Annotated in this window: 71 protein-coding genes, 1 other RNA gene and 1 pseudogene (1 of these 73 running past the window's edge); 19 read left to right on the plus strand and 54 right to left on the minus strand. The window is 43.9% G+C overall.

From position 1 onward, the window contains the following. Positions 1–1,103: 1,103 nt before the first annotated feature. Together ACQ5DJ_RS23485 and ACQ5DJ_RS23490 are read left to right on the plus strand one after the other, a co-directional pair. Positions 1,104–1,457: a hypothetical protein gene (locus ACQ5DJ_RS23485; protein ID WP_429844529.1), complete on the plus strand. Its 354-nt coding sequence runs from the start codon at positions 1,104–1,106 to the stop codon at positions 1,455–1,457. A gap of 76 nt (positions 1,458–1,533) precedes the next feature. Next, complete coding sequence (locus ACQ5DJ_RS23490; protein WP_429844530.1) at positions 1,534–1,830, plus strand: hypothetical protein; 297 nt, start codon at positions 1,534–1,536, stop codon at positions 1,828–1,830. Positions 1,831–2,234: 404 nt separating this feature from the next. On the opposite strand, the gene ACQ5DJ_RS23495 is transcribed toward ACQ5DJ_RS23490, so the two are convergent. Then, on the minus strand, positions 2,235–3,149 hold the full coding sequence (locus ACQ5DJ_RS23495) for a phosphoadenosine phosphosulfate reductase family protein (protein WP_429844531.1): 915 nt from the start codon (positions 3,147–3,149) through the stop codon (positions 2,235–2,237). Between the two features lie 339 nt (positions 3,150–3,488). On the opposite strand from ACQ5DJ_RS23495, the gene ACQ5DJ_RS23500 reads away from it, so the two are divergent. Next, entirely contained in the window at positions 3,489–3,707 is a 219-nt protein-coding gene (locus ACQ5DJ_RS23500) for a hypothetical protein (RefSeq protein ID WP_429844532.1), read from the plus strand. A gap of 113 nt (positions 3,708–3,820) precedes the next feature. Here ACQ5DJ_RS23500 and ACQ5DJ_RS23505 read toward each other — a convergent pair whose 3' ends face one another. The 11 genes from ACQ5DJ_RS23505 to ACQ5DJ_RS23555 all read right to left on the minus strand — a co-directional run bounded on the left by ACQ5DJ_RS23505 (position 3,821) and on the right by ACQ5DJ_RS23555 (position 9,099). After that, entirely contained in the window at positions 3,821–4,828 is a 1,008-nt protein-coding gene (locus ACQ5DJ_RS23505) for a DnaD domain protein (protein ID WP_429844533.1), read from the minus strand. An 18-nt stretch (positions 4,829–4,846) separates the two neighbouring features. Next, a complete protein-coding gene (locus ACQ5DJ_RS23510) occupies positions 4,847–5,209 on the minus strand; it encodes an HNH endonuclease (RefSeq protein ID WP_429844534.1) in 363 nt (120 codons plus the stop codon). A gap of 160 nt (positions 5,210–5,369) precedes the next feature. Beyond that, positions 5,370–6,317, minus strand: a complete 948-nt coding sequence (locus ACQ5DJ_RS23515; protein ID WP_429844535.1) for a recombinase RecT — start codon at positions 6,315–6,317, stop codon at positions 5,370–5,372. Beyond that, positions 6,317–7,186, minus strand: coding sequence for a YqaJ viral recombinase family protein (locus ACQ5DJ_RS23520; RefSeq protein WP_429844536.1), 870 nt, complete (start codon positions 7,184–7,186; stop codon positions 6,317–6,319). Before ACQ5DJ_RS23520 ends, ACQ5DJ_RS23515 begins: the two co-directional genes overlap by 1 nt. Before the next feature lie 60 nt (positions 7,187–7,246). Then, positions 7,247–7,465, minus strand: a complete 219-nt coding sequence (locus tag ACQ5DJ_RS23525) for a hypothetical protein (protein WP_429844537.1) — start codon at positions 7,463–7,465, stop codon at positions 7,247–7,249. Positions 7,466–7,565: 100 nt separating this feature from the next. Next, positions 7,566–7,635: hammerhead ribozyme type II (locus ACQ5DJ_RS23530), an RNA gene on the minus strand. Continuing rightward, a complete protein-coding gene (locus ACQ5DJ_RS23535) occupies positions 7,634–7,858 on the minus strand; it encodes a hypothetical protein (RefSeq protein ID WP_429844538.1) in 225 nt (74 codons plus the stop codon). The genes ACQ5DJ_RS23530 and ACQ5DJ_RS23535 overlap by 2 nt, the downstream gene beginning before the upstream one ends. Further along, complete coding sequence (locus tag ACQ5DJ_RS23540; RefSeq protein ID WP_041749504.1) at positions 7,839–8,078, minus strand: hypothetical protein; 240 nt, start codon at positions 8,076–8,078, stop codon at positions 7,839–7,841. Before ACQ5DJ_RS23540 ends, ACQ5DJ_RS23535 begins: the two co-directional genes overlap by 20 nt. Before the next feature lie 51 nt (positions 8,079–8,129). Next, entirely contained in the window at positions 8,130–8,282 is a 153-nt protein-coding gene (locus ACQ5DJ_RS23545; RefSeq protein WP_429844539.1) for a hypothetical protein, read from the minus strand. Continuing rightward, positions 8,279–8,470: a hypothetical protein gene (locus ACQ5DJ_RS23550; RefSeq protein ID WP_429844540.1), complete on the minus strand. Its 192-nt coding sequence runs from the start codon at positions 8,468–8,470 to the stop codon at positions 8,279–8,281. Before ACQ5DJ_RS23550 ends, ACQ5DJ_RS23545 begins: the two co-directional genes overlap by 4 nt. Then, positions 8,467–9,099: a helix-turn-helix domain-containing protein gene (locus ACQ5DJ_RS23555; RefSeq protein ID WP_429844541.1), complete on the minus strand. Its 633-nt coding sequence runs from the start codon at positions 9,097–9,099 to the stop codon at positions 8,467–8,469. Before ACQ5DJ_RS23555 ends, ACQ5DJ_RS23550 begins: the two co-directional genes overlap by 4 nt. Positions 9,100–9,315: 216 nt before the next feature. On the opposite strand from ACQ5DJ_RS23555, the gene ACQ5DJ_RS23560 reads away from it, so the two are divergent. Next, complete coding sequence (locus ACQ5DJ_RS23560; protein WP_429844542.1) at positions 9,316–9,591, plus strand: hypothetical protein; 276 nt, start codon at positions 9,316–9,318, stop codon at positions 9,589–9,591. A 325-nt stretch (positions 9,592–9,916) separates the two neighbouring features. Here ACQ5DJ_RS23560 and ACQ5DJ_RS23565 read toward each other — a convergent pair whose 3' ends face one another. Both ACQ5DJ_RS23565 and ACQ5DJ_RS23570 read right to left on the minus strand, forming a co-directional pair. After that, positions 9,917–10,075 (minus strand): hypothetical protein, encoded by a 159-nt coding sequence (locus ACQ5DJ_RS23565; protein WP_429844543.1) that lies wholly within the window; start codon positions 10,073–10,075, stop codon positions 9,917–9,919. Between the two features lie 13 nt (positions 10,076–10,088). After that, positions 10,089–10,343: a helix-turn-helix domain-containing protein gene (locus tag ACQ5DJ_RS23570; protein ID WP_429844544.1), complete on the minus strand. Its 255-nt coding sequence runs from the start codon at positions 10,341–10,343 to the stop codon at positions 10,089–10,091. Between the two features lie 178 nt (positions 10,344–10,521). Here ACQ5DJ_RS23570 and ACQ5DJ_RS23575 point away from each other — a divergent pair, with 178 nt between their 5' ends. The 10 genes from ACQ5DJ_RS23575 (at position 10,522) to ACQ5DJ_RS23620 (ending at position 18,211) form a co-directional block, all read left to right on the plus strand. Further along, positions 10,522–10,917, plus strand: a complete 396-nt coding sequence (locus tag ACQ5DJ_RS23575) for a helix-turn-helix domain-containing protein (RefSeq protein ID WP_429844545.1) — start codon at positions 10,522–10,524, stop codon at positions 10,915–10,917. Between the two features lie 65 nt (positions 10,918–10,982). Then, a complete protein-coding gene (locus ACQ5DJ_RS23580; RefSeq protein WP_429844546.1) occupies positions 10,983–11,222 on the plus strand; it encodes a DUF7660 family protein in 240 nt (79 codons plus the stop codon). Positions 11,223–11,336: 114 nt separating this feature from the next. Beyond that, positions 11,337–11,720, plus strand: coding sequence for a DUF6979 family protein (locus tag ACQ5DJ_RS23585; RefSeq protein ID WP_429844547.1), 384 nt, complete (start codon positions 11,337–11,339; stop codon positions 11,718–11,720). 45 nt (positions 11,721–11,765) lie between these two features. Next, positions 11,766–12,005: a DUF7660 family protein gene (locus tag ACQ5DJ_RS23590; RefSeq protein WP_429844548.1), complete on the plus strand. Its 240-nt coding sequence runs from the start codon at positions 11,766–11,768 to the stop codon at positions 12,003–12,005. A gap of 360 nt (positions 12,006–12,365) precedes the next feature. Then, positions 12,366–13,835: an AAA family ATPase gene (locus tag ACQ5DJ_RS23595; RefSeq protein WP_429844549.1), complete on the plus strand. Its 1,470-nt coding sequence runs from the start codon at positions 12,366–12,368 to the stop codon at positions 13,833–13,835. Then, positions 13,835–14,671, plus strand: a complete 837-nt coding sequence (locus ACQ5DJ_RS23600) for a DUF4435 domain-containing protein (RefSeq protein WP_429844550.1) — start codon at positions 13,835–13,837, stop codon at positions 14,669–14,671. Before ACQ5DJ_RS23595 ends, ACQ5DJ_RS23600 begins: the two co-directional genes overlap by 1 nt. Before the next feature lie 259 nt (positions 14,672–14,930). Further along, positions 14,931–15,410: an ImmA/IrrE family metallo-endopeptidase gene (locus ACQ5DJ_RS23605; protein ID WP_429844551.1), complete on the plus strand. Its 480-nt coding sequence runs from the start codon at positions 14,931–14,933 to the stop codon at positions 15,408–15,410. Positions 15,411–15,832: 422 nt separating this feature from the next. Continuing rightward, a complete protein-coding gene (locus ACQ5DJ_RS23610) occupies positions 15,833–17,002 on the plus strand; it encodes a hypothetical protein (protein WP_429844553.1) in 1,170 nt (389 codons plus the stop codon). Then, positions 16,956–17,615, plus strand: a complete 660-nt coding sequence (locus ACQ5DJ_RS23615; protein ID WP_429844554.1) for a hypothetical protein — start codon at positions 16,956–16,958, stop codon at positions 17,613–17,615. Before ACQ5DJ_RS23610 ends, ACQ5DJ_RS23615 begins: the two co-directional genes overlap by 47 nt. Then, positions 17,612–18,211 carry a hypothetical protein gene (locus tag ACQ5DJ_RS23620; protein ID WP_429844555.1) on the plus strand — a complete coding sequence of 200 codons (600 nt, stop codon included), beginning with the start codon at positions 17,612–17,614 and terminating at the stop codon, positions 18,209–18,211. Before ACQ5DJ_RS23615 ends, ACQ5DJ_RS23620 begins: the two co-directional genes overlap by 4 nt. A gap of 269 nt (positions 18,212–18,480) precedes the next feature. Here ACQ5DJ_RS23620 and ACQ5DJ_RS23625 read toward each other — a convergent pair whose 3' ends face one another. Beyond that, complete coding sequence (locus tag ACQ5DJ_RS23625) at positions 18,481–18,687, minus strand: hypothetical protein (RefSeq protein WP_429844556.1); 207 nt, start codon at positions 18,685–18,687, stop codon at positions 18,481–18,483. Positions 18,688–18,714: 27 nt separating this feature from the next. After that, on the minus strand, positions 18,715–19,581 hold the full coding sequence (locus tag ACQ5DJ_RS23630) for a DUF5071 domain-containing protein (protein WP_429844557.1): 867 nt from the start codon (positions 19,579–19,581) through the stop codon (positions 18,715–18,717). 119 nt (positions 19,582–19,700) lie between these two features. Between ACQ5DJ_RS23630 and ACQ5DJ_RS23635 the strand changes: the two genes are divergently transcribed. The 4 genes from ACQ5DJ_RS23635 to ACQ5DJ_RS23650 all read left to right on the plus strand — a co-directional run bounded on the left by ACQ5DJ_RS23635 (position 19,701) and on the right by ACQ5DJ_RS23650 (position 23,538). Then, positions 19,701–20,180, plus strand: a complete 480-nt coding sequence (locus ACQ5DJ_RS23635; protein ID WP_429844558.1) for an ImmA/IrrE family metallo-endopeptidase — start codon at positions 19,701–19,703, stop codon at positions 20,178–20,180. A gap of 185 nt (positions 20,181–20,365) precedes the next feature. After that, positions 20,366–21,265 (plus strand): hypothetical protein, encoded by a 900-nt coding sequence (locus ACQ5DJ_RS23640; protein WP_429844559.1) that lies wholly within the window; start codon positions 20,366–20,368, stop codon positions 21,263–21,265. Then, positions 21,258–21,809, plus strand: coding sequence for a hypothetical protein (locus ACQ5DJ_RS23645; protein WP_429844560.1), 552 nt, complete (start codon positions 21,258–21,260; stop codon positions 21,807–21,809). Before ACQ5DJ_RS23640 ends, ACQ5DJ_RS23645 begins: the two co-directional genes overlap by 8 nt. Before the next feature lie 88 nt (positions 21,810–21,897). After that, positions 21,898–23,538, plus strand: a complete 1,641-nt coding sequence (locus ACQ5DJ_RS23650; RefSeq protein ID WP_429844561.1) for a recombinase family protein — start codon at positions 21,898–21,900, stop codon at positions 23,536–23,538. On the opposite strand, the pseudogene ACQ5DJ_RS23655 reads toward ACQ5DJ_RS23650, so the two are convergent. Beyond that, positions 23,486–24,553, minus strand: a pseudogene (locus tag ACQ5DJ_RS23655) (YifB family Mg chelatase-like AAA ATPase); the annotation flags it as partial. The gene ACQ5DJ_RS23650 and the pseudogene ACQ5DJ_RS23655 sit on opposite strands and share 53 nt — an antisense overlap. Before the next feature lie 122 nt (positions 24,554–24,675). Continuing rightward, positions 24,676–25,152: a DUF2716 domain-containing protein gene (locus tag ACQ5DJ_RS23660; protein WP_429844562.1), complete on the minus strand. Its 477-nt coding sequence runs from the start codon at positions 25,150–25,152 to the stop codon at positions 24,676–24,678. A gap of 152 nt (positions 25,153–25,304) precedes the next feature. Between ACQ5DJ_RS23660 and ACQ5DJ_RS23665 the strand changes: the two genes are divergently transcribed. Then, entirely contained in the window at positions 25,305–25,613 is a 309-nt protein-coding gene (locus ACQ5DJ_RS23665) for a hypothetical protein (RefSeq protein ID WP_429844563.1), read from the plus strand. Positions 25,614–25,712: 99 nt separating this feature from the next. Here ACQ5DJ_RS23665 and ACQ5DJ_RS23670 read toward each other — a convergent pair whose 3' ends face one another. The 36 genes from ACQ5DJ_RS23670 to ACQ5DJ_RS23845 all read right to left on the minus strand — a co-directional run. Beyond that, positions 25,713–25,898, minus strand: a complete 186-nt coding sequence (locus ACQ5DJ_RS23670) for a hypothetical protein (protein WP_429844564.1) — start codon at positions 25,896–25,898, stop codon at positions 25,713–25,715. Next, on the minus strand, positions 25,895–26,041 hold the full coding sequence (locus ACQ5DJ_RS23675) for a hypothetical protein (protein ID WP_429844565.1): 147 nt from the start codon (positions 26,039–26,041) through the stop codon (positions 25,895–25,897). Before ACQ5DJ_RS23675 ends, ACQ5DJ_RS23670 begins: the two co-directional genes overlap by 4 nt. Positions 26,042–26,142: 101 nt before the next feature. Further along, positions 26,143–26,688 (minus strand): RNA 2'-phosphotransferase, encoded by a 546-nt coding sequence (locus ACQ5DJ_RS23680; RefSeq protein ID WP_429844566.1) that lies wholly within the window; start codon positions 26,686–26,688, stop codon positions 26,143–26,145. Between the two features lie 38 nt (positions 26,689–26,726). Beyond that, entirely contained in the window at positions 26,727–26,882 is a 156-nt protein-coding gene (locus tag ACQ5DJ_RS23685) for a hypothetical protein (RefSeq protein WP_429844567.1), read from the minus strand. Between the two features lie 16 nt (positions 26,883–26,898). Continuing rightward, entirely contained in the window at positions 26,899–27,090 is a 192-nt protein-coding gene (locus tag ACQ5DJ_RS23690) for a hypothetical protein (RefSeq protein ID WP_409174432.1), read from the minus strand. Positions 27,091–27,194: 104 nt separating this feature from the next. Then, positions 27,195–27,524, minus strand: a complete 330-nt coding sequence (locus ACQ5DJ_RS23695; protein WP_429844568.1) for a low molecular weight protein tyrosine phosphatase family protein — start codon at positions 27,522–27,524, stop codon at positions 27,195–27,197. After that, the gene (locus tag ACQ5DJ_RS23700) at positions 27,521–28,075 is read right to left on the minus strand and encodes an NADAR family protein (RefSeq protein ID WP_429844569.1); all 555 of its coding nucleotides are present in this window, start codon (positions 28,073–28,075) and stop codon (positions 27,521–27,523) included. The genes ACQ5DJ_RS23695 and ACQ5DJ_RS23700 overlap by 4 nt, the downstream gene beginning before the upstream one ends. Positions 28,076–28,118: 43 nt before the next feature. Beyond that, positions 28,119–28,895, minus strand: a complete 777-nt coding sequence (locus ACQ5DJ_RS23705; RefSeq protein WP_429844570.1) for a nucleotidyltransferase domain-containing protein — start codon at positions 28,893–28,895, stop codon at positions 28,119–28,121. 95 nt (positions 28,896–28,990) lie between these two features. Then, on the minus strand, positions 28,991–30,835 hold the full coding sequence (locus ACQ5DJ_RS23710) for an Ig-like domain-containing protein (RefSeq protein WP_429844571.1): 1,845 nt from the start codon (positions 30,833–30,835) through the stop codon (positions 28,991–28,993). Between the two features lie 337 nt (positions 30,836–31,172). Beyond that, a complete protein-coding gene (locus tag ACQ5DJ_RS23715; protein ID WP_429844572.1) occupies positions 31,173–31,550 on the minus strand; it encodes a YraN family protein in 378 nt (125 codons plus the stop codon). After that, positions 31,550–31,840: an EscU/YscU/HrcU family type III secretion system export apparatus switch protein gene (locus ACQ5DJ_RS23720; protein ID WP_392429775.1), complete on the minus strand. Its 291-nt coding sequence runs from the start codon at positions 31,838–31,840 to the stop codon at positions 31,550–31,552. Before ACQ5DJ_RS23720 ends, ACQ5DJ_RS23715 begins: the two co-directional genes overlap by 1 nt. Continuing rightward, positions 31,837–33,717, minus strand: coding sequence for a hypothetical protein (locus tag ACQ5DJ_RS23725; RefSeq protein WP_429844573.1), 1,881 nt, complete (start codon positions 33,715–33,717; stop codon positions 31,837–31,839). Before ACQ5DJ_RS23725 ends, ACQ5DJ_RS23720 begins: the two co-directional genes overlap by 4 nt. A gap of 40 nt (positions 33,718–33,757) precedes the next feature. Then, positions 33,758–34,534: a ribonuclease HII gene (locus tag ACQ5DJ_RS23730; protein WP_429844574.1), complete on the minus strand. Its 777-nt coding sequence runs from the start codon at positions 34,532–34,534 to the stop codon at positions 33,758–33,760. Between the two features lie 127 nt (positions 34,535–34,661). Then, positions 34,662–35,555 carry a ribosome biogenesis GTPase YlqF gene (gene ylqF, locus ACQ5DJ_RS23735; protein WP_429844575.1) on the minus strand — a complete coding sequence of 298 codons (894 nt, stop codon included), beginning with the start codon at positions 35,553–35,555 and terminating at the stop codon, positions 34,662–34,664. Between the two features lie 28 nt (positions 35,556–35,583). Continuing rightward, complete coding sequence (gene lepB, locus ACQ5DJ_RS23740; protein WP_429844576.1) at positions 35,584–36,147, minus strand: signal peptidase I; 564 nt, start codon at positions 36,145–36,147, stop codon at positions 35,584–35,586. Positions 36,148–36,282: 135 nt separating this feature from the next. Further along, positions 36,283–36,630, minus strand: coding sequence for a 50S ribosomal protein L19 (gene rplS, locus ACQ5DJ_RS23745; protein WP_007719703.1), 348 nt, complete (start codon positions 36,628–36,630; stop codon positions 36,283–36,285). Between the two features lie 166 nt (positions 36,631–36,796). Next, positions 36,797–37,528, minus strand: a complete 732-nt coding sequence (trmD, locus tag ACQ5DJ_RS23750; RefSeq protein WP_429844577.1) for a tRNA (guanosine(37)-N1)-methyltransferase TrmD — start codon at positions 37,526–37,528, stop codon at positions 36,797–36,799. Between the two features lie 12 nt (positions 37,529–37,540). Further along, positions 37,541–38,068, minus strand: a complete 528-nt coding sequence (rimM, locus tag ACQ5DJ_RS23755) for a ribosome maturation factor RimM (protein ID WP_017249366.1) — start codon at positions 38,066–38,068, stop codon at positions 37,541–37,543. A 6-nt stretch (positions 38,069–38,074) separates the two neighbouring features. Further along, positions 38,075–38,503, minus strand: coding sequence for a YlqD family protein (locus ACQ5DJ_RS23760; RefSeq protein ID WP_429844578.1), 429 nt, complete (start codon positions 38,501–38,503; stop codon positions 38,075–38,077). Between the two features lie 86 nt (positions 38,504–38,589). After that, entirely contained in the window at positions 38,590–38,817 is a 228-nt protein-coding gene (locus ACQ5DJ_RS23765; protein WP_007719711.1) for a KH domain-containing protein, read from the minus strand. A 23-nt stretch (positions 38,818–38,840) separates the two neighbouring features. Continuing rightward, positions 38,841–39,113, minus strand: a complete 273-nt coding sequence (gene rpsP, locus ACQ5DJ_RS23770) for a 30S ribosomal protein S16 (RefSeq protein WP_047067992.1) — start codon at positions 39,111–39,113, stop codon at positions 38,841–38,843. Between the two features lie 113 nt (positions 39,114–39,226). Then, positions 39,227–40,639, minus strand: coding sequence for a signal recognition particle protein (gene ffh, locus ACQ5DJ_RS23775; RefSeq protein ID WP_429844579.1), 1,413 nt, complete (start codon positions 40,637–40,639; stop codon positions 39,227–39,229). A 10-nt stretch (positions 40,640–40,649) separates the two neighbouring features. Continuing rightward, positions 40,650–40,988: a putative DNA-binding protein gene (locus tag ACQ5DJ_RS23780; protein WP_429844580.1), complete on the minus strand. Its 339-nt coding sequence runs from the start codon at positions 40,986–40,988 to the stop codon at positions 40,650–40,652. Positions 40,989–41,131: 143 nt separating this feature from the next. Then, positions 41,132–42,139: a signal recognition particle-docking protein FtsY gene (gene ftsY, locus ACQ5DJ_RS23785; RefSeq protein WP_429844581.1), complete on the minus strand. Its 1,008-nt coding sequence runs from the start codon at positions 42,137–42,139 to the stop codon at positions 41,132–41,134. A gap of 45 nt (positions 42,140–42,184) precedes the next feature. Then, entirely contained in the window at positions 42,185–45,757 is a 3,573-nt protein-coding gene (gene smc / locus ACQ5DJ_RS23790) for a chromosome segregation protein SMC (RefSeq protein WP_429844582.1), read from the minus strand. A 258-nt stretch (positions 45,758–46,015) separates the two neighbouring features. Next, entirely contained in the window at positions 46,016–46,702 is a 687-nt protein-coding gene (gene rnc / locus ACQ5DJ_RS23795; RefSeq protein ID WP_026043146.1) for a ribonuclease III, read from the minus strand. A gap of 54 nt (positions 46,703–46,756) precedes the next feature. Next, positions 46,757–47,998: a beta-ketoacyl-ACP synthase II gene (gene fabF, locus ACQ5DJ_RS23800; RefSeq protein ID WP_429844583.1), complete on the minus strand. Its 1,242-nt coding sequence runs from the start codon at positions 47,996–47,998 to the stop codon at positions 46,757–46,759. Positions 47,999–48,133: 135 nt separating this feature from the next. Further along, on the minus strand, positions 48,134–48,367 hold the full coding sequence (gene acpP, locus ACQ5DJ_RS23805) for an acyl carrier protein (RefSeq protein WP_005834336.1): 234 nt from the start codon (positions 48,365–48,367) through the stop codon (positions 48,134–48,136). 84 nt (positions 48,368–48,451) lie between these two features. After that, the gene (gene fabG / locus ACQ5DJ_RS23810; protein ID WP_429844584.1) at positions 48,452–49,192 is read right to left on the minus strand and encodes a 3-oxoacyl-[acyl-carrier-protein] reductase; all 741 of its coding nucleotides are present in this window, start codon (positions 49,190–49,192) and stop codon (positions 48,452–48,454) included. Beyond that, positions 49,186–50,136: an ACP S-malonyltransferase gene (gene fabD, locus ACQ5DJ_RS23815; protein ID WP_429844585.1), complete on the minus strand. Its 951-nt coding sequence runs from the start codon at positions 50,134–50,136 to the stop codon at positions 49,186–49,188. Before fabD ends, fabG begins: the two co-directional genes overlap by 7 nt. A gap of 2 nt (positions 50,137–50,138) precedes the next feature. Beyond that, positions 50,139–51,155, minus strand: coding sequence for a beta-ketoacyl-ACP synthase III (locus ACQ5DJ_RS23820; protein WP_429844586.1), 1,017 nt, complete (start codon positions 51,153–51,155; stop codon positions 50,139–50,141). A 5-nt stretch (positions 51,156–51,160) separates the two neighbouring features. Continuing rightward, on the minus strand, positions 51,161–52,168 hold the full coding sequence (gene plsX, locus ACQ5DJ_RS23825) for a phosphate acyltransferase PlsX (protein WP_429844587.1): 1,008 nt from the start codon (positions 52,166–52,168) through the stop codon (positions 51,161–51,163). A gap of 13 nt (positions 52,169–52,181) precedes the next feature. Further along, complete coding sequence (gene fapR / locus ACQ5DJ_RS23830; RefSeq protein ID WP_429844588.1) at positions 52,182–52,772, minus strand: transcription factor FapR; 591 nt, start codon at positions 52,770–52,772, stop codon at positions 52,182–52,184. Positions 52,773–52,899: 127 nt separating this feature from the next. Then, the gene (locus tag ACQ5DJ_RS23835) at positions 52,900–53,868 is read right to left on the minus strand and encodes an ABC transporter ATP-binding protein (RefSeq protein WP_429844589.1); all 969 of its coding nucleotides are present in this window, start codon (positions 53,866–53,868) and stop codon (positions 52,900–52,902) included. Between the two features lie 12 nt (positions 53,869–53,880). Further along, the gene (locus ACQ5DJ_RS23840; protein ID WP_429844590.1) at positions 53,881–54,669 is read right to left on the minus strand and encodes an ABC transporter permease; all 789 of its coding nucleotides are present in this window, start codon (positions 54,667–54,669) and stop codon (positions 53,881–53,883) included. Positions 54,670–54,673: 4 nt separating this feature from the next. Further along, positions 54,674–54,986 carry the 3' portion of an ABC transporter permease gene (locus ACQ5DJ_RS23845; protein ID WP_429844591.1) on the minus strand. The gene runs 467 nt beyond the window's last position, so 313 of the gene's 780 nt are visible here — the last part of the coding sequence; its start codon lies beyond the right edge, outside the window — the gene reads right to left on this strand; the stop codon is at positions 54,674–54,676.

The following is a 54,986-nucleotide window of genomic DNA, read 5'->3' on the forward strand; positions in this document are numbered from 1 at the left end:
TATCGATAAACAACTTACAGTACACAGCAATTCCCCCGATTTCATATCAATTTATTTCCAATTGTAAACTGCTGATTTATTCGATACCACTTATCTCCCTACACATTGTGTTTAATGCTAAAAGCACCGCTTCTCCAGACTTGTTATAATTAAGGTAAATTATTGAGAGGACGACCACTCTTGCAATTTCATCACTTATCAACTGAAGTTAGGCAACGTTTTACAACAGATGAACCTCACCTTCAAAATGTAAAGTTCAGTGATTTCATAATTGATGGAAATTCTTTACATAAGCGACTTGAGAAATATGATTTAGTGCCCAGTCTAGGTGATGGTACTAAAGAGTACCGAGAGGAAATGATCAGTTATTTCTTACTTCAAAAGCCTCATCCACTGCTGTGGTACCGAGCACCAATCTTGGTTTGTCCGGAATGTGCTGATTTGGGATGTGGATTCATCTCGGCCAAACTTGATAGAAGAGACAACCTAGTAATTTGGAGTGATTTCTACAAGGATAACTATCAATTCAAAATTAATATTGGGCCATTCTTCTTTAGATGGGACCAATACTGTGAAGTCATTAAGTCTACACTGACGAATTAATGAAATGAGCAATTTGTTAAACTACAGTCTAAATGATTCTGAAAATTGGTGTTTTTATAGTTTCCTACAAATGTTAAGATGTATTTATTGGTAAAAATTACCTTTCGGAGGTGAATGATAATGCTGAAAAAAGCCCTTAAAATGATCGGCAAAGATAACTTTTGGAAACCTTGCGGAACAAAACCTGGGTGCATAAGAACCCCGCAAGGCTATTGTATCTGCCCGTAGTAGATGTAGCTAACCTCATGAAAGTTCCAAGAAGGCTGTCCAAAAGCCATGCATGTGGCAGAGGGATGGTCTTTTTCCTGTGATTTAACATAATTGAGCTTGTGTTAAGCTTGGATATTGATCTCTAGGCTAAGCAAAGCGATTCCTCCCGTTTAACAAATCGTGTGTTGTGTTTCACAAGAATACCTTAGATTTTCTGGGTCTTTAATGGTTGAAACCGACAACTTATTTCTGCGTACATTTAACTAGAAACAAATGAATGGAGAGATTCAGTGGATATTTCGAGCCTTCTTAAAATCCTTTTTCCAATAAGCGTCGTGTGTATCATCATGTTTTTGTTCTGGAAACAAGAAAGCTTGAAGAAAAACGGTACACAAACCACCACCCTTTGTTCTTTAAAGAGAAAAGAAATACAAATTGCCCGTAACGGTATCTCTCCTTCTATGAATACCTACCTGATGGTTTTTGAAGATAATATTGGCAACAAAATCGAAGTTGAGAGCCGTAACAAAAGAACTTTTAATACGTTATTTGAGGGTGACTATGGAGAACTCACTTACATTGACATCAAGCCGAACTATATAAATAATCAATTTGTTGATTTTTATAAGAAAAATAACTCTTAGCAAAATTACCGATGTGTTAAGGTAGCCTTCCTCTATCTGGAAATACTTTGTTACAATCAAGCTTGAGGTGATCCATTTGAAGAAGGTTGTTAAAGCAAAAATTAAATGGCTAACTGCGGAACAAGGTGGACGTTCGACTCCACTGGGATTCAGTTTTCGTTACTGCCCAATTGTCGAGTTTGAAACTCAAGATAAAACTGGTGATACCTGGAGCGCTGATATCATCTGGCATTCCGAGATTGGTACTGATCTAACTACCATTGCAGATTTCTCTTTCTTTTCTGAGGAAGCACCTTTTGAATTATTAACCCCAGGAAGTAAATTCAATTTATTTGAGGGTAGTAGGCATGTTGCTATCGGTTACCTACTTTAGGCGCTTAACAACTTAACTATTGTGTTAATATATTTGAATACTTCCAAAAAGTAGGTGTTCTGATGAACGATCTAAAATCATTGTTAACACAAGATCAAATTTCAGAAATCGAACTGTCTAGAGAGATGTGTATCGGAATGAGTGTAGATAGTAAACCAATTATTTGCTTTGAGATTCTCTCCAACATTCTTCACAACAAATTGTCCATACGAGATCTGTCCAAAGACGAAATCCTTACTGTGCTCACTCAGTTGAAAGGATACAAAGACTATTGGAAAGATGTTACGTGGTTCCAAAGCAGTAATATTGATCAGATATTCGTTGTCTTTAGGGAACTAGTTAAAAATAGTCTTCGTGAAGACAACCTAACTTGATCACAGTACACAATTTGATAAGTCTGCTCGCTACTCACACAAACCGTACTGACTCGAACAGACCGGGACATCTTCGAACTCTATTGCTTTGATCAAGTCGTATTGTTTGCCACCATAAGATGTCTTCGACCACTCCGTCCAGGTATCAATCCGAAACCACTCTCCATTGACTGGAGCAAAGAATGTAGCACTACCTCGTTTACTAGCGCTTGCAACAATATCCTCCCATTGCCTGATCCGTTCAATGACTGCTGGAAACCGCCTGGATATTTCAAACAGTTCGTCTTTAGCGCAGTTGATGCAAGGCATGCAGCCTACTCGTCCCATTCCTAACTTGTACAGTGGGTTTGGTTCGATTCCATGCTTTTTGTGAATTTCAAAGACTTGCTTAACATCCCATTCCAAGATCGGTCTATATAACTGCCATCCTTCTGGTGTTTCTTCCCGCATTGAATACTTAGCTCGTACACTACTTTCAGCAGCTCGCACCCCCACACAACTGACTACATGATTACCTTGTTCCATCAGCGGAAAATATACTTGCTGCTGAACCGGAAACACCTTCAGGAACTGGGTACAGAACTGAGCCATTCGGGAAGGAAATCTTCCTTTTACGATACAAAGATCGAGGAATGGGTTTCCCGTTGGTTCAAGTACAGACAATGCACTTTGGACAATATTTTCAGGAACGCCTTTTTCACGCCATTTCGTTTCTACATATTTGCGTTTTCGTTTGATCTGAGATGTGAAATCGGCTTTCACGCGGTGTATTGTACCGAGTTCTCTTTCGAGATAGTCCACGTATTGGTAAGTCAAATCGTGTTCATTGCCCGTGTCTGCGAATACTGGATAAACTTCCAACCCAAGTTCCTTCGATACATACAACCACATTGCCGTGCTATCTTTGCCGCCTGATAACGAGAGGACGTTGACCGTTTTAACCATTTGCTCCCCCTCCTTCCGCTGTGTTTATCTCCCTGAGAAATTTGTAAATAAACAAATTTCGTGATACATTTTTTGTAAAATACTGTATATAGGTGAGTATTATGAAAAAAATTACTTTGCATAAAATAGTTTCAATTGTAATCTGCTTGAATGGTCTTTATTTAATGATAACTAGCCTGGATTACGGTTTACTCGGTATCCTTTTTTTAGCTATTGGAATATGGAATGTTTTTACGTACTTTGGCAAAAGTAGTGTGTGATTTAACATAATGGAGCTTTTGTGCCCATCTTTTTTGTCCTTACTCCTCGTGGCATAATAATAACGAAGGAGTTGTTCACGTGGAAAAGTCGTTTTATTACTCGGTGTCTTGGTCCGAAGTTAGTTACTTGAAAGAAACATTGCAGTCTATAGAAATACCGTTTGCTATTGAACAGTCATCAGATAAACTGCAACTTGCTGCTGGAGAAGTTGCCTTTGTTTTTCCAGACATGCATGTAAGGGTTTATCGCCATATTCATGAGCTATTTGGCAGCCATGGGCGAGCTTATCCTAGATAATTCATTCGGTAAAACGCCCAGTCTGCCGTAACATTCAGTAGATAACCATGACTCCCAATCCTAACCTCGAAAGCTAATCACGTTTTGAAGTGCCTGCATTTTAAATCCCTCTTCTAGCTACCTGTTGTCCTTGAACGTCTCATGCGATCAAGCATTCCCATTAGTTCCGGGTCATCACGTAATAAACGCGGTGATTCCCGGGACTGGAACGCCCCTGCCCTTTCTTGCTCCATTTGCCACTGAACAGATGCCGGGAGACTGTCTACTCTTAATTTGCTATCTCTGATAGGTACAACCTTATGCGATTGCTGTTGTTGGAACTCCTGGTTAACCTTCTCTGCTTGTTCAGCAGTCCGCACCCCCTGAACGAACATCTTCTCAAGGGTCCCTTTTGCGTAATCCCAAGCCTTGCCTTTTTCTGCTGCATATCTCATTACCCAAGCCAACAAGTCCAACTGTACCCCGTCATCGAGATAGCTATGTAGTAACTGCATGATAGTTGGATTAGGGTCGAAGTTGAAATAATGCTTGTATTGATCAATTACGCTGTTGAAAACTTGCAGGTCCCTACCACCGACCACCACCACGCTTTTATGCTGTTCCTTGGAATCAGTAGTAGTGGTATCAGGGATCAGAGAATCAGGAATCAGTTTAAGGGAATCAGGAATCAGAGAATCAGCACGGCTTTTAGTAGGCTCGTCACTACCTAGGCACGGAATTTCCGAGGAAAGCCCTAGGCTGTTCTGAGGCTGGGCCTTACCTAGGTCAGTCACAGTCCCATGCTTGTACTTACCTTGTTCAGGCTTTGGTATTTTGCTTGTTGCTTCTCTATGATGAGGATTTTGATGGTCCTTAAACTTTGGAATACTGATGAAACGCTCTCCATCCACTTCGTACCTGAGGATAAAGCCAGCATCGTGTAGGTCCTTTAAGCACTGGTCTACCTCGACATTTTCATAAGGGAAAAGCTCACCCTTTATTCGCTTGGGCCGATCCTCTAAAAACCCCTCACGATCTGCTAAGCACCACAAACCAATAAACAATAATCTTGCATATGGGTTAAGATCAGAAAGGTCTTCGTTTTTAAAAAATCCTGGCTTGATGTTCCTTGCTCTAGCCACTTCCTTCAACTCCTCCCGCTATGATGCTCCTCCCTGATAGAAAGGAAGGAGAGTCTTTTGTTGGTATTCAATAAACGCTAAGCGACCCGCTCGCGTGTTATGAGCCTTCCAATGGCACGTACCTGACTGAGTAACTGGACCGCATGCCAGTGCAACGTTCCATGGCTCCCCAGTTCCTCCTTGGCTTCGGAAGATAATGTGGTGCCCTTCTAATGTCCATACTTGCTTAGAACTTTTCTTGCATAACACGCAGCACCCTTTATCCCGTTTCCAGACCTCTGCGAGTACCTGGGAAGTGATCTTCCCGCGATCCTTTTGTTTCTTCACTCGACGCTTGAATGTGGGTTTAGGGACGGCCCGTACCTCATTGAACATGCTCATGTTTTATCACCATGCCTTTGCGCAAATACTCTGTACTGCTTTATCTTGATTGGTGTCCATTCCGGATAGTTTCGTAGCATATATGCTTTTGCAAACCGTTTTAGCGTCTCAGGATCGTCATACAACCGGTACAAGTCCGGGAGTAAAAACCATCGCTCTATCATTGCTCCGCTGCCTCTTGCTCGGGTACTGCTTGACCGTCTTCTACTACTTTGTAATCAACATCGAAAATGTTGTCGGACTCAATTCCGTTATCTTTACGCAGCTTCAGAACGGCTTCATCAGTCGAAAGCTTCTCCTGCACTTCGATGCTGATCGGCATGTATTTCGCCATTTCCTTGATGCAGGTTTTCTTGCACATGCTTTCAAAGTGGTCTTTCCATGGTCCTACCAGCTTTCCATCTTTCTTGGCTGCGGAATGCGTCATGGCATGCTTGTGGCATTGCTCGGCCATCATCGTAACAAAATCGAAAGCGCCGTCTTTCAAGCGATATGCCGAGTAGTAACGAACTGGCTTTCCTTGTTCATTGGCACCCCTAGATTTAATGGCCCCGATAGCTTGTGCCATCATAATGTCCATGAAATCATCCTTACTCGGAGTGAAGTTCTCTAGATGGTGCAGCATATCAAAAGGAACATGGACTAGTCGTTTGTCCTCACCTTTGATGTAAATGAACAAGTCGTTTTCGTAGACCGTCTCAGCGTAAATCTTAGATACATCACCAGTTCGTCGAATCAAATCAATCTGTCCTTTATATCCAATCTGAAACTGGCATTCCATTTGCCCAGTACGATTGTTTTTGAACGGGACTAAATAGGCGTGTCCGATTAAATTAGGCTCCAGTCCCAACGTTGCGCAGTTCATAACAGCTCCCACAATAGATGCGGGTGTGCAATCAATAAGTGCTGGCGTCCTACTGATGGCTGTTAACGTAATTCGAGCTAAACGCTCAGGCGTCATGTGCTTAGGAACCAACGATCTAATAGCTTGAAAGTTGTCGGCAAGCTCTTTCTTGATCACTGCATTGAAGTTTTCAGCCTTTGTCATCGTGCGCTGAGCTAGCTTCCCTGCTATGTCCGACTGATTAACTTTCTTATCTTCAGCCATTACTCATCGCCTCCAATTACCCGAAATATTCGACCGCGCTTCCCAGACTTCCAGGTAAACCGAAGATCCACTTGAAAGTACGCTCTTTCGCTTGTTTGCATGTAGCCCTTAATCTGATTCTTTGCTGCTTTTTCTCGCTGTTCAGCTTGGGTTTTAGCCACTCTTGCTAGATGCAACTCTTGGATGATCGGGTATGCCTCCTCAGGTAGCTCAATCGAAGAGTCCGAAACAGATTCAGGAAATGCATCCTTTAGGTACTCAGTATCTTGATGTGAAAAGACTGGCGGAGCTTTTGCCACCACATGCTCTTCCCAGAATCCTTTTTCGATAGTAATCAGGTTCTTAATCAGCTCTTCATCTCGTTCGATTACCCGCCATTGAAAGTCCCAGCCTCCTATCAGAACGGCTATAAACCATCTATCTGCCCCAGTAACAGCCATGTAATGGTTGCATTGGAGAATGTACTCCGTTGGTGCCTGCGTACCAGACCAGTCATTCTTGCAATATTCAGATGTGTTCTTGCATTCCAAACCTGCATTCTGTCCAGGTAGCCAGCGATCAATGTTTGCTAGCATGAAGGGATGCTCCGGGTGCTGAAATATCGCATTTTGTCGCCATACTTTATATCCCGTATCCTCTGCAAACCAATCAGCAATAACAGGTTCCAGAAGTCGTCCTGCCTTCATTTTTGGATTGTCCTCTACTGGAGGAAGCGCTCCCTGTTTCTCTAGATAAACTGCCATCGGTGATTTGTAGCGACTTAATCCACATATCGCGGCAGCATCGGAACCACCAATTCCAAGACGTCGATGTTCCAGCCAGTCTTCATGCTGCATGTTTAGCGTATTCACCAAACGAATGGCTTGCATGCTCTGTCCCTCCCTCTTGTTTTTTAGAGGTAAACGCGTTACGCTAGAAACAACCAAGTTTTAGCCGTTTGACTCCGTTCCCGCGGGGTCTTTTTCTTTGTCCAACTCAACGTCATCTAATGTAGTCCAGTATTCTTCCCCTCTGAAATCTCGTACCTTGACATCCACTCCATGAAATTCTTCTTTTGCGTCAACGATGGTGACCTTGTGCTTCAGAGTCCCTGTTCTTTGGATCAAGTCCTCACGCTTCTTTACATTGACCGGCCTGCTCCAAACCACGTACACCCTCCTTTCCTTTTTGGATACGAGGTGCCGCGTCCCAACCTCTACGCGGCCGTTGCAGCACCCTTGACTGCGCCACGCTCTTTCTCCCTCGCTATGTAACCTGTCTCATCAGTGCCGGATGGTTATTCCCGGCAGACTGAGGCAATGTTGCCCCAGTTTCGACTATTTGAGTAAGCGCCTTGCCTGTTCTCTGATTCCATCAATGAAATCCTCAAAGTCCATTGTTGCTTTCCCATCAACTAATAGCTCCAGCTCCTCGATAACATCCCGTACTGTCCATTCAATTCCACTGTTATCGATATCAAATGCCAAAGTTTCTATCGAACGCTGCCTGCTCGATTCCGTTTTCTCTACATATTCTTGAAAATCAAGCACTGGTGCGCTCATACTTAATCTCCTCCTCTAATGCTGCGATCTCCCGTACACGCCACTCTATCTCATGGGCCAAATCACGTTTATGAACATCTAGTTCCTCACGAAGACGTTTCATTTGAACGTATTGCACATCTACCGCACGCCAATCATCATCAGCTTGTCGATATGCTTGTTCTGCATTTTCAAGTTCACGCTGCAACTCTGCTATTTGAGAAGCCACTGACTTTTTCAAAGGCTTGTCCTCCTCAACCAGGTATGGTACGCTTCGATTAGATTTGTTTTTCTAAGCCGTCCGTTCGCCGCGGGCGGTTTTCTCTTTTTCTGCCATTCGCTCTAATTCAACCATCTCGCCTAGAGTAATCACCTTACGTCCAACCGGGTGATCTCCGTCGCAAACCAATTCAACGACACCTTGAGCTGTTGTTAGTTCCTTCATTGTTTCACCTCCTTTAAATCTTCTTTAAAAAGAAGCAACCGTTCACGATAGTTTTCGTTTTGTTCGTCTGCTGTCGTGTATTGCTTTGCGACCTCCGGCATCTGAACTTCCGTCATAGTAGCGTCATATTGGTATGTTTTTTCGAGTACCTCGAGCATTCTCCGATTCCAGTCTTGATTTGATTTCATTGAGTCCGCCCTCCCGCAAATAACATTTCTTGTCGTTCGCGGCGCATTAACTCTCGTGGATCGGTTATGACTATCTCCAGGTCTCTTGCTTGTAGTAACCAGTTGTGTTGGTGAATGGCTGGATCAATACCGTAGCGTTCATCCATCAAGATATGTACGTCATCACACGCCTGGAATAGGTCTTCAATCTGCTTACCTGCTTCCTTCAAGAGCCTTTCTTCATCTGTCGATAACGAATCCCATGGTCGCCTTTTACGCTCCCATTCAATCAATGCCTGAGCTTCATGGATTACATCCTGGCATTGTTTGATGAGGTTATATAAAGTAGCTGTAAAATTGACCATCAAGCGCGGGTCCGTTGGTGGGGGAGCATCCCCGAACAGATGTTTAATCATCCGCACCGATCGGTGATTCCCGCATTCCTTCACGAACGCTTCAGCATCCTCTCGGGATGGTGTGGCTCGGCCATTAATAACATCCGAAACCCAGCGTGCCGATCTTCCCAACCTCTTCCCAAGTGATTCGTACGTCAGTTGTTCGCCTGTACGCTGATTCTGATAAGCATATTCGCAGATGTCATGTATCCGTGAGCGAGAGTACAGTGAAACCATTGTGCTGCTGTTCCCCATCTGTTCTCCTCTTTTCTATTTGGTTTTCGAATTACAATGAAACTGTGCTCATCTTTCACACTTCCCCTTGGTTGCTTACCTTGGGGATTTTCTTTTAGACCGATACAAGAATTAATTGGTAGGGATTTCCATAACAAATGTCGAATCTGTTTGTCGGAAGAACGTGCACTTTGACGATTAAAGTTCTTCTGATTCTTTTGCAGAGGAGGTGACATCATGGATTTGGACAAGTTCGTTTCTGTTCTTGAAGAAAAAATCTTCCCTTTGTACGAACAAAAGTTTGTAGACAATCAGAGAGAGCTTCTTGAATTACTTCATAGCCAAGGACTTGAAAAAGACCAGATTATCGCCGGATTGATACAAGGAATGTCCCAAACATCCTTCCGTCTTGCGACTAAGCTTTCATTTGTATTGGTCTATTCGCTTCTGGCTCAGTCAGAAGAGGAAGACATTTCAGATGTAATGAAGAAAGTTGAACAGATGCTACATTAGTTTCTTTGAAGGCCCTGTTTAGCTGCTTGAGCTATAGAATGCGATAAGTCACCAGTGCTAAATAGGGCTGGAGTTTTCTTTAATGTGGGATATATCTCTTTCTGCATGATCTGGAGGAAGTACGCTATGGTTATAGGCATTGTTCTCACCTCGCTTTCATCACACAACTGCATGCAGCGTCGAGTCTTGGCAGTGACCCCACCTTGACCTTGTTATCACCCTTACCTGGTGAGATGGTGGAATGTATTATGGCTCGGCTCATATCTTCGCTCGCTCCCGCTCTTCGGCGCTCTATGCAGTTGTGTGAGGGTCGTCCAGCACTCCTTTAGGCTGTTTCCTCTTTCTTTACTGGTTGATCAGTATCAGTGACTTCCTTTGGTTCTGCTGGTTTTGACTTAAGCAAAACCTCTAAAGCATGGACCATTCGTTTCATATCAGGTGCGAACTCACGATGGAATTCGATCCCTTTAGGTGGTTTGATCATTGTTGGCCTCCTTTCAGGCTGGTTGTTGATCATTTTCACAACTTGAAGATTCTTCAAGTTCATACTCTGAAAAATACTCTTTGGCAAGCACTTCAGGCTTTACCCCCAGTATTGATGCCATTTTGGGTAAGTGATAACTAGGAAGAACAAAGTGGCCACACTTAATCTTAGAATACCAGCCAGGTGTCTTATCCATCTTGTCTGTAAGTTCCTTTACAGTGAGCTTTTTCTTCTTACGATACTTTTCTAGTACATTTGCATTTGCCATATTTTTATTTTCACCACCAAATTTGAAGTAACTTCAAGTTATTGAATTCAGAATACATGAAGTAACTTCAATAAGTCAACAAAAACTTGAAATTCTTTCAAATTTATTTTGAAGATTATTCAACTATCGTATAATGGTTACTATAGTTACTATCGTTACTAGGACGTGGGGTGATTTTATGTCGTTTGGTCAAAGATTAAAACAAGCAAGAAAAGAGGCAAAAAAGACGCAAGATCAAGTTGCTAAGATTCTTGGTCTTGATTACTCCACTATCTCAAAATATGAAAACAACCATTCTCAGCCTGACAACGAAACCCTAACAAAGTTAGCTGACTATTTTGGTGTATCTGTTGATTACCTTCTTGGTCGCACTGCTGATTTCTTTGTCAAAGAGAGAGATACTCATTATATTGTTGAGGTTAAGAACCCCTCCCCTACCGATAACAAGGAAAAAGGACTTTCAGAATTTGAAAACCTCTTTTTCTACGAGCTGGATAAATTGAGCGAGGAAGATAAACAGAAGGCTTTAGAGCATGTGAGGTACTTGAGGTATTTGGCGGAGCAGGAGAAATGACAACGAGACACGGTAAGCTAAACGCTGCGTGTCTTTGCTTTTATAAGGGAGGAGTATTCTAAAAAATGGACCTTTTTGAGAAACGAGAGAATGTTGATTCAAAAGATGAACTCATTCAATTTTTAAAGGCATTGAGAAACGACCTTCAAGTGAACCCTAAGGAATGGGAAAACCTATCGCTCTCTGACTTTTTAGAGGCAATGGAATCCTGGATGGAAGATACAATAGATATGGGGTATCTGTCAGATCAGCCTGAGTGGAAATCACTCGCTACCATATTATACATGGGGAAGATTTATGAGTAGACTTTTTTAGAGCATGTAAGGTACCTGAGGTATATTGCGGAGCAATAGAAATGACAACGAGACGAGCTAATCAATAGCCGTCTCTTTTTTATTAGAGATCAGGAGGCATAATTTATGGGTAAATACGGTGAAACTGCACTACTGGCAGTTAAACTGATTGAATCAAAGCAAGCTGCTACTCCACGAGAAGCCTGGAAGAAGGCGTCTGCCGAAATATTTAGCGCGGGATCAAGCAAGGATAAAGATTGTCCTCGGAGTACATTCCTAGGGCTTTGTGAAGAGGACTTGGTACGTGGAATAACACGTGGCAAGTATACAACATCTCTTAAAAGTAAATCGTATGCGATTCAGGGTGTTGAGTTGTTAAAACAAGACCCCTCCTTTACAAAAAGCCCCCTATCTTTGTGGAAAGCCATCTGTGCAGATAAAGTGTACAATAGTCAAATGGATGTTGTAATATCACTGTGGGAAAATAATTACATTGTGAAGAAACGCTAAACGTTGAGTATCTTCGCATTTATACAGAAGGAGAAATCTTAAAGTATGAACCTTTTTGAGAAGTGCAATAAAGTTGATTCAAAAGATGATCTCATTCAATTTATTAAGGTATTAAGACACGATCTTCAAGATAACCCCGATGAATGGGAGAACCTATCTCTCGATCACTTTTTGGAGTCAATAGAAGCCTGGATGGAAGATACAAAGGATAGAGGATATTTACCAGTTCAGCCCGAGTGGAAGTCACTCGCTGCTATTCTATACATGGGGAAGATTTATGAGTAGGCTTTATTACGGCATGTAAGGTATTTGGAGTATCTGGCGGAGCAGGATAATAAGAAATGACAACAGACACCAATTAGCATGTTTCTCTTTATCTATTAATTAAGTTCAGTTGAGTACGAGGATTTTTATTCTAACTCCTGTGCGAAGAATATTTAACTGACCTCGTTTCTTGTTGTTCTATTTGTATTAATTAATGAGTGAAATTGTAAAGAAACCTTTCGATTATCTACGATTATTACTGCGTTGGTGTAAACTTTGTCAATTTTAATTTATTGTAGGGATTTAACAGCAAAATATAACCCAAATTTAGGTAATAAGATATATAATAAAATTTACCAATAACCTTAGGGAGGAAGTCAGTTGATAAAAGAGGTTAAAATTACTAATCTATTTGGCGAGAAAGACAATGTGAAAAGTATTTCCTTTGACAACCAACTAACACTATTAGTTGGTATGAATGGATCTGGAAAAACAACTGTGTTAAATATTATAAATGCTATCATTACAAAAAGTTTTATGAAATTATTTGACTACGATTTTGAAACTGTAGCCTTAGATAGCGATGAAGGAAAAATATTAGTACATAAAGAATCCGACAAAATATTAATAGGACGGCTTGATATTCGTAATGTTCTGAAACACTTTCCGTCACTCAAGATTTCAAGTGAAGCAATAAAAAAGATTATTAAAAACTTAGAAAATGGAAATTATGATTTTATTACAGACATAAGTAACAAAAAAATAGAAGATGATTTTAATGAATTAATTTCAAGAACAGTATTAGTCCTTAATAAGAAAAGTGCTGAGAAGGAATTAGAAAGAAAAATCGATTTATTTTTTTATGAAGTAAGTTCCCTGTACTTCCCAACCTATCGTCGACTAGAGACGGATTTTCTTGAATTACTTTGGGAGCCATTACTTAAGATAAATAGAGGATTAGATCATTTACCTCGTCATATTGTAGAGGATGTTTTAATTGCAAGAATGGGTGGTTCAATAATTGGTATATCTAATAAAGATATAAAAACCGTAGTTCTTAAAAAATGGGGAGAAGTCACTCAAATTGAAAAGGAAAAACTAAACTCACTAGTTAAAAACTTCTTGTTCTCTCTACTTGATGTACCAAGTATTCAAAGAAACGTAATAGCTCTTAACGAGTTTGATCGCCAGAAATTTATAATAATTTTAGAAGAAGTATTTCAACGTACTGGTTTAATAGATGATACGGATCGCAATTCTCTCAAAGCCATTTCTAATTATGCTGATAATGTGAGTTGGGCCAAAGATTATTTAAATGGAATCCCCTCCGAAAAGCGGCCTACGAAGCAATCTAGAAGACAATCTGAAAAAATGGATATAGATTCTGTAGATTCTGTTAATAAATACATACGAATAACTGAGTCCCTTGATAGACTTAACGGTTTTGTACAAATGTATCATGATGTTACTTCTGAAATTGATAAATTTAAAGCCCCGTTTTTAAATATTACCCAAAACTTGAGCCGTTTTATTAAAAAGGAAATTGAAATTAAAGATGGACAGATAACCTTTCTTAAAGACGAAGAAAGGCTATATTATGAAGATTTATCTGCTGGTGAAAAACAGTTGGTTGCCTTGTTTGTTTATACACGGCTTGCACTAACTCCGGGATCGATCGTTATTATAGACGAGCCAGAACTCTCATTGCACATAAGTTGGCAACGTAAGTTTATCCGTTCTCTAGTTTCTGAACAAGAAGGTACTCAATTTATTATTTCAACACATTCCCCCTTCATAATCTCCAACTATCGCGATAATGTACGAGAACTCGGTCCGGAGGACGACGAATAATGACAGACTTTTATTTGACTATAGAAGAGAAAATTAACACTACACTATTGGAGAAGCATCCTATCCCTGCTTTAATAGTCGAAGGTTCGACAGACATTCAAGTATATGGTCATTTGTTGAAGAAAAGTGAAGTGAATTGGGAATTGATGGATTTTGTGGTTGGTAACTGTAAGAATGACATAGAGAAAAATATGCAAGCAGGCCTCCCTTTTAGATATATTGCAATTCTAGATTCAGACTTCGAACGATATAAGGATGAATTGATAACTGACAATGAAAATCTTATTTATACTCACTACTACAACATGGAAAACTATTTAACATGTAAGGAAGTTATTGATAGTACTATAGAGGACCTTAGATTGGTAAACAGCCCTCAGATCTCCTCTGAAAAGATTATACATGACGCAATTGATTCAATAAGTCCAATCATTATAGGTAGCCTAATTAAAATTGATAACGATTGGAATTTCCCTCTGGAATCTTATGGCATTGAACATAAAGAGTGGTGGGATAATGATGTTAACCAAGTAAATGCTGAAAAATTAAAATGTTTTATTACTAATAAAGGAGTGTGTTTAACTGATGAAATCTGGATAAAAGGTGCAACCCTTCTTAGCCAAATTAGAGACACTGAAAGAATCGATTTGATTCTAAACGGCAAACAAAAGATCGATGCAGTTTATCATCAATTTAAAAAGACTTTTCCGCATATTATGAGCTGTAGGAACAAAAAAGTATTTAAGTTCGATTTGTGCAAAAATATCCATAATTCAAAAAGTACTTTGGAATTGATTACCGAGATTGACTCGAAGGTATCGACTCTCTTACAGTGAATCAAGAAGAACGTTAACTAAAATGGGTTAACGTTCTTTTCTTATTATGCAAGACTTCTCATAAAATCCCTAATTAGACTTAATTTCTAAACCTAAAAGCTTCATTTGCTGTTCCCCCTCTTACTCCCTGCGGTCTTTACCTGATGACTTAATAAACAGAATTTTCTTCCAGTAATTATACATAGTTTGTCACTAGTAGTAACCGATAAAAAATGGTAAGATTATGAAATGAGAACAAACGTTCCTAGGAGGTTTTTTATTGAAATTGCCCTACTCTCCTACTCCACTCGAAATTTGGATAAGTCAATTTTACAAACGGCTAGGGATAAACACACCTGACGAACTAGATGAACATCGTATAGCAAGATCACTAGGCATCCATCTCTTTTACAAAGAAATCCCATCAATGGCATATGAGTTTGGCCGCTTCAAAAGTATAACGATAGACACACGACTCCCTTCACTTATGCAAAGGGAGCATTTTTATCATGAGCTTTGTCATATTCTCCGTCATTCCGGACGCCAACTAATGATGCCGGCTGCCTTTCGTGAGCTACAGGAATGGGATGCTAGGAATTTTACGAGGTATGCTGCATTGCCACTCCATATGATTACCGGATATGATTTCAACCAGCCCGATATCTTAGACATTTTATCGGATCGGTTTAAAGTGACACCACAACTATGCGTAGAGCGATTACAGAAAATACACGATAAATTAAAACTTGCTGTAATCTAACTTTCCCCTGCTTATATAGCAGGTTTTTTCTTTTTCTCCATTACTTAAAAGTAAATATGATAACATTCCTAATTTTCGACACAATGCGACGGATTTTTTACCTATTAAACAGTATTATACGTGTAACTGCTAAAATATGCCTATTCTAAGAGGAATGCTTATAGCCCTAACAAAACTTATGTCAGATGCAACAATAATGCGGTAATTAATCCCCATTGTCAGTGGAATTTTCTTATTCATAGTGTTTAAGCTGACGACTGACATATTTCTTGTTTCAGAAGAATTTGTGTATTATCGCTTATCCTTGCTCTTCCCAGAGAAGGTGGATGCAGTTGCGCGGTCGAAGGGTGGGTTTGGATATATCAAGTGGTTTGAATAAGGCAAGATAATTATCAACAAATCGCAATCGGGGGAACGTTATAATGTTATCAGAAGCGACACTTAGAAATATCACAAAAATTAACCTCAAAAAATTCCTTAAAAGTTACGAAGTAAAGGATATTGAGAAAAACACACAAACCAAAAACAGAAATGATTACTCTCCATATGTGCGAATTATTCAGTCTGAATTTAATAATCCTAAGAGTCGTTTAACTCCTGAAATCTTTGATCAGTATTTATTCAATGAACTTTTTTATGCTAATAATAACTATCATCAAATTTACGAATACGACAGTTTGTTTAGTAAAACAAAACTTTCAGTATTAGATGCTCATGAACATTTGTCGAAGCACCCTTCATTCCTCTATAACGGTTTACTAAATAAACAATTGGCTACCACCGATTATGAATTATGTTCAACGCGATTAGAGCATATAGATGGAGTAATGAATAACCTACATTTACTCATTAAAGTAACAACAATCACAAGCAGACGAGGAAACATTAATTTTTTCGTAGGCATTACATTTGATCTGGTAAATAAATATCTCATCGTAAAATTTAACCTCAACACTCTGGAAAAATCACGAATAGAAAAGAAAGTTATCATCACTAGAATAAAGGCATTGTTAGACCGTCTACCATTCAATCACAGATTTATTAGCCTTAATGAAACAGCTGCTAAGAAAACTATTTTTCAGTTATTTAAAGAACTCAGTCTTGATGCTGAAGGACTTCTCGAAAGTAAAGTTCCAAGTGGAACTGACGAAAAAATAGTTAAATTCCTAACGGAAATGAAGGTAAAGAAAGTTGCAAAAGATTATGTACAGCAAATAAAAGCCGTGGTTTATCAAGATCTTAGCAAGACTTTTAAAAATTCATTTTTTGAAAAGGGCTGGGTCTTTCGATTTGTTTTTAAGGAGGGAGATTTTACACGTGCATCTTCAAGAACTGATGACTTTAATCCCATATACGGATCGAAGGTTTACTGGCATCTTAAAGAATTAATTTTTAAAGAACAGGAGATGCAGGAGGCTGGATTCCATTGGTATACTACGAACGCTAAGGATAGCTACGTACTTGTAAAACTTGAAGCCAGAGAAGATACTATGATCATACAATACTATTATGGCATGACAAGAGATGGAAGGGAGAAGGAGGCATATGTTCTACGAAAAATTAAACAATATTTACCGAAATACAGATTGTAGTAAGCTTTTTCCTGAAACACTTGTTCATAATCTTGAACTTTTTGTTAAGAACAGTCTAAATGCTGGTTATAGTTTTATAAATCCATATCGTTTCGCTTTCGAATTTAACCTTTCAACTAGAGACAGCTTAAAATTTTTTATGTACTTCACAGACACTGACGGAATTTTCAACATTTCTCTTTTCATTGAATGTTCAACGCCCGCTTGTGTCTCTCAACAAATTTTTATAAATAATCAACTTCTTCAAGAGGAAGGAGTTGATCATATTTTGTTTTGTCAAGAATGCGATAAGGATTATGAAATTGAGGAAATATTTCCTTACATCAAAACATACTTCACTCTTAATCCGGATGCTGACAAACTTTTACACAAGGAAAATAATGATCCCAACTCTACGTACGAGACGTTCAAAGGGTTGCCTGATAATTTAAAGCCTCTCTCCCCTTCATCTTTAGCTAGCATAGATGGAGGGGCACCTACCCTGGAAGAAGTCATTGAATCAAATGTTAATGCTGCCGGAGAACCTATTTCATCGGAAGTAGCCAGAATTGAAGCAACAATTAGTCCTACCAGTAAATTAACCCAACTTATTAAAGGTAGAGGATTAAAATGAATCGACAGATTAATATTTCTTTCAAAGTATTGATATGGATCATTATATCAGTAGTTATAACATGTATATTATTAGGATTCTCAATTGTAGCCATTATTGAGATGTCAAAGTCAAACAACTCATGGTTAGACACCACCATTAGCTCCTTAGGAAACATTTCTGGAGGAATCATTGGTGGTATTGTTGCCTTTCTTGTTGCTGGATACCAAGTGAAAAAAGGAACTGAACACATTTATCAGCAATCTGTAAGAACTACTTATACCATGATGAGGCTTATACGTGAAGAAATAAGCTATAATAATTTAGTCCTTGATTCTCTCATTCCTTACTCTCCTACCGAAGAGCATCACAACATCATAGATACTCATTTACAAAACACTCAATGGCTAAACTGCTCTCCGAATTTAGGACCTGAAATAACAGACGAAGAATTTTTGAACCTCTGTAATATTTACAGGCAAATTTCTGTAATTAAATCCTCAAAGAACTCCACAGAAATATCATCACTGATTGAGGAAGCGAAAACGCTATCTAGAAAAGCAATTGACAGCCTCGATGAGAACATAATTGTATTAAAAAATAAACTAATACATTAATAAACGGGAGGCCAATCATAAAAGCGCCTCCCTTTTGACTTTAAAATCTCAATCAAAATTCAAGAGGAGGGCAAGATTCTTAGTTCCGTTGTAAACCCTTGACACCTTCTCACAAGTAATGATGCCCTTTTAGACCCCATGTAAAACCTTGCATAATTAAGAAATTTAACTACATATCCGTGAATATCGCTCATGACCAAACTCTGCACTTTCTGTTGGCCAAATACACACTTGCAACAATAACTAGTTCCTCTTTGATTGTGAGGTACTCACGATCTCCAAAAGGTATTACCGCCGTAAAAATTCAGATCCATATATTTCCTTTTGAAATTCAGGCTAATAAGCTCCAGGTAAACGGCCAGCCCATAATGCTCTTCAATCTCTGGAGTAACATACACCCATTGTTCGAATTCCTCGATGCTTAGTTTCTTTTTTAAAACCTCGCTAAATTTTATCTGAATATCGATAAGATTCATTTGCTGAGCCCACCTTTCCAGCTCAATTTACAGTAGACGATGCTGTATTAGGATCTCACTAGCAATCACATCAATCTCCTCTTGTGATTGCCTGTTTGAAAGGATTATAAGCTCATCTTTCAACTCAAGAACCAATTCTGTAGGCCAATGTTTCACCAGTCCTATCAATATCCAATAAATCCACAATACATCATTGCCGAGTAAAATCGGTCTTAAATGAGGAATGACCAGCTCCCTCATTTCAACCAGTACTTTTGCGATTACTTTAGCACCCGGCCAGTTCATATCTTGTAACCACATTAGAAGACTTGGTATATGCCCTTTTAAACGTTGATGCTCTATGCTAGATAATACTACTGCTGCATTATCCCAATATGATTTATCCAAAGGTTGTATTAACATGTCCAAATATTCTTCTGAAGCATGTTTTAGTTTTTCGATTGCATCATTTTGAAGTATTTCGGGAGTATCAAAGGGCAGGAATTGAATAAGTTGTTTTATACTCTCCGCTTCGTTTTTATATGACGGTAGTTTCTCATTTTCAATGCTATCTGTTAACAAGCCAAATTTTTGTTCATTACACCATATCGGTTTAGAAAATGTGATCACCTTCATTTCCTCACCTGAGGGAGTATTTTCTAGTTTAACCATATAGAACAGCTCATTTATTTCTAAATTTGATTTCTCCTGTGGTTCACCTATCGTTTGATATATTTCTCCTCTGATTCTAATACTGCCGTTTTCATTGTTTCTCCAACGAAAAGTCTCTAACTCACATAACTCATAGTGAAAGAATGCAATCCATCCCGTTCCGTCTGGTAAGAAAACAATCTCTGTATCTTCCTGAGCACCTGGTCCATACATCACATCGATCGACCATTTCCCAATCATCATATATTTCTCCTCCAATTGGTCATCCATCCAGAAATTATACAATTTATTGTCACTAGTAAGAAGACTAAGCACATGGTAGGATCATACAATAAGAACAAACGTTCCTAAGAGGTGATCTGATGAAACTGTCCTACTCTCCTACCTCACTTGAATCCTGGTTAAGCCACTTTTACAGAAAACTTGGGATAAAAACACCTGACGAATTAGAAGAGCAGCGTATTGCAAGATCACTAGGCATCCATCTCTTTTACAAAGAGATTCCATCAATGGCATATGAATTCGGGCGCTTCAAGAGTATAACGATAGACAAAAGACTCCCTTCACTTATGCAAAGGGAGCATTTTTATCATGAGCTATGCCATATCCTCCGTCATTCCGGACGCCAACTAATGATGCCCGCTGCCTTTCGTGAACTACAGGAATGGGATGCAAGGAATTTTACCAGGTATGCTGCACTGCCCCTGCACATGCTGACAAGTTATGATTTTAGGCAGCCAGAGATCGTTGATGTATTATCGGAGCAGTTTAAGATTACATCAGAGCTATGTATAGAGAGGGTGAGAAGAATTCGTGAGAAGGTAAAATATCAGGCAGTATGACCTTTCTACTTAACGCATAGGGAGCATTTGTCTTATTTGATGAACTAAGTCCGTATGATTCGTGACCTTTTTCCTAATCTTCGACATTTTACGACTGTCTTTGCAAGGAAACACTATTATTATTGAGTTAATAGTTTCTAGCATCGACTATTATTAAAATGATTGGTTAGGAAAGGTGATGGCTCATGTCCCGTAGGGTTTTCTATGCTGCAAAAGTTAATATTCATGGAAATATTCTTAGTCCAAATCTTAAAGAATTAATCCTAGTGCATATACCAAGAGTCATATTAAACCCGCGAGAAATCAAACTGCGCTCATGGAACTGGTCATTCACTGATTATGCTGAGATATCATTTGAAGGAAAGAATTTAATCATTGGAAATGTAACAAAATCAAGACATGTAAAACAAAAATTTAAGATTGGGTCTTCTACCCAATTGCAGCAAACAGAGCATGAGTTAGCAAAGACAGCTTTTTTTGTTTATGATCCGGTTGGCGAAATACTTGCTCATGAGAGCACAAGTGAAATTTCTGCATCCGACTTTAGGGACTTATTTAGAATACTATTAAGCAGAGATCCTTTAGTAGGTGAAGTTATTGTGAAGCCGGTCCCGATCCCACACAAAATTAGAAATGAAGTCCTATCCATACAAAAGGTAACAAGTATTAAATTTGAGCTAATTCATCCAAACCCAGGAGAAGAGGAGTATAACATATATCAATCGATAATAGATGACGCTGGACTTAAAACTCTAGATATAAAATTGGTAAACCCAGATGGACTAAAAATAATTGATTCGGTGAGCCCAGATGCCACAAAATTTACTCGCACCCTTGAAAATGGAATTTCTTTAGTAGAATCAGGTTATGGAGAAGTAGCTGTTCGTGGCTTCGATGAATATGTAAGAAAAGGGAAACGCAAAGAGTCCATTATTGAAAAAAAATCACGTAAATTTTCTTCCAGTAATGAAGTCAGATACATTCAAATACATGAACCTGACCAGGAACGTTTGCTTTCCCGACTTTATAAATTTATCATGGATATAAAATCTAAAGTAAAGGGAGGCGAAGATATAGATGTCTAATGGCCCTTCAAAATCTAAAGTTACTCAATTAACGTATGAATCTACAACTTTTCTTGGTCTCCTTAAAATCGTACGCTTTAGAGAATTTAAAACATGGTCGTTTTACTGGGCTATTATATTTACAACAAGCTTTATCATTTTCATTGTACGAAATAAGTCAGAGGGAAGTGATTTCATTTCTCTCTCTTCCTTGCTATCTGGTACCTTACTAGGTGCCTCGGCAGCAATATTTGGCATAGTGATAGCAGCTCTTACACTTACTATCACCCTTTTTCATCAATCGCTTTTGCCAGTAATGTTGGAAAAACAGCTTTTACAAAAATATTTATTCCCATTCTGGTTTGCAGTTGTATTATGGTCAGCTAACATTGTCACATGTTTAATCCTGTTGATACTACAAGCATTGAAACAAAACTGCTTTATACCTTTCTTTCTCTCTCTTGAGTTATTCCTGTTCTTATTTGCAACATTTTATACTGTGAGTCTTACTGGCTTAGTCATCAGACTTGCGTTACAAAGAGCCCAAATACGAGAGAACAAGTAAATACACACCCGCCGTATATCAAGGAGTGTGTATTTTATTTAAAAATTACAAGAACGTACATTCCCTATCCCTGCGAGGTGTTGTTATTTTGGTACGTTTAGCAGTATATGCCCGTGTAAGTTCCGATGATCAAGCTGAGCGAGGTACGATCGAAAACCAGCTCGAGTTTGCTCGTAAGTATGCGGATCTCCATCAGTTAGAAATCGTTAAGTGGTACAAGGACGACGGCGTTACTGGAACAATCCCACTAGAAGCTCGTCCAGCTGGGCGCGAACTGTTACAAGATGCTAAGAACGGAATTATCGATCTCCTTCTTATTTACCGGTTAGACCGACTTGGACGATCCGCTAGAATCATCCTGAATTCTGTTCACGAGCTAGAAAGTGACGGTGTAAAAATCCGTTCCATGACGGAGCCATTTGATACTGGTGACCCATCTGGTCGCTTTCTTCTAACCATTCTGGCAGGCGTAGCTGACTTAGAACGTGAGACCATTCTGGAACGACTGTGGTACGGTGCAAACCGCGCTGCACGATCAGGCAAATGGCTTGGAGGCATTGTCCCTTATGGGTACCGAGTAGATAGTGAAGGCTACCTGGAGATATGTGAAGACCTCCTCCCCCAATCCGATATGACAGAGGCAGGAGTTGTTAGGCTGATATTTCATATGCTAGCTAACCAAGGACACTCCTGCATAAAAGTCTCCGACTACTTAAATGCATTAGGTGTCCCTACCGCTTACGCCAAGGATGCTCGGAAAGTTACTCGTGGGAAACGGAAAGAGAATACTGCAGGTATTTGGCGCCCCTCAAGAGTACGTGGGATCATTACGAATACCTCTTACAAGGGTGTACATTTCTATGGAAAACGGAGCACACGAAAGCGCGATGTAATTGAACGTGAAGTTCCAGCCATCGTTGATGTAGACACATGGGAGAAAGCGCAGAAAGTCCTTCGAAGTAACCAAATAGAAGCTATGCGTAACACCAAGAATCAGTATTTACTACGTAGCTTACTAAAATGTCAGTGCTGCGGATTAACCTATGTGGGTATTCATTATCCTGGAAGTAAGCGTGCTTTGAAAGGATTCTATGTTTGTACGGGTAAACAAGCATATAAGGGCCCGATGCAAGGGAAATGTACCTCGAAGAATTTACCGCAGGATTGGATTGAGGATCTTGTGTGGAGAGATTGCTTGGCCTTTATTAATCAGCCTGGGGAAGCTCTTCAGGAGATTGCTGCAGCAAGGGAAGTAAAGCAGTCTGAGAAGGTAGATTTGGAATCCGAAACAGCACTTATTCAGAAGAGCATAGATGATAAAGACGTAGAACGTCAAAGTATCCTGGACCTCTTCCGTAAAAGCATCATCACTTTTACCGATTTAGAGAAACAGATTCAAAAAATCAATCAAGAGAAAGAGATCCTCGAGCTGCGCTTAAAAGATATACGGACTTCGTTGCAAGTTGACCGCGATTATTCTACTAAGGTAATGAATGCTTTTCAATTGCTCACATCACTGCGAAACAAACTAGATGACAATCCCTCATTTGAAACGAGACGTGAAATTGTGAAGACATTGGTTCAGCGGATTCAAGTACATACAACACCTAGTGAAGGTTCAAAACGCCCTCGCGCTTCAGTTACTGTTCAGTATTGTTTTGCCAAGGATATTATCTACACGGACAAGGATTACACGAACCGATTAACAGAAAACGAGCGGGGAAGGTAAAAACCTGCTTAGATCGGCCAATCGTGACAATCCCTGATTCCAGCGGCTGGCGCAGTACCTCTAATACATGCCGAGAAAACTCGGGCATCTCATCCAGGAAGAGTATCCCGCCGTGAGACAAGCTACATTCTCCGGGACGTGGAACCTGCGCACCACCGCCAATCAGTGCAGTAGCGGTAATTGTATGGTGTGGGGCACGAAAAGGTCTCTCCTCGACAAGCCCTCTCTCCCGCTTCAATTGACCAGCAATACTGTATATTTTCGTCACTTCATAAGATTCATGAATGGTCATGTTCGGCATGATACCAGGCAGGCAAGTAGCTAAAAGGGTTTTCCCTGAACCTGGAGGCCCCACCAATATCACATTATGAAATCCAGCTGCTGCGATCTCCAAGCCACGTTTTACAAATTGCTGTCCGTAAACATTGGCAAAGTCCGGGGGCAGTTGGTTTTTATTTGTCTTGCCTGTCTCCGATTCGGATAAAATCAAGTCTGAGTTCTTACTATGAAGTCCCTCTTTCCAGTAGTTCACAGCCTCTTCCAGATTGCTCGCAGGCAGTACGGTAATGTCGACAAGCCTTGCTTCCGCTGCATTTTGTTCGGGGAGAATCACGTGTGTAAATCCTGTATTTTTAGCTTCTAGCAAAATGGGGAGCACACCCGTTACAGGGCGAAGAGAACCGTCTAACGCCAACTCTCCAAGAACGAGGATTCTCTCTGGTCTAGGGAGCATTTGCTTCGAGGCGAGTAAAATTCCAAAAGCAATTGCAAGGTCGAAACCTGAGCCTTCCTTGCGCTGGTCTGCTGGTGCCAGGTTGACGGTGATCCGCTGCATTGGGTAGTCATAGCCTGCGTTGCGCAAGGCCGCACGAACACGATCTCTCGCCTCTTTTACTGCTGAACCGCCCAGTCCGACCAAATCGAATTGAGGTAGGCCATTGGCAATGTCTGTTTCTACAGTGACGACCATTCCATCTATGCCGAGCACCGTACCTGAATAACTGCATGCGTACATGTTCTCTCCCCCTCTTTTTATAGGGTAGGAAAAGATAGAGGGGGTGGGCAAGTAAATTGATGCTTGTGGCTAATCGTTGATACCACTTTGTCAATATAGTAAGGAAAACAGTTCCAGTTACTTCATCGATTACTACGCACTATCTTCCCAAAAATAGTTGGTCTATCGGTTTCAAACTGTTGAATCAATTCTTCTCCAAAAATGCTTATTGATTGCTCCCAGGGATGCCCTAAGTATCCCCACTTAAAATCTTTATTCAAATAGAAGCAATAATCACCATCTGGGCAAAACCCTATCCTTCTACTTGCATTGCCATTCTCTAAATGCGGATTAAAGAGGTAGCATTTGTGTTGCCAATCGAGTGCATAGACATATTCCTCAGACCCAGTCACCGCTCTAAGGTTGGTAACACACTTCTCCTCAAGATCATCGATATCGTCATCCGTATATTCAGTAATATCAAATGTGGCAAAAGGAATCGGTAATCGATAGGAAGGCCAGTCACTACTATGGATACTTGGTTTGAAATTGAAATCCTTATAAAATTTACCCCAAACCAGACGATATTGCTCATCCGATAATGGAATCCAATTGTCCATATTACGTCTCCTCCGGATTTATTATTGATCCATTCAACTATTCCTGCAAGGTCTGCACTCTCCCGAAGCACCTGCCACTGCACCATACATTTATGGAAAACTTTCACTCCAACAGGTATACTGCAAATAAACAGGTAAGGAGTTGGTTCTATTTGATTTTTTCTGTTGATCACCATCAAATTTCTATCCACTACGAACATGCTGAACCTGTTCATATCGCCTGGGACGAAGTCTACAGTGTCTCTTACTATAAGATCGATTGCATTGAGTACGAAATGGGTTACCTCGTTTTTGACTTGATATACGGTGAGTACATTGAGTTTAGTGATAGTGATCAAGATTGGGAAAAAATCGTAAATGAACTCGAAAAATGCTTACCCTCGCAAACAAGCGATTGGAGGCATTCATTACGTAATTGGTCGATCGACGACGGCATTCTGTATCTTTATGAAAAAGCGTAAGAACGAAGGTGAACTGGATTGAGAATTTTTGAACGTATTTCCTTTTACAGCGACCTGGATCTCATCACATTATCCAACAATTTAGAGCGGGTATTATTGCTAAAGCCATTTGAAGATGATTGGGAAAACGATAATCGCTGTTCCTTGACTCATAAAATCGCTGGAGAAGTTTACTACCACTCTGGTAATCATCATGCGGAATACGTAAAAAAACTGCTCACCATCACTCCATGAATGCCCAATCGTGGAAGCTACGCGCTTGTGCTCGGTGACCCTTACCCTCACTGCTTTCTCTTCAATTCATTCAGTAGTTCAATGATTCGTTGGTTTTGATCCACTTGGGTTACGATGTTCTGGTTCAACCTCCGTATCGCGTCGTAGATTGCAAAAAGTCCTACCAACAGTAGAAAAGCAAACAACAATTCCATGCCGCTTTTACCTCCTTACAATTAACGTTGATATAAAAAAGACCCGCGTTCGAATGCGAGTCTTTTCTCATGCTGCGTTGTTTCTTCTTGAGCAAATTGAGCTACTTCTGATAGACAGAGATGTATTCTTTTTGCACGTGATCTGCTAACCAAACGAGCTCATTTCCATGGTAAAACTTCACGCCATTTTGCCAAGCTTGCCTCGCATCGATTCGCAAAAGTACGGGATGATCGTCTCGTCTTTTCCCAACCTGCTGCGCTGTTTGGACGTCTTCAGATAGATGCACATACTGTCTTCCTTTTGGAACAAGCCCATTAGCCAAAATAGAATCGCGGAATCTTTGCGGCGTGCCATGAAAAAGATACGCGGGCGGTTCTTTTTCTTCCTTTTGAATCTTTTGCGGCACTGAATGTCCATAGAGGGCGCGAATTTTGCCTTGATTGATCTCATGACGCTTTTTTTCTGATAACGCAATCATCGTATGTATATCTTCTTCGGTAACCGCTCGCCACTTGCGCTGTTCATGAAGTGACAAAAGTAATTGCTTGATAGGAACCCATCCTTGTTCGTCTAACTCAAGCTCATATTCATGGGGGGCATGACGAAGCGCATAGGACAGTTCTTTACTCAATTTTTGATAATCCATACACTCATCTCCCATTACAACAGGTCGTAGCCACTTCTTTACGCAAAAAAGTAACCGAGACTCACTATTGCAGCAATAAATAGGTGAACGATGAAACTTCCTGTTAGTCGAACCCAGAGCTGTTGGCTTTTCATCGTCCAAAATCCATAGAGGAGAGCAACGATCAGGTAAGCCAGAACAGAAACGAAAAACACAGAACTGCTCTCCTTATTAGGCCATTTCTTTTCTTATGTTAGCAATTAGCTTGTCAGCATTGTTTTCATCGTTATCAAACATAACCAGGTCTTGCAAGGCAATCCCTTCCACGGATTGAATCGCTGTGGACATTGAATCGGCCAGTTGCTGCATATCAGCTTTGTCTGCTATTTCAACATCTAGAACCAGTACAAGTTTTTTTTTCATGGTGAAAGTCCTCGCTTTACGATAAGTATGGATACTGCGATCGAGCCATATCATCCCCATTATACATAATAATCCGGTTTACATCGACTACGGGTAATAACAGCTTAATCCGGAATTTCTATATATGCGGAAACACTCGATTTTAATATCTCGATCAGCTCCTCATCCATGTACATGTATTCATCAGGGATGCCCAAGCAAATGATCCTTTTATCCATCAGTTCCGAGCTAAACTTTTCTTGTAACCGCCTTACATGTTTTTTCTCCATACAAAAAATGAGATCAGCCCAGCCGATAAGACCACTTGTTACTTTGATACGCGCCGCAGTTTCAGTACCTGCTGATCTTACCTCATAGTCATTGATCCCGTGAAAAATCTTTTCTGCCGTCAAGCTCCTCCATTTATTTCTGCTGCAAATGAACAGTAGCTTCATTCTTCTTCCTCATCCAAATCTTCAAACTTCCATTCCTCTGGTACCGGAAAATAAGCGTCATACTCTTTCCTTGCATTCTCGCTCATTTCCTCTAGCCATGGCCAATAATGCATGACATAATCCTCACCAAATCCCATCCGCCAAAACAAACTATAAGGATGCTCTTCAGGGAATACAACCCATGGGGGCAAATAGAAGTGCGGTTGGTACCCCTCTAGACTTTCACGTACTTCCATCCACAATCTTCCTACTATATTTGGATCATTACTTGTACGATCGATTAAGGCTGCATCCCCAGTAGAGAGCAGAGTTTCACGGATGACAGGGTACTGTTCTACTTTTGCTTGTAATGCCTTGCGCATGATCTCTTTTTCAAGGATCGTCCCTGTAGCTTTCTTAGCTTGCAGATAGTGTTCCGAAGTTGTCCATAGTTCCCCTTCCAACTCTATTGGATGCGCAGAGAAAGTGGAGAAGCAGCCATAAGGTTTATCTGGTTGATCGAAGTAAATTTCGAGAGGTTGCTTTATATGTTTTCGGTTATGATCCTTCATGAATATTTGTACCTCCCTATCTATCATAACGTCTCCATCATAACTAACTGACAATCCACGCCTTCTGTAAATACTTTCGAAATATCTCATCCAGCTTGTCTGTTGGGTCCTCCAGATCATTTGTATATTGTCTAGTTAGTGCAGTCAGACGCTCAATTTGTTCCTCAATAAAATCGTGAAGCTCTTCGATTCTTGGCTCCAAGCTCAACTCATCCCCAGCTATTTTTCTTTGGAGCAGCTCAGAAATTTTACCTTTTAACGTAGAATCGGTTATCAGCTCTGTAACTAACTGATCAAATCCAATGGGGGGATTCGTATGATACGTTTCGATCCAGATGCATGCGAGGATCGGGCGTAACACGTAAAAATACTTTTTACTTTTGACTTGCTCGCCTTGCAGATAGTCCCGAAAGTTTCCCTTTGCCATACTGAGGTAATGATGCAAAGAAGCCTTTGGCGAAAATACTTCCTTTTGCAACCTTACCAGCTCCTCTCGAAAGCCAAGTGTATCGAGATAAACAATGTCTGACACAAGCCATTCTTGTAGGGGCGGATTCGATTTTCGAAATAGCTTGAGGGCTTTTCGAATATCCCAGCCGTTTATATCTAAAAGATTATTGATCGGTACTTCTACAACATCCCGTTTGTCGTCAATGGACAAATACCATTCTGGTTTCTTCACATAGACAAAACGCACATCATAATCGCTATCTTTGGACGGAAATCCCCATGCCCGACTTCCTGATTCAACAGCAAACAATATTTTCAAGTCATGTGCTCGCTCGATCTCTTTTATCTTTTCCAAGATGATCTCTCTCAAGCTTCATTCCTCCTCCATAACAAATAACAGGATTTCCTTTCTTTTAGAAAAAACTCGCTGAACCAATTAAGATTCAGCGAGTTTCCTGTCATTCATTATTTTACCGTTACTTCGATTTCCACTTCATAGCCTTTGTATTCAGCTGTAATAGTGGCCTTACCTTTCTTTTTACCTTTTACCGAACCACTGCTGGATACAGAAGCTACAGAAGTTTTATTAGACTTCCATTTTGCTTTAGAGCTGCTGATGTCATCGCCATCATAGGTGAGTTTGATCTTTTCAGAGTCACCCTTTTTAATGGTAATGCTTGTGTCATCTGCTTCAAGCTTGCCTGAGCTTTTGCTGCCAACTTCCACTTCAATTTCAACTTTTTCGCCTTTATACGTAGCTGTAATGGTTGCCGTTCCTTTAGCTTTTGCTGTAATCACACCACTGCTGCTAACAGTTGCTACAGAAGATTTAGAGGTTTTCCAAGTTGCTTTTGAATTGCTAATTGTGTCGCCATCATATCTCAGTTTTACAGTTTCTCTCTCGCCTTTTTTCAAGGTGACGCTCGTATCGTCTGCTTCCAGCATTCCTGAGGAGCTATCGACAGTCACTTCAATTTCAACTTTTTCGCCTTTGTATTGAGCAGTAATGGTAGCTTTCCCTTTACCTGTTGCTGTAATCATACCAGAGCTGCTTACTGTTGCTACTGAGGATCGGGATGTGGACCAAGATGCATTCGAGTTACTAATGCTGGTACCATCATATTTCAATGTTACAGTTTCTCTTTCCCCTTTTTTCAAGGAGATCGTGCTATCGTTTACTTCCAGTTTACCAGAGTTGTTGTAATCGACCTTTACACGAATTTCGACCTTATAGCCTTTGTATGTTGCTGTAATGGTAGCTGTTCCTTGGCCTTTTGCCGTAACGACACCATCATCAACAGTTGCCACGCTGGAGTTGGATGTTTTCCAGGTTGCTTTTGAACCAGACAATTTCTCGTCATCATAAGTTAGCTGAATTGTGTCTCTGTCGCCTTTTTTCAAAGAGAGGCTGGTTTCATCTGCTTCCAGTTTACCAGAACTGTCTGTATCTACATAAATATCAATCTCTACTTCGTAGCCTTTGTATTTTGCAGTGATCGTTGCTGTACCTTTGCCTTTTGCAGTAACGACACCATCATCGTTTACGGTTGCTACAGAGGACTTCGAAGTTTTCCATGTTGCTTTTGAACCAGACAGTTTATCATCGTCATACGTCAACTTAATGGTTTCTTTATCGCCTTTTTCCATTTTCAGCTGGGTAACATCTGATTCCAGCTTACCGTCTGAATTTCCGCCTTCAACATCAACGCGGATTTCTACCTCTTGGTCTTTGTAGCTAGCAGTAATGACTGTGCTTCCTTGGCCTACACCTTTAATTTCACCATCGTCAACAGTTGCAACTGTTTTATCCGAAGTTTTCCAAGTCGCTCTTGATCCAGGGAGACTGCTTCCCGCAAATTTCAAACTAACGGTTGTTTTCTTACCTTTTTTAACAGAAACCTCTGTTTTCGTTGCTTCCAAAGTTTGAGCTCTGTCAACAGTCACTCTAACTGTAGCTCGATAACCGTTGTATTTAGCAGTAGCAACAGTCGTTCCTACTTTCTTACCGTATACAACCCCATTGCTGACAGAAGCGATGCTGGAGCTGCCAATTTCCCAATCAATCAATGCGTTATCGATAGGGTTGCCATTATAAGTAAGGCGAATGGTTTCTGTATCCCCAATCGTGACGTTCACTGAGCCTACGTTTGCTTTCAAGCCAGTAGAGCTTGCTACCATGCTATAAGCTTCAATAGGTTGTGGTGTCGCCACTTGTGCAGATGCAATGCCTGTAACTGAAAACTGAACAGTACAAATAGTTGCTACCGCTAAGGAGACGTTTTTCATTAAACTGTTCTTAATCTTTTTCATTGTTTTTACCTCCAAATTATTTCCTATACTTCTATTGACGAATGAGATGGAAAAATGTCACACCAAATCGGCTATTTTTTTGAAAAACATTTGTTTTTCTTTCAGACAACTGTTTTGATCCCGGATTTCAAAAGCAAAAGTGATACTAGTTATGGGGTTGTCTGTACGAATCGATCCGTTTCATCAAAAAAAAATGCTTCCCAGCTTTTGAGCCGGAAAGCGGATATTGATGCTTGGAGGAGTTTCATCGCGTCGAGTACAGTACATAGTACGCTGGCTCTGCGACTGATGCTGTAGACGTATCCCCAATATATTCGTGGTCAAAAGCCCGTTTTTCCTAGAAAGCACTCTCATAATGCTCAATGACTGGCTTCATGAAGTCTCCACCTTGCGTTGATGTACCCATGTAAATCGCGATGACATCAAACCGAAAGGCTGGGATTGGCTGTGCGTTTTTTTGCAAGTATTCGATGGCAAGCTCACGCAGCTTCTGTTTCTTCTTCCAGGTAATCGACTCGCCCGCTGTTCCAAATAATTGGCTGCTCCTCGTTCGAACCTCAATGAAAACCAAGCAATTTCCGTCTCGAGCAATCAAATCCATTTCCCCACGTTTTGTTCGAACATTTCGATCGAGAATACGGAAACCCTTGTTCACTAAGTAACTTTCAGCAAGCTGTTCTCCTCGTTGACCAAGAAGACGGCGGCGATCGCTCATTATTTGGTTCCTCCGCCTTTATCGATGCGATAAACAAAAGCAAGGATTTCTGCCACAACTTGATACAGCTCCGGAGGAATTTGTTGATCCAGATCCAGCTTGCCCAAAACCTCTACAAGTGATGGGTCCTCTTGTACCGGTATATCATGCTCCTTTGCTGTCTTCAGTATATTGTCAGCTACGTACCCCTTGCCTTTTGCCACTATCTTTGGCGCTTCCATGGTACCCGCCTGGTATTTTAGCGCAACTGCCTGTTTGCGTTTTTGCTCTGAAGAGGATGGCGGCTTCATACGCGAAGGTCAACCCCTTTATAGTCAGCCAGGATGGGGCCTTTGGTTTGGATCGGACTTGTCGACTTCCCGCGCTCGGCCGGCACTGGCTGGACCCGCATAGCGGATAGATGGTAACCAACATCCTGTAATTGGTCAGCAAAACGATCCTTGGACCCTTGAATGAGTGCTTCCACCCATGGTGTATCGTTAAAAATTTGCAGGTTAACAATTCGATTAACAATACTTACATCAATCATGGTTGTCCCCATACTTTGGAGTTCCAAATGAAAGAATAGACGGCAGTTCTCTGGATCAAGTTGTCCAGAACCTTTCTTTTTCGACTCAATTTGGACAAAAGCAGTCTCATCCCCATCTGCTTGTCGAATCGGAATTTGCAAAACGATTTGAGACAAAGCTTGGTTAGAGGGCTGTACCATCATCAACTGTTGTCCGGTCACTTGTTGCAGCAGTTGATCAGCAGCTTCACGCAAGGCAGTTGGAAGTGCCTGAGCTGGCGCTTGACTGATTTGCAGCAAGAGGGATTTGACTGTATCCATCTGCTTTAATGAATGCGAATCGATTGGCCCCTGTGAAAATGCCTGTCCCATCAATTCTCTCTCGTGGGTTACGCCTAAATGACGAAACAGTTCAGCAATCGGGTTAGCAGCTGTGGAGCCAGGTGCTTGAGACACCATTTGTGGTATGACCTTTTGACCCGCGTCATTCATTACGGCCCTTTGCTCTGCCATCTGCTTGTTTTGGATCGGCTCCTGATTCATCTGTGGTGACGGAGGAATAGGCAATGACTCGTTTCGAGCCATTTTTAACTCGACGCTTGGAGCACTCGTCTGGTTAGGCAGCAACTGATTACGCTTTCCAGTCATGGCGTTTTGCTGCGATTCCACCTGCTTACCGGCGGTGTTTGGTGCAGGCACTGTCTCGGTTGAAACAGTTGACGAAACAGGTTGTGATGGCGATGGTATGTTACTGAAAGCCTGCGTTGATGGTTGGGGCGATGTCTGCACTTGCGCTGAAGGTTGACCGCTCTGTGCAGGCAGCGGCTGAGTCTGGCTTCCTCCAGTCGCGTTCTGAGAAGCAGCTTGATTGGGCTGATTACCTTGTGGCATTTGTTTTACCGCCAGTCCCTCGTCTGTACCATCGTTGCCCGCGATTAGTAATGAGAGTCCCGTCAGCTTTTCTTTTAACTGACTAACAAGCTGTTTGACATCTCCCGTTACTACATTGGCTTGTCCGGGGACTTGCTGTGATTGGCTTTGAGGCATTTGACCTGCCGTCTGTGAAGGCTGACCCTCTCCCTCTAAAAAGAGTGAGGCTTGCTGCAGCAGGTTTTGTATGAGCTGTCCCATTGGCTTGTCCGAAATAAAAGCTTTGAGCCCTGCGATTGTATCGGGAGTCAGTGGCAAATTTCGTTTCATGGCAGTCATGAATGCCTCAATAGTGGCATTGTCTACGCCTAATCGCCTAGCAACGGCAGAAAAAGCTTGTATCGTTTCCTTATTCACAGGAAGATTAGCACCAAGCAGAGCTTGCACGATCGCTTTGCTCTCTTTTGTATCAGCAATCCCTAGTGACCGCATTAGCCCTTCCAGAGATGCGTCTTTGCCAGCTCCTTCCCCAACGCTTTCCAAAACCTTCAACGTGACGACACCTGTTGATGGCTGGACTTGCAGCCAAGCTTTCTGGCCCGGCTCCAGACTTGCTTCCATTTTAGCCTGAACCTGCATTCCCCCGACTTGTACGAGCGCCATATTGTCCGGGTAATTCTTGATTACCGTGCCTTTAAACACTTGTCCGGGAGTAAGCTCAACCGGCTTCGGAGCGGATATGGGTGCTTTTTGAACGAATGATTGAATAAGTTGCGACGGGGAAAACATGCAGATCCTCCTCCTGTAGGCAGTATGTTACTCGCACTTTTTAGGCGTGCTCTTTTACGCCAGTGAATGTTTTGCGATGAATCGGCGTTGGTCCAAATCGAGCGATTGCTGCCAGATGCTCAGGGGTGCCATAGCCTGCGTGTTTGTCAAAGCCATAGGCTGGATATTGTTCGGCATACTGGGCCATCAATCGATCACGGGTAACCTTCGCTACGATCGATGCGGCTGCAATCGAGACACTCTTGGCATCTCCCCCGATAATCGGAACCTGCTCGCAATCCATTCCGGTTAGCTGCACGGCGTCAATCAGAAGTGCATCTGGCGCTTTACCTGCCTGTTGGATCGCCAGCTTCATTGCCTCTTTAGTAGCAGCTAAAATATTGATCGCATCGATTCTTGCTGCATCGACAATTCCGATTCCCACAGCAAGTGCATCTCTTTGAATGATTTCGCAAAAAGCTTCCCGAGTGGAAACGGGTATCTTCTTCGAGTCATTCAGTCCTGGCAAGTAAAAATCCTTGGGCAGGCACACAGCACACGCGACAACGGGACCAGCCAATGGTCCTCGTCCGACTTCATCTACCCCGAATATGTATTGATGCCCCTTATCAAGCATAGCATTCTCATAAACGGTCATGTCGGCCCACATCTGTGCGAGCTTTTCTTGACGTGCAATCGCTGCTTCCACCTGCTTCGCCAGAGCCTGTACACCCGCTCTTTTATCAACTTTCAGCAATTGTAAAAAATCTTTGGGTACCTCGTCCAACTTTTCCATCGTCACTCGTATTTCTTTTATCGACATATCCGCTAGATTCATTGACTCATTTCTCCTTACAGATCTCAAAGTGCCAATTTAAAAAGACGACTTTTTGAACATCCTCTCATAGTAAAAAAACCTGCCTACCGTATATGTCGGATAGACAGGTTTTTGATGGCTGGAAAGCTTATTCTGGAAAAGATACTGGCTTACCAATCGGTTCGTCCATTTCCCAGTCAATCGGACGCTCGACAGAGATCGTTCCCAGCTTGCCGGAACGCAGCTCACGCAGGAAAATTTCCGCTGCCTTGTCGTAGTCGATATTTCCGCCAGAAACGAGACATCCGCGCTTCTTCCCGATTTCTTCGAGCATTTCTACTCGATCCTCAGGCAATTCTTTTAGCTTGAAGCGTTCGATCAGGCGTTCCGGATAGTAGTGCATCATATAGCTGATGACAAATAATGCTACCTCCGTAAAATCGATGAGCTCGTCTTTAATTGCCCCACTTGCCGCCAATCGCAGACCTACCATCTGATCTTCAAATTTCGGCCAAAGAATACCAGGCGTATCGAGAAGCTCCAGTGTATCGCCCATTTTCACCCATTGTTGCGCCTTGGTTACGGCTGGTCGATCACCTGTTGCCGCTACCGAGCGCTTGGACAAGCGGTTGATAAGGGAAGACTTGCCGACATTAGGGATTCCTAAGATCATGATGCGGATGGCACGACCTTGCATGCCCCGCTCACTTCGCTTTGCCAGCATATCAGCAGCTAGCTCCTTACACATTTCTGGGAGCTTGCTGACACCTTTTCCACTCAGGGCATCAATCGGCAATGTGCGAATGCCTTGTTTGCGAAAATAAGAAATCCACTCATCTGTTGCCCGTTCATCCGCCAAATCTGCTTTATTAAGTAATATCAAACGTGGTTTATCACTGACAATCTCGTCAATCATCGGATTACGGCTGGAAAGCGGCAGACGTGCATCGAGAAGCTCTATGACAACATCGATTAACTTCAGCTTTTCCGTTACTTGACGACGTGCTTTAGCCATATGGCCAGGAAACCATTGAATCGTCATGATGTCTCACCTACCTTGAAGCTTTGCGTTATCTTGTCAAGCGAATTCCCGCAACCGGCCAAAAAGTAAATTCCGCTCTACCAACAACCGTACTGACGGCAACAGGACCAATGGCTCTGCTGTCATGACTGTTCAACCTGTTGTCGCCCATCACAAAGATATGGTCTGCTGGTATTTGGACCGGGGGAAAATCGTGGGTAAAGAACGGCTCTCCCTGCTGCTTCGCTTGTTCTTTTGCTTGTGCAAGATACGGTTCCTCTATCACTTTGCCATTGACCAGCAGCTGATCGTTTTTGACCTCTACTGTATCACCCTCAACAGCGATGACTCTCTTGATGTAATCTCGTTCCTTTTCAGCATGGAACACGATGATTTCACCAGGCTTCGGATCTTGCAAAAAGTAAATCGCTTTGTTCACAACTAATTTTTCGCTATTATGTAATGTACTTTCCATGGATTCGCCTTCTACAATAAACGGGGCGAACAAAAAGGTACGGATGAGAAACGCCAAGATTAAGGCGATCCCAAGCGCCTTTATCCATTCCCATAGTTCATTTTTCTTCTTATGACTGGAGGTAATTTCTTCGCTCATGACTTACGATCCTCCCATGAAAGCTCGTCCAACCTTAGCTGTAACATATGTCAAGATGAACTATTTTATTTCAAGATCGTTAAATGGAAAAAAGAGGCCTGGCAAGCAGGCCAGTCCTCTTTCTAAGCTTTACGCTTATCGACGAATTTCTTTAATACGAGCTGCTTTACCTACGCGATCGCGCAGATAGTACAGTTTCGCACGACGTACTTTACCATGACGCACGATTTCGATCTTGTCGATCTTAGGCGTGTGTACTGGGAATGTACGCTCAACACCTACGCCGTAAGAGATCTTACGAGCAGTAAATGTTTCGCTGACACCTGTACCGCGACGGCGAATGCATACGCCTTCGAACAGCTGGATACGCTCACGCTGACCCTCGATAACCTTAACGTGTACACGAACAGTGTCACCAGGTCGGAACGCAGGAATGTCCTGTTTCAATTGCGCTTTTTCCAGTTCACGGATAATTTGGTTCATTTGAATTTCCTCCTTCCGATAGACGTTCTTACTCGTCTAACCCATAGGTCCAGCCGCTTGGCTGCGTTACGAGTAGCGGACCGCCTTAGTCAGCGGGCAAAATTGCCACAAGAAGTATATTAACACAGAGGGCTCAAAACTACAAGACTCTGCTTCTATTTGTTCCCTACTTTTTTTCTTGTTCCAATTCAGCCAATAGCTTTTTCATTTCATTTGTCAGATCAAGCTTTTCCAACAAATCTGGACGCCGTGCTTTTGTTCGCCGCAGCGATTCTTTTAACCGCCAGCTTTCAATATTGGCGTGGTGGCCTGACAACAATACATTTGGCACCTTCCAGCCGCGAAACTCAGCTGGTCTTGTGTAATGAGGGTATTCGAGCAGTCCTGTTGAAAAGGAATCCTCAACAGCTGACGTCTGGTTTCCCAACGCTCCTGGTTGCAAACGAACGACACTATCAATGACCACCATTGCCGCAAGCTCTCCCCCAGTCAGGACGTAATCGCCAATCGAGATCTCATCCGTGACGAGATGCTCGCGAATTCGCTCGTCGTACCCTTCATAATGACCGCAAATGAAGACAAGGTGCTCTTCTTGCGCTAAGTCTTCTGCAAGCTTCTGATGATAAGGCACACCCTGTGGGCACATCAGAATCACTCGGGGGTTTTTTTCTTCTGTCAAGGCTTCTACGGCCCGGAACAACGGCTCTGGCTTCAAAACCATTCCACCGCCACCGCCATAAGGGGTATCGTCTACCGTCCCATGCTTGCTCTCGGAGAAATCGCGAAAATTGGTGACGTGAAAATCAACCAGCTCTTTTTCGCTTGCCTTTCCCAAAATGCTGCTGGATAAAACACCTGTAAACATTTCGGGAAAGAGCGTGAAAATATCGATCCGCATCTGAAGTTCCTCCTACAGCAAGCCTTCCATCAGATGGCAGACCACACGTTTGTTCGCGATGTCCACTTCCTTGATGCACTCATCGATATATGGCAGCAAGATTTCCCCGCGCTTCCCTTTCACTACCCACACATCGTTTGCTCCTGGCTGCATAACATCCACGATTTTCCCCAGTTCTTCGCCCTCGTCGGTTACTACGACGCAGCCGACGAGCTGATGAATGTAGAACTCGTCCTCTTCTAATTCCATCAGCGCTTCCTCTGGAATTTTCAGCTCTCCGCCCTTGTACTTTTCGATATCGTTAATATGCTCATAGCCTTGAAAGCTCACAATCTCAAAATTTTTATGCGAGCGACGAGAAACGATTTTCAATTTTAGTGGCTCACTGAGTGTCGGATGGAACAAGTACAGCTCATTTCCTTTTCGAAAACGCTGATCTGGAAAGTCAGTCGTTGGTGTTACACGTACCTCACCACGCAGGCCGTGCGTATTAACCAGTTTGCCTACTCCGTAAAAACTATTTTGGCTCAACGTGTTCATTCCTCCTTATTCTTTGTTCCCATTTTTTGTTTGTAGCCGAATTTCATGTACCAGGCCATCTTTTATCATGATTTCCGTTCCGGACATCATTTCATCCCAGACATCGCCCACTTGAATCGTGACAGGGCTTTGCACAGTCTGGTAATCGATCTCGCTTCCCTCTGGGAGATTTTCTACCTGCTGGAGGGTATATGTCAGGTGATCTATCTTTTCCTTGCGTCGACGCTCTTCCTGCGCTATTTTTTCCTGCGCTAACGCATATGTATCCGCAGACTTTTTCTTCGCCTCGGTTAATAACTTTTTCGATTGAAACTGCCACTGCTCCCACTCTTTACGCTGCAAACGAAGTCGTTGGCTATACTGATCAATGAGAGCAGCCCGTGATGCTTCCGTAATGATCAGTTTAACCTGTACCGTCCGAAATATAGTAAGCACCTTCGCCACTCCTTTCGGAAAAACCATCATGGTTTATGAGCATCTTGGATACTAGAAAAAAGACTGGGAAAGCTCCCAGCCTTTTCTCATACAATTTCAACCGTGACACGCTTGTCCGTTTCCACGGATGCGGCGATCACGACCGTGCGCAGGGCTTTCGCGATTCGACCTTGCTTGCCAATAATCTTCCCCATATCATCAGGGTGTACCGACAATTCAAAGACGAGAGTTCGCTCTTTGTCCACTGCGTTAACACGAACCTCATTCGGATGATCGACGAGAGCTTTAGCGATCGTTTCGACCAGCGCTTTCATCATCAAACCTCCAGATGACCGACTTATTTGCCGTATTTGGTTTCGTGTACTTTTGCGAGTACGCCTTCTTTGGAGAGAAGGTTACGAACGGTGTCAGTTGGAGCTGCACCATTCAGGATCCATTGTACCGCTTTGTCGGTATCAATTTTCACCACTGCCGGTTGAGCAACCGGATTGTAGTAACCGATTTCTTCAATGAAACGGCCATCGCGTGGGGAACGGGAGTCAGCTACTACTACACGGTAGAAAGGAGCTTTCTTGGAACCCATACGCTTCAGACGGATTTTTACTGCCATGTTGTGTCACCTCCTGTATTAATCAACGCTAGAAGATCATCTGCGTTGGTGCTACTATATCTGAACCATCGCGGCCAGCTGACAAGTCAGTGTCGCGAAGAGATCATGCCTGCTTACTTGAACGGTGGCTTGAAGTTAAAAGGGAAGTTCATCCCGCCTTGGTTGTTGCCTCCGCCTTTTCCCATGAAAGGTAATCCGAAGCCTTTTTTCTTCGACTTCTTGACCATCTTGTCAGCAGCGCCTGAGAATTGCTTCATCATCTTTTTCATTTCCTCGAATTGCTTGAGGAAACGATTGACTTCTTGAATGCTCGTTCCGCTTCCGCTTGCGATGCGCTTGCGACGGCTGGCATTCAATAAATCAGGATTAGCGCGCTCTTGTTTGGTCATGGATTTGGCGATCGCTTCAACTCGGGCAATCTGCTTCTCATCCACGTTCATTTTGCCCTTCATCTTGTTCATTCCTGGCAGCATGCCGAGAATGTCTTCAAAAGGACCCAGGTTGCGAAGCTGCTGCATGGAATCCAAGAACATGTCGAAGGTAAACTCACCTTGACGCATTTGGCGTTCCATATCGCGTGCTTTGTCTTCATCCACGGATGCCTGTGCTTTTTCAATCAGGCTGAGTACGTCCCCCATACCCAAAATACGGGAAGCCATACGATCCGGATGGAACGGTTCGAGCGCATCCAGCTTTTCACCCATCGCCGCGAATTTGATCGGCTTGCCAGTGACAGCTTTGACGGACAGTGCCGCACCGCCTCGGGTATCACCGTCGAGCTTCGTGAGAACCACACCAGTCAGTTCAAGCTGACTGTTAAAGCTCTCTGCTACGTTGACGGCATCTTGACCTGTCATCGCGTCCACGACGAGCAAAATCTCATCGGGCTTGGTTACCTCGCGAATCTGTTTCAACTCGTCCATCAGCGCTTCGTCAATATGCAGGCGACCTGCTGTATCGATGAGGACTACGTCGAGATGATTCGTCTTCGCGTGTTCAATCGCTTGGCGAGCGATATCGACAGGACTGACTTGATCACCGAGAGTGAAGACGGGAACATTGAGTTGCTCCCCTAAAACCTGAAGCTGCTTGATCGCAGCAGGACGGTAAATGTCTCCCGCTACCAGAAGCGGCTTGCGGTTTTGTTTTTGCAAGTACTTGGCCAGCTTACCGGTTGTGGTCGTTTTACCTGCCCCTTGCAGACCTGCCATCATGATGACAGTTGGCGGGCGGTGCGCCATCGTGAGCTGAGCGACATTGCCACCCATCAGAGCGACTAGCTCTTCATTCACGATTTTGATCACCATTTGACCAGGCGTCAGGCTTTTCATGACTTCCTGACCAACTGCGCGCTCTTTGACACGAGCAACGAATTCTTTTACTACTTTAAAGTTAACGTCTGCTTCCAGCAGGGCCAGACGAACTTCACGCATCGCTTCATTCACGATGGTCTCGTCTATTTTCCCTCTGCCGCGCAGTTTGTCAAACGCGTTTTGCAGCCGATTGGCTAAGCTCTCAAACGCCATGCGAGCCCTCCTAATCCATCTCTGACAGTTGGTGGAGCAAAGTGTTCAGCTCGTCTCTTGTCTCGCTCTCCGAAAGCTCATTTACAAGTTCGTTCATGCGATTCAACACGTCCATGTGCTTTTCATGACGCTCAGCTAGGCGAAGCTTATGATCGTATTCGAACAGTTGCTTCTCTGCCCGCTTAATATGATCATAAACAGCTTGGCGGCTGACCTCATGCATCTCGGCAATTTCTCCGAGCGATAAATCGTCCAGATAGTACAGCTCAAGATATTCTCGCTGCTTGCCCTTGAGTAGCGGCGCGTAAAAGTCAAACAAGAGATTGACTTGATTGGTCTTTTCTAACATGTAACCAATCCTTTGCTATGAGGTACTCGTTTCAAACTGTAAAGACTTTTTCTTTACAGCACGTAGATTATAGTACCTAATTCCACACCTAGTGTCAAGGTTTTTTATTGACATCATTTTTTTGTCTTCGAAACACTATGTTTTTACGCGTTTTCTTGCTCTTCCGTTTCATCTTTTTGGATCAATCCAGCAAAAAGCGCATGAACAAATTGCTCAGGATCAAACTGCTGCAAGTCATCCATTCTTTCACCCAAGCCAACGTATTTCACCGGAATGTTCAGCTCGTTGCGAATCGCAATGACGATACCGCCCTTTGCTGTACCATCCAGCTTGGTCAGGACTAAACCTGTTACACCAGCAGACTGTCCAAACGTTTTCGCCTGCGAAAGCGCATTTTGCCCAGTCGTAGCGTCCAAAACGAGCAAGACCTCGTGCGGAGCTCCTGGCAATTCGCGCTGCAATACGCGGTGAACCTTCGCCAGCTCTTCCATTAGATTGACTTTGTTTTGCAAGCGGCCTGCGGTATCGCACAACAGCACATCGACTTGTCGGGATTTCGCTGCCTGAATCGCATCGTAGATCACAGCAGCCGGATCAGAGCCTTGCTGTTGTTTGATTACGTCAACTCCTACACGCTCTCCCCAAACCTCCAGCTGTTCAATCGCGGCTGCACGGAACGTGTCACCTGCTGCCAGCAGCACTTTTTTATTTTGCTGCTTGAACATATGCGCCATTTTACCGATCGTGGTCGTTTTCCCTACTCCGTTTACCCCAACGAACAAAATGACGTTCAGACGACCGTCCTCTACGTTCAGAGATGTATCCGCAGCATCATCATTTTTCAAAAGGGCAACCAGTTTTTCTGAGAGAATGGGCTGCAGGTCGATCGCATTCTCGATTTTTTGCTTGCGCACTTCTGTCCGCAGGTCGTCAATGAGCTCCATTACGGTATTGACGCCCACATCGGACGTAATCAAAATTTCCTCTAATTCATCGAAAAAGTCATCGTCGATCTTTTTGTAGCGACGTACCAGATCCTCTACTTTTTCTACTAACAGGTCTCTCGTTTTAGCCAAACCATCCGTAAACTTCTGGGTGACCTCTTCGGATTTTTGGACAATAGTATCACGAAGGCGCTTGAAAAAACTCATGTTCATCTTCCTTTGCGGGTAGTATCAATTGAATGGCAAATCCGTTTAAGAGGCTGATTCGATATACTTGTCACTGTCCTCCAGCTTCACGGAGACGAGTTTGGACACGCCGCCCTCTTGCATCGTGATACCGTATAGCACGTCTGCACTCTCCATTGTACCTTTTCTGTGTGTGACGCAAATAAACTGCGTCTGGTTGCTGAAATGGTGCATGTACTCGGCGAAACGGTTAACGTTTGCCTCATCCAAAGCGGCTTCTACCTCATCCAATACACAAAATGGCACTGGCTTCACACGCAGGATGGCAAATAGCAAGGCCATCGCAGTCAAAGCGCGTTCGCCTCCGGATAAGAGCGCAAGATTTTGCAGTTTTTTGCCAGGTGGCTGCGCCACGATATCGATGCCCGTCTCAAGCAGATTATCTGGGTTGGAGAGTACAAGATCTGCGCGTCCTCCTCCAAACAGTTGGACAAACACGTCGCGGAATTGCTCCGAGATTGCATCAAATGTTTCTTTGAAGCGGCGCGACATCTCTGCGTCCATTTCTTGGATCACTTGATAGAGCATGTCTTTTGCTTCATTCAAATCAGCTTCCTGCGAGCTTAAGAACTGCTGACGCTCGGACAAGCGCTCATATTCCTCAATCGCACCAAGATTCACAGTGCCAAGTGCCCCAATCTGCTTTTTGAGACGATTGACCACTTGTGTCTCTTCCTGAATCTCGCCACGTGCCGGGTATTTTTGCTTTGCCAGGTCGTAGCTCATTTCGTATTCTTCGGAGAGTTTATTCAGCAGATGATCGAGCTCTACCTCGTTGCGGTTGACTTTTACTTCTTCCTGATGAAGCTTTTCCTCGAGCGATTTAACCTCGCGGCGGATTTCCTTTACCTGCTGTTCCACTTGCTCCTGCTTGTAAAAGAGAGTCGCCCTCTCACTTCGCCGCTCTTGAATCAAGCCAGCTACACGATCTTTATCCTGACGCAATTCGCTAATGCGCTGATCCAGCTCAAGGCCGGACGATTCGTTCGTTCGCTCCAGCTCATCAAGTGATGCCAAGTTCGCGTTTTGTTCTTCCCATTCGCGCTGCAATTGGCTTTTTTGCTCCAGCAATCGTTCTGTTTGCTCCATGCGCGATTGATACTCTTGCTTGACCTGCGCATTCAGTACTTTGAGACTTGTTATTTTTTGATTCATTTCTTCTTTGGATTCGAGCTGCTCTTGGCGTTTCGCTTCTGCTTCTGCGATCTGCGCACCTAGCTCTTTTTCCTCTTGCTCCATGGCAGCCAAAGAGGCTTGCAACTGCTCTTGCTTCCGTTTGGCTTCTTCCATCTCGCGGCGATAGCCTTCAATATCTTGTTCAACAAGCTTTGCTCGCTCGCCCAAGGATCTGCCTTCCGATTCTTTTTGCTGCAAGAGTCCTTTTACTTCTTGTTCTTTCAGTCTCAGACTCTCGCCTTCTGTACGCAGAGCTTCTTGCTCCTGCTGCATTTGCGCCAGTTCCTTCGTTAGCTGCTCCATAAGGGTAGTATGCCCAGAAATTGCCTGGTCGATTTCTACTAGCTGCGCTTCCAGCTCTTCGGATTGACGGTTGCGTCCAAGCAGGTTCGTGCTGTTCTTTTTCAAGGCCCCCCCTGTCATGGAACCGCCTGCATTCACGATATCGCCTTCCAGCGTCACGACGCGATAGCGGTAGCCAAGCGTACGGGCCACACGGTTTGCTTGCTCCAGCTTTTCTGTAATAATGACGTTGCCCAATAAACTTTCGAGGATAGGTCGGTACGCTTCCTCAAAGCTCACGAGCTCACTCGCGATTCCCACGACTCCGCTCTCTGCCTCTAGCTGGCGCTTATCGCTTGCCTGCAAGGTGCGAGGACGGATGACATCTAGCGGTAGAAATGTCGCCCTACCTGCATTGTGCTGTTTCAAGTGAGTAATGGCTGCACGACCCGATGCTTCGTTGTCCACGACGACGTTTTGCAGTGCGCCACCCAATGCGACTTCCATCGCCGTCTCGTATTGCTGTGGCACGACAACGAGCTCAGCGACCGCTCCATGAATTCCTTTGAAGCCCCGTTCGCGTGCTTTCAAAATTTCTTTTACCCCTTGCTGAAACCCTGCGAACTCCGACTGCATTTCTTTTAACAGGTCAAAACGCGACTTCGCTGCTTCCCGCTTTTGTTCCCAGTGGCGCAACTCTCGACGTGCTGTCTCAAGGCGGGCTTGTCCTTCGCGCATGCCCTCAACCAGCTCTTTGTATCTGATACCGGTTTCTTGAATGGTAGAAACGATCTTCTCCAGCTGATTATGGAGCTGACTCAACTGAGCTAGTCGCTGCTCTTCTTCTTCATCGAGCTGTTTTTTTCCAGACAATTGGCGTTCGACTCTGGCCTCGCTTGTCTTGAGAAGCTGCTCCTGATGGCGATTTTCGTTGCGCAGATTCGCCATTTCGTTGAGCTTTTCGAAGTAATCGCTCTTCAAGCGCTCGACATCATCTGTCAGTGATTGCACCATAGAAAAAAATTGACCTTCTGCTTCTTGCAGCGAAGCGTGGGCTTCGGTCATTCGGCGATCGGCTTCCTTGGCCCGCTCTTGTTCTTCAGCCAGTTCTGCCTCAAGACTGTGCTGCTTCTCGGTAATTCGGTGCATCTGCTCCATCGTCTGCTGACGATTGGCATTGAGATTGCGCATACGCTCCCGCAATACCTCACGTTGCCCTTCGACTTTCTCGGTCTCTTCACTGACTGTCAAAAGTACTTGTTGCAGCTCTTCGATAGATTGGTCGATTTGGGTGACATGAAAACGTGCTTGCTCCAATTCTGCTTCTTGCTTAGATGCTTCGGTCGTTTGTCCGATTAACAGGTGCTTGAGTTCCTCTACGCGTCCAGTGGCTGCTTCCCACTTCGTATGAGCTGCTTCAATTTGCTGCACGTAAAGAGCTACTTCGTGCTCAACCAACTGGCGATGAAGCTCCTTGTATGTCTTGGCTGTTTCTGCCTGCTCCTGTAAAGGTCCGATCTGCTCCGTAATTTCACTGACGATATCGTGAATACGCACCAGATTTTGCTCGGTGTCATCGAGCTTTTTCTCAGCCTCGCGCTTGCGTGTTTTGTATTTGACGATTCCGGCTGCTTCTTCAAATATTCCACGGCGATCCTCGGACTTGGTACTGAGAATTTCCTCAATTTTTCCTTGACCGATAATGGAATACGCTTCTTTACCCAGCCCGGTATCCATGAACAGCTCCATGATGTCTTTTAGACGGCAGGATCTGTTGTTTATGTAGTACTCACTGTCACCAGAACGATACACTCTGCGGGTAACGGATACCTCCGAATATTCCACATCGAGCGAACGATCTGTATTGTCCAAGGTGAGTGTCACTTCTGCGAAATTCACTGGCTTGCGCTTGTCGCTACCCGCGAAAATAATGTCTTCCATTTTCGCTCCACGCAACGACTTCGCGCTCTGTTCCCCCAGCACCCAGCGGATCGAATCAGAAACGTTACTTTTCCCACTTCCATTCGGTCCCACTACGGCTGTTACTCCTGGTACAAATTCCAATTCCGTGCGATCGGCAAAGGATTTGAATCCAGCCAGCTCCAGGCGTTTCAAATACATACGTACGGTCCTCCTTAAGAAACCATCCAGACTGCCTGCCAAACTGACAGATTGAAAACATGCAAGGATCGGATGGTACCCGAAAAGAAGCCCCTGCATCGAACAGGAGCTACCTACTACGAGCCTACATGGTCATCTGAAGGTAAGTGTATCATAGATGGCGGTCATCTCGCAGTATTTTCCCTATGTTTCCCACCCGAAAGAAAAAAGCTGCACCATCTTGTAGCAGATGATGCAGCCCTTCTCGCTGACGAGTAATTATTTATCCCCCAGCTTGACCAATGCTCGTGCAGCAGCTTGCTGTTCCGCTTCTTTTTTGGAGCGGCCAGAGCCGATGCCAAGCGAACGATTGTTCAAAAGCACCTCAGATACGAATTCTCGATTATGAGCTGGTCCTTTTTCTTCTACAATTCGGTAATGGATGTCTCCCAGATTGTCTTGTTGAACAAATTCCTGCAACTGGCTCTTGAAGTCTGTTACCTGGGCAAACTCTCCCTTGTCGATGCGTGGGTACACGTATTTTTCCATAAAGGAAAAGACTGCGTCCAACCCCTGATCCAAGTAAAGCGCACCTACGAACGCCTCAAAAACGTCCGCTAGCAAGGCTGGTCGCTGACGTCCACCTGTCAGCTCTTCCCCTTTTCCCAGCAATACGAGATCGCCAAAATTCAACAGTTCAGCAAACTTGACGAGAGAAGGTTCACAGACAATAGCTGCACGCAGTTTCGTCATTTCCCCTTCGCTCATCTTCGGAAAAGTTTTATATAAAAACTGGGAGACGGTCAACTCCAACACAGCATCCCCCAAAAACTCTAGCCGCTCATTGTCTGATATTCGTTTGCCGCGTTGCTCGTTCACGTAGGAAGAATGGGTGAATGCCTGCCGCAAAACACTTTCATCGCGAAAGCGAAAGCCTATCGTTTCTTGCAGCTGTGCAAAATTCATCACCCTCACCACCATTCCAGGAGACTGCCTACTTTTTCTCTCAGTAGGGCTCATTTATGCTTCGTATCGCTTCAGGACTACCGTCGCGTTGTGACCGCCGAATCCAAATGTATTGGAAACAGCCACATTAACGGTCGCCTTACGCGCATGGTTCGGAACATAGTCCAGATCACATTCTGGATCCGGGTTTTCCAAGTTCATTGTTGGAGGCAGTACTTGATCACGCAGCGCATATGCCGTCGCGATTGCCTCGACACCACCAGTGGCACCCAACAGATGGCCTGTCATCGATTTGGTCGAGCTGACAGCCAGTTTGTATGCGTGCTCGCCAAACACACTTTTGATCGCTTGTGTTTCTGCGATATCTCCTTGGCCAGTAGAAGTTCCATGTGCATTAATATACTGAACTTCCATTGGGTCAACGCCAGCGTCTTTCAGTGCGCTTGCCATGCAACGCGCTGCCCCTTCGCCACCAGGAGATGGAGAAGTAATATGATGAGCATCTGCGCTCATCCCGTAGCCAATGACTTCCGCGATGATCGTTGCTCCACGTTTTTTCGCATGCTCGAGCTCTTCCAGGATCACAACACCAGCACCTTCGCCCATTACGAAGCCATCGCGATCTTGGTCAAACGGACGGCTTGCTTTTTGCGGCTCATCGTTTCTGGTGGACATCGCTTTCGCTGAGCAAAAGCCTGCAAATGCCATTGGACGCACCGTTGCTTCTGCTCCACCTGCGATCATGACATCTGCGTGATCGAACTGGATCAGACGCAGTGCATCACCGATCGCATTTGTACCTGTCGCACAAGCGGTAATCGCGCTGGAAGTTGGTCCTTTTGCACCGTATTGAATGGATACCGCACCAGACGCCATGTTTGCAATCAGCATCGGAATGAAGAACGGACTCACGCGACGCGGTCCTTTTTCCAACAATACGGAATGCTGTTCTTCCCATGTAGTCAGACCACCGATTCCGGACCCGATGTATACACCCACTCGTTCCGCATTTTCTGGCGTGATCTCCAGTTTTGCATCTTCTACAGCCATTTTGGCAGCAGCTAATCCAAACTGAACGAATCGGTCTGTACGTCGGATTTCTTTCTTGTCCATATACTGCTCAGGGTCGAAGTTTTTCACTTCGCCTGCAATTTGTGTTGGATAATCAGAAGCGTCAAAGGCAGCCACACGGTCAATGCCTGATTTTCCTTCCAGCAAGCTGTTCCAGAAGGTTTGCGCGTCATTCCCTACTGGAGAAACGACACCAACACCAGTAATCACCACTCTGCGTTTCATTGCAATCACCTCTATATGAAAGTCAGCAGTCAGCTTCTTACATTCACTGCATGCAAAACGAGTATTTGTTTGGATTATGTACAGGTGACTATTGAAGGAGAAGTCCCGTATGGTACGGGACTTCCAACAGATCAACTACTTGTGAGATTCTATGTATTTAACAACCTCACCAACAGAAGTGATCTTTTCAGCATCTTCGTCGGAAATCTCTAAATCAAACTCATCTTCGAGTTCCATTACGAGTTCAACCACATCCAGGGAGTCAGCGCCCAGGTCTTCTTTGAAAGAAGCTTCCAAAGTAATTTTGGACTCATCTACACCCAGACGATCGACGATAATTTTCTTCACACGCTCCAAAGTATCTGCCATCTTGCTTCACCCCCTCTCCCGTATTATAGTGGATGAGCTTTCAAAAAACCAGTTTTCAGAAAACGCTCGATTGAGGTTTTCTATCTACATGTACATTCCGCCGTCTACGTGGAGAGTCTGACCTGTCATGTAGTTGGCTGCATCGGATGCCAGGAACAGCACCACAGCTGCGATATCATCTGTTTGTCCCAAGCGGGCAAGCGGAATTTGGCTTGTGAGTCCTGCTTTGACATCCTCAGGCAATACAGCAGTCATTTCTGTATCAATAAATCCTGGTGCAACAGCATTCACCGTGATGTTACGGCTAGCCAGCTCGCGAGCAGCCGTCTTCGTCAAGCCAATAACTCCTGCTTTTGCCGCTACGTAGTTAGCTTGTCCTGCGTTCCCCAAAACACCTACTACAGAAGTGATGTTGATGATTTTACCTGAACGCTGCTTCATCATCGGGCGGGTCGCTGCTTTTACGCAGTTGAATACACCCTTCAGATTCGTCGCAATGACATCGTCCCACTCGTCTTCTTTCATGCGCATGATCAGGTTGTCACGAGTAATTCCCGCATTGTTCACGAGAATATCGATCGCACCAAAATGCTCCAGAGCAGCTTTGAACATGTCGTTGACATCTTCTGTAGAAGAAACGTTCGCGCGAATCATGATGGCATCGCGGCCCATTTCTTTAATAAGCGCAACAGTCTCGCTCGCTGCCGCTTCACTACCTGCGTAATTGACAACCACATTAGCACCAGCTTCTGCCAGCTTTAATGCAATCGCACGCCCAATGCCACGGGAAGCCCCTGTGACCAGTGCATTTTTTCCTGTTAGCATAGTACCCCTCCGTTCAATAGCTCAGTAAGTGAATCCATATCTTGTACAGAGATAATCGTCGTATCCGCTGGTGCGATTTTCTTGATCAATCCGGCTAAAACTTTTCCTGGACCGAACTCTACAAAAGTTGTCACACCTGCTTCGACCATCCATTGTACAGAATCCTCCCACAAAACTGGGGCGGAAACTTGTTGAACCAATTGATCTACCATAATGGTAGCCTCGGACACTGGTCGAGCCGTTACGTTTGCCACAACAGGCACAGTCGCCTCTTGTACCGTAACGCCGGCCAATACTACTTGCAGTTTATCTGCTGCGGGCTGCATCAAGCTCGAGTGGAACGGACCGCTTACATTCAACGGAAGGACACGCTTTGCGCCTGCTTCCTTCGCTTTTTCACCGGCCAGCTTCACACCTTCAGCAGAACCAGAGATGACAATTTGCCCTGGGCAGTTCATGTTCGCTAATTGAACAGGATGTCCTGAGGTTGTTACCTCTTCGCAAACCGCATGCAGTGCCGCGCGATCCATGTTCAAGACAGCTGCCATTGCACCTTGTCCAGCTGGCACTGCCTCTTCCATGAACTCACCGCGAGCTCGCACTGTTTTGACTGCATCTGCAAAGGACAAGGCCCCAGCTGCAACCAAAGCAGAATACTCACCCAAGCTGTGACCGGCTACGAACGCAGGCTTATAGTCAGGCAACTTTTCGTTTAATGCTGCCATAACAGCGATGCTTGCTGTCAAAATAGCTGGCTGTGCGTTTGCTGTCAGCTTCAATTCCTCTTCTGGTCCTGCAAAACACAGTCCTGACAAGGAAAAGCCGAGCGCTTCATCAGCCTGCTCAAATATGTGACGGGCCGCTTCCGATTGTTCAGAGAGCACTTGCCCCATTCCTACAAATTGTGAACCTTGCCCTGGAAAAACAAAGGCTACTTTTCCCATTCCTACTTGCTCCCTTCTGCAGGAGTCGTGCACCACTTCAAGAGCGTCGCTCCCCAAGTCAAGCCGCCACCAAACCCAACCAGAACCAGGTTATCGCCTTCTTTTACGCGACCAGCCTTGACTGCTTCATCCAACGCTACTGGAATGGAAGCAGAGGACATGTTTCCATAGCGATCCAGGTTGATCGCAACTTTGTCCTCAGACAGACCGAAACGCTGTACTGCAGAATCGATGATGCGTTTGTTTGCCTGATGTGGCACCAACAGGTCGATCTCATCCTTCGATACGCCCGCTTTGGACAAAACAGCCTCTGTTGCAGAATTCATGACGCGAACGGCGAATTTGAAAACTTCTCCGCCTGCCATGTAGAGATAATGCAGTCCTTGTTCAACAGACTCAGTAGATGCAGGTGTTCTGGAACCACCTGCTGGTATGCACAAGAGAGATCCGCCTGATCCATCTGCGCCGAGCTCAAAGGACTGGAAGCCGTAGCCCTCAGTAACTTCACCGATAACAGCTGCACCTGCGCCGTCTCCGAACAACACACATGTATTTCGATCTTTGTAATTTGTAATTTTGGACAACGTCTCAACGCCTACGACCAGCACTTTTTTATACAAACCGGTTTCGATGTACTGAGTCGCTGTCGTAATTCCATACAAAAAGCCTGTGCAAGCCGCGGAAAGATCCATAGCAGCAGCACGTGTAGCACCCAGCTTTTCTTGCAGCAAGCAAGCAGTAGAAGGGAACGACATATCAGGCGTTACGGTAGCGACAATGATCATATCCAGCTGTTCTGCACTGATGTTTGCTTTTTCGAGCGCTTCTTTGGCAGCCTCGTAAGCCAAGTCGGAGGAAGCTTGCTCCGGTGAGCTAATGCGGCGTTCTCTGATGCCAGTTCGGGAAACAATCCACTCATCAGAGGTTTCCACCATTTTCTCCAGATCAAAGTTCGTCAACACCCGCTCCGGGGTATACGACCCTGTAGACAAAATCCCTACTGAACGCTTTGCACTCATCTGCCTCACTCGCTTTCTCCCAAAGTATTTTTCTGTAATGACTGCTGGATAACCTCGTTCACGTCCTGCTGAATAAACCGCGTAGCACTGACGATCGCGTTTTTCATCGCACGCTCATTTGAGGAACCGTGGGCCTTGATCACAGGGGATTTCAATCCCAGCAAGGGTGCACCACCGTATTCCGCATAATCCATTTTCTTTTTAAAGCGAACCAATCCGGGTTTCAGAATGGCCGCTCCTAGCTTATTAATCAGGCTGGAAGTAAACTCCTGCTTCAACTGCGAAAAGATTGTGGAGGCAGCACCCTCTACGGCCTTTAACAAAACATTTCCTACAAAGCCGTCGCAAACGAGCACATCACAGGCTCCTTGCATAACATCGCGCGCTTCCACATTTCCTACAAAGTTCAAGTCAGCTTCTTGAAGGAGAGGAAAAACAGCTTTCGTCAATTCGTTCCCTTTTCCTTCTTCCGTTCCGACATTCAGCAAACCTACTGTCGGACGCTCGAAGCCCAACACTTTTTCAGCATACAAGCTCCCCATCACCGCGTATTGTACAAGCTGATGCGGCTTGGCATCCATATTGGCTCCGACGTCCAGCGTCAGTGTTACTCGGCCTTTTGTATTCGGGATATAGGCACAAAGCGCAGGGCGCTCGATTCCATCCATACGACCTGCGTACAGCAAGCCTGCTGTCATTAACGCGCCCGTATTCCCAGCAGAGATCATCGCGTCGACTTTTTTCTCGCGCGCCATCTCAACAGCTACGACCAGCGAAGAATTTTTCTTACGCCGAACAGCTCGAACCGGTTCATCATCTGGCAAAATCACTTCCGCTGCAGGAACGATCTCGATGTTTGCCGGAATATCCTGCGGCAAGTGGTTCCGAATAGCCTGTTCATCTCCCACCAATACAACTGTAATGGTCGGGTTTTCCTTGATGGCAGCAAGCGCCCCTAATACGGTACTCTTCGGTGCGTGATCGCCGCCCATCGCATCCACTGCAATTCGCAACCGTGACTCCTCCTTACTCCTCATCCATGCTGTTATGGTAGCTCGACATTTCAACTACACGGAAGGTTGCGGTAAAGACCAATTCACCTTGGACCTTCGTCTCTACACGCACCTTGCATTCGTCGCCGTTTCTGTTTCTTACCACTGCTTTGGCCACCAGCTTTTCCCCTATTCGTACAGGACGCACAAAGCGGATTCTCGCCGTAGCTGTCAACGCTACGTCTGCGTTAATGACTGCTACAGCCAATGAGTTGGCCTGAGCAAATATATAATGCCCTCTGGCAATTTGTGTTTTCGAAAAAACGTGCTCTTCTTTGATTTCCAATATGGAAATGGCCTGTGAATCGAGCTGTAGATCAACCATTTCACCGATGATTTCATCGATGCCCAATGATTTTACAGGATCAAGACTTTTCTCTGCGACTGTCTTGATACGTTCACGCAGCTCCGGTATTCCTAATTCCAGTCGGTCTAAACGTATGGTTTGAATACTGACATGAAATAACTCAGCCAGATCTTCGTCCGTCGCAAATGGATTATCCGCCAGATACTGTACCAAGCGGGACTGGCGATCTTTTTTTGGCAAGCGGGCGATGCCGAACACCCCCTAAAGCAGGATTCAATTGTACTATGTATGATTGCGATCTGTTTTTAATACCTGGTACCAAAACACAGTATAAGGGAGAAGATGTGGAATTACAAGTGTCGTTCGCGAAATTAGGTAGCCGTCCCTAACGATAAATGAGTCGAATGATCTCCTCAATCCCCGGTTCTTTCATCTGGATATCCAGAGGCTCACCCCAGCCCGCCACTTCGGCAAGGATTCGCGGGGAAGAAATTTTTCCTTTGTCGAAGTAAATCGAAAGTACATTCTCTGATAGCTCCATCCGCTCGATTCCCTCTAGATCGTAAAGCTTTTCGGGCGGTTGTCGAAATTCGATTCGAATGAGGCTTGGCAGCCCTATCTGACGTCGCAAATCGACCAAGCTCGTATCTATCATCTTTTTGCCATGATTGATCACGATGATCCGATTGCAGAGTTGCTCAATATCGTCCATATCATGCGTCGTCAATAGAATCGTCTTCTTCTGGGTCTGATTCACTTCTTTCAAAAACGCTCTGATGCGAGTCTTCGCGACCACATCCAACCCAATCGTAGGTTCATCTAAAAACAGGACAGGCGGATCATGCAGCAGTGCCGCCGCTAAATCAGCTCTCATCCTCTGACCCAATGACAGCTTTCGCACTGGCGTATCTAGGAACTCATGCAGATCCAGCAGTTCCTGATACGCCTCCATTGATCGTCGATATGCCTTGTCGTTAATTTTGTACATCGCTTGCAAAATTTCGAAGGAATCTCTGACTGGCAGATCCCACCACAGCTGCGTTCGCTGCCCGAACACCACACCGATTTGTGACGCTACTTGAATTCGTTCCCGCTGTGGACTATATCCGCCTATTCGTATTTCTCCCTGACTGGGATGAAGAATTCCTGCGAGCATTTTGATTGTCGTCGATTTTCCTGCGCCATTCGGCCCGATATATCCAACGAACTCGCCTCTGTCAATCGAAAAAGAGATATCGTGGACGGCTTTGACTTCCCTTTGTTCACGAGAAAAGAGTGTTCGTAAAGAAGCAAAGCGCCCCTCTTTCGCTTTTGTCAGGAAAAATGATTTTTCGATGTGCTTTGCTTCAATCATTGTTACCCCCCCTTAGCTCCCTGTACTATGGTAGTGTCGAATCCCGACATTCCACAGCATACGAGCGAAATAAAAAGCAATCGCTGCAGCTACGGGGGTGAGTATCGGATAAAACCATTCGCCCCCTTTGCCCAACAGCGTCAACATTGGCAAATAATTCATATACGCGATCGGGATCGCTGAGAAAAACAACCATTTGAGCCAGTTTGGATATAGCCCGATCGGATAATTGGAAGCATTGGCTGGCGCATAAATGGTAAAGGTCAGCATGTCTTTCATCTGATGCGTCCAAAAAGCGACCCCAGCCGTAGCAAGTCCAATAGAGAAATAGATGACTCCGCCAGACAAAATGGCAATCGGTGAAAATAGCACCAACCCCATGATCGATTTCCCTTCCGCCGCAAGACCCGACAATGAGATGACCAAAACTGACACCCCTTGCACCACCCCGCCCACTCTCGACAAATCAAGATTGCGTGTCAATAGCAGAAGCAAAGGTGAAACAGGTCGGATGAGCAATTGATCGAGCTCCCCTTGTACAATGTACTTCTCAAAGTCGTTGATTTCCGGTGCAAACAGTCGATACAAGGAGACAGATGCCGAGGAAATTCCGTAAAGCATCCCAACCTCGTAAATATTCCACCCAACCACATCGTGAAATCGGTACAAAATCGCAGAGAGAATAATAAAATCAAGCACCATAATCATTCCGGTCGTGGCAGCGCTCGTGACAAAATTTATCTTGTATTGCATTTGTGAGCGAATGCTGGCCGCAATCAGTTTGCGATAGAGGGCAAACATATGGTTATCCTCCTTGTATTTCTAGCTTTCTTCTTGCCATGTTCGTCACCAATAAAGCAACTGTCGTTAAAACGAGCGCCCAGCCAGCTTGAACAAGCACGCTATAAGGAGGTGCAAGCTCTAACAAGGTCATGACTGGATAATAAATCATCGCGGAAAAAGGCAAATAAGGTGCTACCTTCCCAATCATGCCAGGCATCAAGTCTATCGGAATCATTTGCCCACCTAACCCAAAGATCAATGACAAAAGAACTAGGTGTACCCAGCGAATTTCTGTCGTCCAGAAAGAAGAAATACCCGCGAGATAAAAGAGCAAC

Origin of the sequence: Brevibacillus sp. FIR094 (genome assembly GCF_050477165.1) — a bacterium.
Taxonomy (GTDB): domain Bacteria; phylum Bacillota; class Bacilli; order Brevibacillales; family Brevibacillaceae; genus Brevibacillus.

Bases quoted from the DNA above. Each gene is read 5' to 3' on its own strand.
- ACQ5DJ_RS23495 (WP_429844531.1), bottom strand. From the start codon at position 3,149: ATGGTTAAAACGGTCAACGTCCTCTCGTTATCAGGCGGCAAAGATAGC.
- ACQ5DJ_RS23510 (WP_429844534.1), bottom strand. From the start codon at position 5,209: ATGAGCATGTTCAATGAGGTACGGGCCGTCCCTAAACCCACATTCAAG.
- ACQ5DJ_RS23515 (WP_429844535.1), bottom strand. From the start codon at position 6,317: ATGGCTGAAGATAAGAAAGTTAATCAGTCGGACATAGCAGGGAAGCTA.
- ACQ5DJ_RS23520 (WP_429844536.1), bottom strand. From the start codon at position 7,186: ATGCAAGCCATTCGTTTGGTGAATACGCTAAACATGCAGCATGAAGAC.
- ACQ5DJ_RS23535 (WP_429844538.1), bottom strand. From the start codon at position 7,858: ATGAGCGCACCAGTGCTTGATTTTCAAGAATATGTAGAGAAAACGGAA.
- ACQ5DJ_RS23545 (WP_429844539.1), bottom strand. From the start codon at position 8,282: ATGAAGGAACTAACAACAGCTCAAGGTGTCGTTGAATTGGTTTGCGAC.
- ACQ5DJ_RS23550 (WP_429844540.1), bottom strand. From the start codon at position 8,470: ATGAAATCAAATCAAGACTGGAATCGGAGAATGCTCGAGGTACTCGAA.
- ACQ5DJ_RS23555 (WP_429844541.1), bottom strand. From the start codon at position 9,099: ATGGGGAACAGCAGCACAATGGTTTCACTGTACTCTCGCTCACGGATA.
- ACQ5DJ_RS23560 (WP_429844542.1), top strand. From the start codon at position 9,316: ATGGATTTGGACAAGTTCGTTTCTGTTCTTGAAGAAAAAATCTTCCCT.
- ACQ5DJ_RS23565 (WP_429844543.1), bottom strand. From the start codon at position 10,075: ATGATCAAACCACCTAAAGGGATCGAATTCCATCGTGAGTTCGCACCT.
- ACQ5DJ_RS23570 (WP_429844544.1), bottom strand. From the start codon at position 10,343: ATGGCAAATGCAAATGTACTAGAAAAGTATCGTAAGAAGAAAAAGCTC.
- ACQ5DJ_RS23575 (WP_429844545.1), top strand. From the start codon at position 10,522: ATGTCGTTTGGTCAAAGATTAAAACAAGCAAGAAAAGAGGCAAAAAAG.
- ACQ5DJ_RS23580 (WP_429844546.1), top strand. From the start codon at position 10,983: ATGGACCTTTTTGAGAAACGAGAGAATGTTGATTCAAAAGATGAACTC.
- ACQ5DJ_RS23585 (WP_429844547.1), top strand. From the start codon at position 11,337: ATGGGTAAATACGGTGAAACTGCACTACTGGCAGTTAAACTGATTGAA.
- ACQ5DJ_RS23590 (WP_429844548.1), top strand. From the start codon at position 11,766: ATGAACCTTTTTGAGAAGTGCAATAAAGTTGATTCAAAAGATGATCTC.
- ACQ5DJ_RS23600 (WP_429844550.1), top strand. From the start codon at position 13,835: ATGACAGACTTTTATTTGACTATAGAAGAGAAAATTAACACTACACTA.
- ACQ5DJ_RS23610 (WP_429844553.1), top strand. From the start codon at position 15,833: ATGTTATCAGAAGCGACACTTAGAAATATCACAAAAATTAACCTCAAA.
- ACQ5DJ_RS23615 (WP_429844554.1), top strand. From the start codon at position 16,956: ATGTTCTACGAAAAATTAAACAATATTTACCGAAATACAGATTGTAGT.
- ACQ5DJ_RS23620 (WP_429844555.1), top strand. From the start codon at position 17,612: ATGAATCGACAGATTAATATTTCTTTCAAAGTATTGATATGGATCATT.
- ACQ5DJ_RS23625 (WP_429844556.1), bottom strand. From the start codon at position 18,687: ATGAATCTTATCGATATTCAGATAAAATTTAGCGAGGTTTTAAAAAAG.
- ACQ5DJ_RS23630 (WP_429844557.1), bottom strand. From the start codon at position 19,581: ATGATGATTGGGAAATGGTCGATCGATGTGATGTATGGACCAGGTGCT.
- ACQ5DJ_RS23635 (WP_429844558.1), top strand. From the start codon at position 19,701: ATGAAACTGTCCTACTCTCCTACCTCACTTGAATCCTGGTTAAGCCAC.
- ACQ5DJ_RS23640 (WP_429844559.1), top strand. From the start codon at position 20,366: ATGTCCCGTAGGGTTTTCTATGCTGCAAAAGTTAATATTCATGGAAAT.
- ACQ5DJ_RS23645 (WP_429844560.1), top strand. From the start codon at position 21,258: ATGTCTAATGGCCCTTCAAAATCTAAAGTTACTCAATTAACGTATGAA.
- ACQ5DJ_RS23660 (WP_429844562.1), bottom strand. From the start codon at position 25,152: ATGGACAATTGGATTCCATTATCGGATGAGCAATATCGTCTGGTTTGG.
- ACQ5DJ_RS23675 (WP_429844565.1), bottom strand. From the start codon at position 26,041: ATGGAATTGTTGTTTGCTTTTCTACTGTTGGTAGGACTTTTTGCAATC.
- ACQ5DJ_RS23680 (WP_429844566.1), bottom strand. From the start codon at position 26,688: ATGGATTATCAAAAATTGAGTAAAGAACTGTCCTATGCGCTTCGTCAT.
- ACQ5DJ_RS23690 (WP_409174432.1), bottom strand. From the start codon at position 27,090: ATGAAAAAAAAACTTGTACTGGTTCTAGATGTTGAAATAGCAGACAAA.
- ACQ5DJ_RS23695 (WP_429844568.1), bottom strand. From the start codon at position 27,524: ATGAAGCTACTGTTCATTTGCAGCAGAAATAAATGGAGGAGCTTGACG.
- ACQ5DJ_RS23700 (WP_429844569.1), bottom strand. From the start codon at position 28,075: ATGAAGGATCATAACCGAAAACATATAAAGCAACCTCTCGAAATTTAC.
- ACQ5DJ_RS23710 (WP_429844571.1), bottom strand. From the start codon at position 30,835: ATGAAAAAGATTAAGAACAGTTTAATGAAAAACGTCTCCTTAGCGGTA.
- ACQ5DJ_RS23715 (WP_429844572.1), bottom strand. From the start codon at position 31,550: ATGAGCGATCGCCGCCGTCTTCTTGGTCAACGAGGAGAACAGCTTGCT.
- ACQ5DJ_RS23720 (WP_392429775.1), bottom strand. From the start codon at position 31,840: ATGAAGCCGCCATCCTCTTCAGAGCAAAAACGCAAACAGGCAGTTGCG.
- ACQ5DJ_RS23725 (WP_429844573.1), bottom strand. From the start codon at position 33,717: ATGTTTTCCCCGTCGCAACTTATTCAATCATTCGTTCAAAAAGCACCC.
- ACQ5DJ_RS23730 (WP_429844574.1), bottom strand. From the start codon at position 34,534: ATGAATCTAGCGGATATGTCGATAAAAGAAATACGAGTGACGATGGAA.
- ylqF (WP_429844575.1), bottom strand. From the start codon at position 35,555: ATGACGATTCAATGGTTTCCTGGCCATATGGCTAAAGCACGTCGTCAA.
- lepB (WP_429844576.1), bottom strand. From the start codon at position 36,147: ATGAGCGAAGAAATTACCTCCAGTCATAAGAAGAAAAATGAACTATGG.
- rplS (WP_007719703.1), bottom strand. From the start codon at position 36,630: ATGAACCAAATTATCCGTGAACTGGAAAAAGCGCAATTGAAACAGGAC.
- trmD (WP_429844577.1), bottom strand. From the start codon at position 37,528: ATGCGGATCGATATTTTCACGCTCTTTCCCGAAATGTTTACAGGTGTT.
- rimM (WP_017249366.1), bottom strand. From the start codon at position 38,068: ATGAACACGTTGAGCCAAAATAGTTTTTACGGAGTAGGCAAACTGGTT.
- ACQ5DJ_RS23765 (WP_007719711.1), bottom strand. From the start codon at position 38,817: ATGAAAGCGCTGGTCGAAACGATCGCTAAAGCTCTCGTCGATCATCCG.
- rpsP (WP_047067992.1), bottom strand. From the start codon at position 39,113: ATGGCAGTAAAAATCCGTCTGAAGCGTATGGGTTCCAAGAAAGCTCCT.
- ffh (WP_429844579.1), bottom strand. From the start codon at position 40,639: ATGGCGTTTGAGAGCTTAGCCAATCGGCTGCAAAACGCGTTTGACAAA.
- ACQ5DJ_RS23780 (WP_429844580.1), bottom strand. From the start codon at position 40,988: ATGTTAGAAAAGACCAATCAAGTCAATCTCTTGTTTGACTTTTACGCG.
- ftsY (WP_429844581.1), bottom strand. From the start codon at position 42,139: ATGAGTTTTTTCAAGCGCCTTCGTGATACTATTGTCCAAAAATCCGAA.
- smc (WP_429844582.1), bottom strand. From the start codon at position 45,757: ATGTATTTGAAACGCCTGGAGCTGGCTGGATTCAAATCCTTTGCCGAT.
- rnc (WP_026043146.1), bottom strand. From the start codon at position 46,702: ATGAATTTTGCACAGCTGCAAGAAACGATAGGCTTTCGCTTTCGCGAT.
- fabF (WP_429844583.1), bottom strand. From the start codon at position 47,998: ATGAAACGCAGAGTGGTGATTACTGGTGTTGGTGTCGTTTCTCCAGTA.
- acpP (WP_005834336.1), bottom strand. From the start codon at position 48,367: ATGGCAGATACTTTGGAGCGTGTGAAGAAAATTATCGTCGATCGTCTG.
- fabG (WP_429844584.1), bottom strand. From the start codon at position 49,192: ATGCTAACAGGAAAAAATGCACTGGTCACAGGGGCTTCCCGTGGCATT.
- fabD (WP_429844585.1), bottom strand. From the start codon at position 50,136: ATGGGAAAAGTAGCCTTTGTTTTTCCAGGGCAAGGTTCACAATTTGTA.
- ACQ5DJ_RS23820 (WP_429844586.1), bottom strand. From the start codon at position 51,155: ATGAGTGCAAAGCGTTCAGTAGGGATTTTGTCTACAGGGTCGTATACC.
- ACQ5DJ_RS23835 (WP_429844589.1), bottom strand. From the start codon at position 53,868: ATGATTGAAGCAAAGCACATCGAAAAATCATTTTTCCTGACAAAAGCG.
- ACQ5DJ_RS23840 (WP_429844590.1), bottom strand. From the start codon at position 54,669: ATGTTTGCCCTCTATCGCAAACTGATTGCGGCCAGCATTCGCTCACAA.